57 protein-coding genes, 3 tRNA genes and 3 pseudogenes (1 of these 63 running past the window's edge) are annotated in these 57,191 nt (G+C 62.6%); 43 read left to right on the forward strand and 20 right to left on the reverse strand.

Annotated features, from left to right (window positions below):
* Positions 1-475 precede the first annotated feature (475 nt).
* From dnaA to A0W34_RS00085, 16 genes are all read left to right on the forward strand, one after another.
* On the forward strand, positions 476-2,038 hold the full coding sequence (dnaA, locus tag A0W34_RS00005) for a chromosomal replication initiator protein DnaA (RefSeq protein WP_003942491.1): 1,563 nt from the start codon (positions 476-478) through the stop codon (positions 2,036-2,038).
* 584 nt (positions 2,039-2,622) lie between these two features.
* Positions 2,623-3,807, forward strand: coding sequence for a DNA polymerase III subunit beta (gene dnaN / locus A0W34_RS00010; RefSeq protein ID WP_007729165.1), 1,185 nt, complete (start codon positions 2,623-2,625; stop codon positions 3,805-3,807).
* Positions 3,808-3,851: 44 nt separating this feature from the next.
* Complete coding sequence (gene gnd, locus A0W34_RS00015) at positions 3,852-4,760, forward strand: phosphogluconate dehydrogenase (NAD(+)-dependent, decarboxylating) (RefSeq protein WP_042920749.1); 909 nt, start codon at positions 3,852-3,854, stop codon at positions 4,758-4,760.
* Positions 4,761-5,990, forward strand: coding sequence for a DNA replication/repair protein RecF (gene recF, locus A0W34_RS00020; protein WP_054828073.1), 1,230 nt, complete (start codon positions 4,761-4,763; stop codon positions 5,988-5,990).
* Positions 5,983-6,528, forward strand: a complete 546-nt coding sequence (locus A0W34_RS00025; RefSeq protein ID WP_003942471.1) for a DUF721 family protein — start codon at positions 5,983-5,985, stop codon at positions 6,526-6,528. Before recF ends, A0W34_RS00025 begins: the two co-directional genes overlap by 8 nt.
* Positions 6,529-6,652: 124 nt before the next feature.
* Positions 6,653-7,564 carry a metal-dependent hydrolase gene (locus tag A0W34_RS00030; RefSeq protein ID WP_007729174.1) on the forward strand — a complete coding sequence of 304 codons (912 nt, stop codon included), beginning with the start codon at positions 6,653-6,655 and terminating at the stop codon, positions 7,562-7,564.
* Positions 7,564-8,685, forward strand: a complete 1,122-nt coding sequence (locus A0W34_RS00035; protein ID WP_081558730.1) for a PDR/VanB family oxidoreductase — start codon at positions 7,564-7,566, stop codon at positions 8,683-8,685. The genes A0W34_RS00030 and A0W34_RS00035 overlap by 1 nt, the downstream gene beginning before the upstream one ends.
* 28 nt (positions 8,686-8,713) lie before the next feature.
* Positions 8,714-9,637, forward strand: a complete 924-nt coding sequence (locus A0W34_RS00040; protein ID WP_007729179.1) for an alpha/beta fold hydrolase — start codon at positions 8,714-8,716, stop codon at positions 9,635-9,637.
* Between the two features lie 197 nt (positions 9,638-9,834).
* On the forward strand, positions 9,835-11,871 hold the full coding sequence (gyrB, locus tag A0W34_RS00045) for a DNA topoisomerase (ATP-hydrolyzing) subunit B (protein ID WP_003942515.1): 2,037 nt from the start codon (positions 9,835-9,837) through the stop codon (positions 11,869-11,871).
* Between the two features lie 86 nt (positions 11,872-11,957).
* Positions 11,958-14,489: a DNA gyrase subunit A gene (gene gyrA / locus A0W34_RS00050; protein WP_030536716.1), complete on the forward strand. Its 2,532-nt coding sequence runs from the start codon at positions 11,958-11,960 to the stop codon at positions 14,487-14,489.
* Positions 14,489-15,898, forward strand: coding sequence for a DUF3566 domain-containing protein (locus A0W34_RS00055; protein ID WP_081557149.1), 1,410 nt, complete (start codon positions 14,489-14,491; stop codon positions 15,896-15,898). The genes gyrA and A0W34_RS00055 overlap by 1 nt, the downstream gene beginning before the upstream one ends.
* 75 nt (positions 15,899-15,973) lie before the next feature.
* Positions 15,974-16,047 (forward strand) — tRNA-Ile (locus A0W34_RS00060).
* Between the two features lie 176 nt (positions 16,048-16,223).
* Positions 16,224-16,296: transfer RNA gene (locus A0W34_RS00065), tRNA-Ala, on the forward strand.
* Between the two features lie 263 nt (positions 16,297-16,559).
* Positions 16,560-17,669 (forward strand): baeRF11 domain-containing protein, encoded by a 1,110-nt coding sequence (locus A0W34_RS00075; RefSeq protein WP_030536714.1) that lies wholly within the window; start codon positions 16,560-16,562, stop codon positions 17,667-17,669.
* Positions 17,670-17,731: 62 nt separating this feature from the next.
* A complete protein-coding gene (locus tag A0W34_RS00080; RefSeq protein ID WP_007729186.1) occupies positions 17,732-19,396 on the forward strand; it encodes an alpha/beta hydrolase in 1,665 nt (554 codons plus the stop codon).
* Between the two features lie 127 nt (positions 19,397-19,523).
* A complete protein-coding gene (locus A0W34_RS00085; protein WP_081557151.1) occupies positions 19,524-20,801 on the forward strand; it encodes a lipase family protein in 1,278 nt (425 codons plus the stop codon).
* Between the two features lie 57 nt (positions 20,802-20,858).
* Here A0W34_RS00085 and A0W34_RS00090 read toward each other — a convergent pair whose 3' ends face one another.
* Positions 20,859-21,311, reverse strand: a complete 453-nt coding sequence (locus A0W34_RS00090; RefSeq protein ID WP_039973062.1) for a hypothetical protein — start codon at positions 21,309-21,311, stop codon at positions 20,859-20,861.
* A gap of 90 nt (positions 21,312-21,401) precedes the next feature.
* Between A0W34_RS00090 and A0W34_RS00095 the strand changes: the two genes are divergently transcribed.
* Both A0W34_RS00095 and A0W34_RS00100 read left to right on the forward strand, forming a co-directional pair.
* Positions 21,402-21,929 (forward strand): peptidylprolyl isomerase, encoded by a 528-nt coding sequence (locus A0W34_RS00095; protein ID WP_081557152.1) that lies wholly within the window; start codon positions 21,402-21,404, stop codon positions 21,927-21,929.
* Positions 21,930-21,946: 17 nt separating this feature from the next.
* Complete coding sequence (locus tag A0W34_RS00100) at positions 21,947-22,891, forward strand: rhomboid family intramembrane serine protease (protein WP_030536709.1); 945 nt, start codon at positions 21,947-21,949, stop codon at positions 22,889-22,891.
* A 31-nt stretch (positions 22,892-22,922) separates the two neighbouring features.
* On the opposite strand, the gene A0W34_RS00105 is transcribed toward A0W34_RS00100, so the two are convergent.
* Entirely contained in the window at positions 22,923-23,450 is a 528-nt protein-coding gene (locus A0W34_RS00105) for a lipoprotein LpqH (RefSeq protein ID WP_081557153.1), read from the reverse strand.
* A gap of 304 nt (positions 23,451-23,754) precedes the next feature.
* Between A0W34_RS00105 and A0W34_RS00110 the strand changes: the two genes are divergently transcribed.
* On the forward strand, positions 23,755-25,098 hold the full coding sequence (locus A0W34_RS00110; protein WP_081557154.1) for an MFS transporter: 1,344 nt from the start codon (positions 23,755-23,757) through the stop codon (positions 25,096-25,098).
* Here A0W34_RS00110 and A0W34_RS00115 read toward each other — a convergent pair.
* Complete coding sequence (locus tag A0W34_RS00115; protein WP_063315333.1) at positions 25,089-26,954, reverse strand: helix-turn-helix domain-containing protein; 1,866 nt, start codon at positions 26,952-26,954, stop codon at positions 25,089-25,091. The genes A0W34_RS00110 and A0W34_RS00115 overlap by 10 nt on opposite strands.
* 139 nt (positions 26,955-27,093) lie before the next feature.
* On the opposite strand from A0W34_RS00115, the gene A0W34_RS00120 reads away from it, so the two are divergent.
* Both A0W34_RS00120 and A0W34_RS00125 read left to right on the forward strand, forming a co-directional pair.
* Positions 27,094-28,461, forward strand: coding sequence for an FAD-binding oxidoreductase (locus A0W34_RS00120; protein ID WP_024487653.1), 1,368 nt, complete (start codon positions 27,094-27,096; stop codon positions 28,459-28,461).
* A gap of 122 nt (positions 28,462-28,583) precedes the next feature.
* Positions 28,584-29,432, forward strand: a complete 849-nt coding sequence (locus tag A0W34_RS00125) for a TauD/TfdA family dioxygenase (protein WP_081557155.1) — start codon at positions 28,584-28,586, stop codon at positions 29,430-29,432.
* 11 nt (positions 29,433-29,443) lie between these two features.
* Here A0W34_RS00125 and A0W34_RS00130 read toward each other — a convergent pair whose 3' ends face one another.
* Positions 29,444-29,935: a PH domain-containing protein gene (locus A0W34_RS00130; protein WP_063315331.1), complete on the reverse strand. Its 492-nt coding sequence runs from the start codon at positions 29,933-29,935 to the stop codon at positions 29,444-29,446.
* A 107-nt stretch (positions 29,936-30,042) separates the two neighbouring features.
* Positions 30,043-30,306, reverse strand: coding sequence for a cell division protein CrgA (gene crgA, locus A0W34_RS00135; RefSeq protein ID WP_003942576.1), 264 nt, complete (start codon positions 30,304-30,306; stop codon positions 30,043-30,045).
* Between the two features lie 102 nt (positions 30,307-30,408).
* Here crgA and A0W34_RS00140 point away from each other — a divergent pair, with 102 nt between their 5' ends.
* Together A0W34_RS00140 and A0W34_RS00145 are read left to right on the forward strand one after the other, a co-directional pair.
* A complete protein-coding gene (locus A0W34_RS00140) occupies positions 30,409-31,122 on the forward strand; it encodes a DUF881 domain-containing protein (RefSeq protein WP_003942461.1) in 714 nt (237 codons plus the stop codon).
* Between the two features lie 22 nt (positions 31,123-31,144).
* Positions 31,145-31,810 carry an aminodeoxychorismate/anthranilate synthase component II gene (locus tag A0W34_RS00145; RefSeq protein ID WP_003942537.1) on the forward strand — a complete coding sequence of 222 codons (666 nt, stop codon included), beginning with the start codon at positions 31,145-31,147 and terminating at the stop codon, positions 31,808-31,810.
* Positions 31,811-31,867: 57 nt separating this feature from the next.
* Here the strand turns inward: A0W34_RS00145 and pknB are convergent, their stop codons facing one another.
* The 7 genes from pknB to A0W34_RS00180 form a co-directional block, all read right to left on the reverse strand.
* Complete coding sequence (pknB, locus tag A0W34_RS00150) at positions 31,868-33,793, reverse strand: Stk1 family PASTA domain-containing Ser/Thr kinase (RefSeq protein ID WP_081557156.1); 1,926 nt, start codon at positions 33,791-33,793, stop codon at positions 31,868-31,870.
* Positions 33,790-35,148, reverse strand: coding sequence for a protein kinase domain-containing protein (locus tag A0W34_RS00155; protein ID WP_081557157.1), 1,359 nt, complete (start codon positions 35,146-35,148; stop codon positions 33,790-33,792). The genes pknB and A0W34_RS00155 overlap by 4 nt, the downstream gene beginning before the upstream one ends.
* Before the next feature lie 3 nt (positions 35,149-35,151).
* The gene (locus A0W34_RS00160; RefSeq protein ID WP_007735774.1) at positions 35,152-36,618 is read right to left on the reverse strand and encodes a peptidoglycan D,D-transpeptidase FtsI family protein; all 1,467 of its coding nucleotides are present in this window, start codon (positions 36,616-36,618) and stop codon (positions 35,152-35,154) included.
* Complete coding sequence (locus A0W34_RS00165) at positions 36,615-38,066, reverse strand: FtsW/RodA/SpoVE family cell cycle protein (protein ID WP_007735775.1); 1,452 nt, start codon at positions 38,064-38,066, stop codon at positions 36,615-36,617. The genes A0W34_RS00160 and A0W34_RS00165 overlap by 4 nt, the downstream gene beginning before the upstream one ends.
* Positions 38,066-39,490 (reverse strand): PP2C family protein-serine/threonine phosphatase, encoded by a 1,425-nt coding sequence (locus A0W34_RS00170; RefSeq protein WP_030536701.1) that lies wholly within the window; start codon positions 39,488-39,490, stop codon positions 38,066-38,068. The genes A0W34_RS00165 and A0W34_RS00170 overlap by 1 nt, the downstream gene beginning before the upstream one ends.
* On the reverse strand, positions 39,487-39,951 hold the full coding sequence (locus A0W34_RS00175; RefSeq protein ID WP_003943418.1) for an FHA domain-containing protein FhaB/FipA: 465 nt from the start codon (positions 39,949-39,951) through the stop codon (positions 39,487-39,489). Before A0W34_RS00175 ends, A0W34_RS00170 begins: the two co-directional genes overlap by 4 nt.
* A gap of 186 nt (positions 39,952-40,137) precedes the next feature.
* The gene (locus A0W34_RS00180; protein ID WP_081557158.1) at positions 40,138-41,556 is read right to left on the reverse strand and encodes a DUF3662 and FHA domain-containing protein; all 1,419 of its coding nucleotides are present in this window, start codon (positions 41,554-41,556) and stop codon (positions 40,138-40,140) included.
* A gap of 254 nt (positions 41,557-41,810) precedes the next feature.
* Here A0W34_RS00180 and A0W34_RS00185 point away from each other — a divergent pair.
* Positions 41,811-41,896, forward strand: a tRNA-Leu gene (locus tag A0W34_RS00185).
* Between the two features lie 52 nt (positions 41,897-41,948).
* Here the strand turns inward: A0W34_RS00185 and A0W34_RS00190 are convergent.
* Entirely contained in the window at positions 41,949-42,290 is a 342-nt protein-coding gene (locus A0W34_RS00190; RefSeq protein ID WP_064688157.1) for a hypothetical protein, read from the reverse strand.
* Between the two features lie 383 nt (positions 42,291-42,673).
* On the opposite strand from A0W34_RS00190, the pseudogene A0W34_RS00195 reads away from it, so the two are divergent.
* The 8 genes and pseudogenes from A0W34_RS00195 to A0W34_RS00220 all read left to right on the forward strand — a co-directional run.
* Positions 42,674-43,075 (forward strand): annotated as a pseudogene (locus A0W34_RS00195) (DUF2637 domain-containing protein); the annotation flags it as partial.
* Between the two features lie 44 nt (positions 43,076-43,119).
* On the forward strand, positions 43,120-43,554 hold the full coding sequence (locus A0W34_RS00200) for a DnaB-like helicase N-terminal domain-containing protein (protein WP_232330067.1): 435 nt from the start codon (positions 43,120-43,122) through the stop codon (positions 43,552-43,554).
* 14 nt (positions 43,555-43,568) lie between these two features.
* A complete protein-coding gene (locus tag A0W34_RS33030; RefSeq protein WP_165638551.1) occupies positions 43,569-43,745 on the forward strand; it encodes a hypothetical protein in 177 nt (58 codons plus the stop codon).
* Positions 43,742-43,954 (forward strand): hypothetical protein, encoded by a 213-nt coding sequence (locus tag A0W34_RS00205; RefSeq protein ID WP_054781723.1) that lies wholly within the window; start codon positions 43,742-43,744, stop codon positions 43,952-43,954. Before A0W34_RS33030 ends, A0W34_RS00205 begins: the two co-directional genes overlap by 4 nt.
* A gap of 2 nt (positions 43,955-43,956) precedes the next feature.
* Positions 43,957-44,124 (forward strand): hypothetical protein, encoded by a 168-nt coding sequence (locus A0W34_RS33035; protein WP_165638552.1) that lies wholly within the window; start codon positions 43,957-43,959, stop codon positions 44,122-44,124.
* 86 nt (positions 44,125-44,210) lie between these two features.
* Complete coding sequence (locus A0W34_RS00210; protein WP_058036950.1) at positions 44,211-45,011, forward strand: Fic/DOC family protein; 801 nt, start codon at positions 44,211-44,213, stop codon at positions 45,009-45,011.
* Positions 45,008-45,571, forward strand: coding sequence for a recombinase family protein (locus A0W34_RS00215; RefSeq protein ID WP_054781726.1), 564 nt, complete (start codon positions 45,008-45,010; stop codon positions 45,569-45,571). The genes A0W34_RS00210 and A0W34_RS00215 overlap by 4 nt, the downstream gene beginning before the upstream one ends.
* A gap of 942 nt (positions 45,572-46,513) precedes the next feature.
* Positions 46,514-47,263, forward strand: a complete 750-nt coding sequence (locus A0W34_RS00220; RefSeq protein ID WP_054781727.1) for a GAF and ANTAR domain-containing protein — start codon at positions 46,514-46,516, stop codon at positions 47,261-47,263.
* Positions 47,264-47,688: 425 nt separating this feature from the next.
* Here A0W34_RS00220 and A0W34_RS00225 read toward each other — a convergent pair whose 3' ends face one another.
* Positions 47,689-48,045 carry a hypothetical protein gene (locus tag A0W34_RS00225; RefSeq protein ID WP_054781728.1) on the reverse strand — a complete coding sequence of 119 codons (357 nt, stop codon included), beginning with the start codon at positions 48,043-48,045 and terminating at the stop codon, positions 47,689-47,691.
* Between the two features lie 617 nt (positions 48,046-48,662).
* Here A0W34_RS00225 and A0W34_RS00235 point away from each other — a divergent pair.
* Genes A0W34_RS00235 through A0W34_RS00245 form a run of 3 tightly spaced genes read left to right on the forward strand, consistent with a single transcriptional unit; the run spans position 48,663 to position 49,727 of the window.
* Positions 48,663-48,851, forward strand: a complete 189-nt coding sequence (locus A0W34_RS00235; protein ID WP_058036953.1) for a hypothetical protein — start codon at positions 48,663-48,665, stop codon at positions 48,849-48,851.
* A gap of 46 nt (positions 48,852-48,897) precedes the next feature.
* The gene (locus A0W34_RS00240; RefSeq protein WP_058036954.1) at positions 48,898-49,485 is read left to right on the forward strand and encodes a type 1 glutamine amidotransferase domain-containing protein; all 588 of its coding nucleotides are present in this window, start codon (positions 48,898-48,900) and stop codon (positions 49,483-49,485) included.
* Between the two features lie 14 nt (positions 49,486-49,499).
* Positions 49,500-49,727 (forward strand): DUF6480 family protein, encoded by a 228-nt coding sequence (locus tag A0W34_RS00245; RefSeq protein ID WP_058037006.1) that lies wholly within the window; start codon positions 49,500-49,502, stop codon positions 49,725-49,727.
* Between the two features lie 87 nt (positions 49,728-49,814).
* On the opposite strand, the gene A0W34_RS00250 is transcribed toward A0W34_RS00245, so the two are convergent.
* Entirely contained in the window at positions 49,815-50,084 is a 270-nt protein-coding gene (locus A0W34_RS00250; RefSeq protein ID WP_054781729.1) for a DUF7218 family protein, read from the reverse strand.
* Between the two features lie 235 nt (positions 50,085-50,319).
* Between A0W34_RS00250 and A0W34_RS33040 the strand changes: the two genes are divergently transcribed.
* The gene (locus tag A0W34_RS33040; protein WP_087503864.1) at positions 50,320-50,475 is read left to right on the forward strand and encodes a DUF6131 family protein; all 156 of its coding nucleotides are present in this window, start codon (positions 50,320-50,322) and stop codon (positions 50,473-50,475) included.
* A gap of 64 nt (positions 50,476-50,539) precedes the next feature.
* Positions 50,540-50,819: pseudogene (locus tag A0W34_RS00260) on the forward strand (low affinity iron permease family protein); the annotation flags it as partial.
* Between the two features lie 195 nt (positions 50,820-51,014).
* Here the strand turns inward: A0W34_RS00260 and A0W34_RS00265 are convergent.
* Positions 51,015-51,791 (reverse strand): SigB/SigF/SigG family RNA polymerase sigma factor, encoded by a 777-nt coding sequence (locus tag A0W34_RS00265; protein ID WP_054781731.1) that lies wholly within the window; start codon positions 51,789-51,791, stop codon positions 51,015-51,017.
* Positions 51,788-52,216 carry an ATP-binding protein gene (locus A0W34_RS00270; protein ID WP_139799826.1) on the reverse strand — a complete coding sequence of 143 codons (429 nt, stop codon included), beginning with the start codon at positions 52,214-52,216 and terminating at the stop codon, positions 51,788-51,790. The genes A0W34_RS00265 and A0W34_RS00270 overlap by 4 nt, the downstream gene beginning before the upstream one ends.
* A 534-nt stretch (positions 52,217-52,750) precedes the next feature.
* Between A0W34_RS00270 and A0W34_RS33320 the strand changes: the two are divergent.
* Positions 52,751-52,876 (forward strand): annotated as a pseudogene (locus A0W34_RS33320) (thioredoxin-disulfide reductase); the annotation flags it as partial.
* Entirely contained in the window at positions 52,873-53,118 is a 246-nt protein-coding gene (locus tag A0W34_RS33325; protein ID WP_308115469.1) for an ANTAR domain-containing protein, read from the forward strand. The pseudogene A0W34_RS33320 and the gene A0W34_RS33325, both read left to right, overlap by 4 nt.
* Before the next feature lie 68 nt (positions 53,119-53,186).
* Here A0W34_RS33325 and A0W34_RS00280 read toward each other — a convergent pair whose 3' ends face one another.
* Positions 53,187-53,954 carry a GAF and ANTAR domain-containing protein gene (locus A0W34_RS00280; RefSeq protein WP_198035677.1) on the reverse strand — a complete coding sequence of 256 codons (768 nt, stop codon included), beginning with the start codon at positions 53,952-53,954 and terminating at the stop codon, positions 53,187-53,189.
* Positions 53,955-54,223: 269 nt separating this feature from the next.
* Here A0W34_RS00280 and A0W34_RS00285 point away from each other — a divergent pair, with 269 nt between their 5' ends.
* Both A0W34_RS00285 and A0W34_RS00290 read left to right on the forward strand, forming a co-directional pair.
* The gene (locus tag A0W34_RS00285) at positions 54,224-54,871 is read left to right on the forward strand and encodes a GAF and ANTAR domain-containing protein (protein WP_075835087.1); all 648 of its coding nucleotides are present in this window, start codon (positions 54,224-54,226) and stop codon (positions 54,869-54,871) included.
* A gap of 58 nt (positions 54,872-54,929) precedes the next feature.
* Complete coding sequence (locus tag A0W34_RS00290) at positions 54,930-55,628, forward strand: GAF domain-containing protein (RefSeq protein ID WP_054828089.1); 699 nt, start codon at positions 54,930-54,932, stop codon at positions 55,626-55,628.
* Positions 55,629-55,822: 194 nt separating this feature from the next.
* Here the strand turns inward: A0W34_RS00290 and A0W34_RS00295 are convergent, their stop codons facing one another.
* Positions 55,823-56,023, reverse strand: a complete 201-nt coding sequence (locus A0W34_RS00295; protein WP_042445278.1) for a hypothetical protein — start codon at positions 56,021-56,023, stop codon at positions 55,823-55,825.
* A gap of 27 nt (positions 56,024-56,050) precedes the next feature.
* A complete protein-coding gene (locus A0W34_RS00300; protein ID WP_054781737.1) occupies positions 56,051-56,395 on the reverse strand; it encodes a MerR family transcriptional regulator in 345 nt (114 codons plus the stop codon).
* Positions 56,396-56,559: 164 nt separating this feature from the next.
* Here A0W34_RS00300 and A0W34_RS00305 point away from each other — a divergent pair, with 164 nt between their 5' ends.
* Together A0W34_RS00305 and A0W34_RS00310 are read left to right on the forward strand one after the other, a co-directional pair.
* On the forward strand, positions 56,560-57,018 hold the full coding sequence (locus A0W34_RS00305; RefSeq protein ID WP_058036959.1) for an Hsp20/alpha crystallin family protein: 459 nt from the start codon (positions 56,560-56,562) through the stop codon (positions 57,016-57,018).
* Positions 57,015-57,191, forward strand: partial view of a hypothetical protein gene (locus tag A0W34_RS00310; protein ID WP_058036960.1) — the 5' portion only. 210 nt of this gene lie beyond the right edge of the window; 177 of the gene's 387 nt are visible here — the first part of the coding sequence; the start codon lies at positions 57,015-57,017; its stop codon lies off the right edge, out of view. The genes A0W34_RS00305 and A0W34_RS00310 overlap by 4 nt, the downstream gene beginning before the upstream one ends.

Below are 57,191 nucleotides of genomic sequence, written 5' to 3' on the forward strand. Positions count from 1 at the left end.
GACCTCGAGCGAGGCGGCAAGTGTGACCTTGGCAACAGTTCCGCTATGGACTGCAGGTGACCCGAAGGCAACCCGGACAGTTCCACCGGCGCATGCTCTCGACAAGGCCTCATCAGCACATACGGGCACGAGCGCCGGACGCGACCCCGAATCCCGAGTTTCCACATTCATCCACAGGGCTGTGAGTGTTGACGCATCCCCGACACCAAGTGGCGAACGCCTCGAGTTCCGACAAAGTTGCAGGTAGATCAATTTCTCGATCACTTTGACGAATTTGGTTGACGAAAAAACCGACTCAGTGCAGGTTTGTCCACATCTGTGGATAATTGTGTGGAAACACAGCCCAGGTGGCATATTCGTAGCCTGTTACGGGGTTCTCACCCCGGGTGGTAATCCACCGAATCATTCGACGCCGCAGCCATACGCTCGGCAGCTGCAGCACACCCACTGTCGGCGAAACACGGGAAGGAACCACGTGAACGACGATCCCAACGCGCTCGCACGGGTCTGGGTCGACGTGGTTGCAGAACTCACGAGTGATGACCCCGGAAGTAATCTTCCGGCTTTGAGCAGCAAGCAGAAGGCATTTGTCCGTCTGGTGAGGCCTCTCACACTTGCTCAGGGTTTTGCACTCCTCTCGGTTCCATCGCCATTTGCTCAAGAGACGATCGAGCGCGATCTACGCGAGCCGATCCTGCAGGCACTCGGGCGCCACCTCGGCGGCCAGGTCGAGGGACTCGGTGTCCGCATTGCACTCGAAGACGATGCCGACGCACCCGCCGAACCGGTCGAGGAGCGCACGGGCAGCCGTCAGTTCGAGTCGGTCAACTCATCGGGCGCATACCGTCGGCGCAGATTCACCGAAGGCGACGGCGAACCTTCGGACTCCGAGACTGCCGAGACCGAAGAAGTCGACGACGACCGCGAAGCACTCGCGAGCGTTCACGAATCGTGGCCGTCGTACTTCACGAAGCCGCCCGCTACTCCTTCTGCTTCGGGGTCCGGCGCCAACAGCCTCAATGCGAAGTACACCTTCGACACTTTTGTGATCGGATCGTCCAACCGATTCGCTCATGCCGCTGCCGTCGCGATCGCGGAGGCGCCGGCGCGTGCGTACAACCCCTTGTTCATCTGGGGAGCTTCGGGCCTGGGCAAGACGCACCTTCTTCATGCGGCCGGCCACTACGCACAGCGACTGTTCCCCGGCATGCGGGTCAAGTACGTCTCGACCGAAGAATTCACCAACGACTTCATCAACAGTCTTCGTGACGACCGCAAGGTCGCGTTCAAGCGTCGCTACCGGGAAACGGATGTCCTGCTGGTCGACGACATCCAGTTCATCGAAGGCAAGGAAGGTATTCAGGAGGAGTTCTTCCATACCTTCAACACCTTGCACAACGCGAACAAGCAGATCGTCGTTTCCTCGGACCGTCCGCCCAAACAGTTGGCAACCCTCGAGGAGCGTCTGCGGACGCGCTTCGAATGGGGCCTGATCACCGACGTTCAGCCGCCTGAGCTCGAGACGCGTATCGCGATTCTGAGCAAGAAGGCGAGGATGGATCGCCTCGAGGTCCCGCACGACGTCCTCGAGTTGATCGCCAGCCGTATCGAGCGCAACATTCGTGAACTCGAGGGCGCGTTGATCCGCGTCACCGCTTTTGCCTCGCTCAACCGCCAGCCGTTGGATCTGACGTTGGCCGAGGTGGTCCTGCGCGATCTGATGCCCGATTCGTCGAGCCTCGAGATCAACGCGGCGACGATCATGGCGGTGACGGCCGAATACTTCAACATGTCGATCGACGACCTGTGTGGGCCGGGTAAGGCCCGGCCACTCGCTCAGGCCCGCCAGATCTCGATGTATTTGTGCCGTGAGCTCACTGATTTGTCCTTGCCGAAGATCGGTCAGACGTTCGGCCGTGACCACACGACGGTCATGTACGCCGACAAGAAGATCCGTAAGGAAATGACGGAACGCCGCAAGGTGTACGACCAGGTTCAGGAGTTGACCGCAAGGATCAAGCAGCGCTCCAAGCGTTGACCTGCACTTATTTCGATCGATGCCGCTCGAGGCAGAGGTTCCCTCGAGCGGCATCGGTGTATTCGAAGGGTTCCACGTGCGGTCCCCTCGAGGGCGGTTGTCCACCTCGAGGGACGACACGCCGGAGTCAGACACGCCGATGAGAACAAACTCTTCGTTTCTTGTGAAAAGTATTCACATCTGTGGATAAGTGTGTTGATAACTCCGAAAGTCTGTGGAGTTCTCGAGGAGGAATCCGAAAACTTTCAGAGAGTGCACAGAGGGGGTCGATTGGTCCTCGAGTCTGTCCTCGAGAAGTGCACAGGCCCTCGAGGGGACCTACCAGCGTCGACAACCGTTGCTCCACAGATTGCACAGGACTTATTACTACTACTGAGAATTTCCTAGGAAAAGCTCTTTGAAAATAGTTCTGGGGACAACTCCTGTTGAGAACCTCGCCTCAGGCTGCGCTCGCCGCGGCTTCGGCTTTCCACTTGCGCCCTCGAGGGCATACGGTGGGCATCGCTTGGTCTGTGTCAGACTTCAAGTGAGCTGATGCAGATCCGCAGCAGACGAACATGCCTACCGAGAGGAATAACCCGGCGATGGAGCTTGGAAGCCTGAAGTTTCGCGTTTCCCGGGAAGAGTTCGCTGATTCAGTAGCGTGGGTTGCTCGTAGCCTGCCCTCGAGGCCACCCGTGCCGGTTCTCGGCGGAGTTCTTCTCGACGCAACCGAAGCCGGCCTCACCGTTTCCGGGTTCGACTACGAGGTATCCGCGCAGGTCCGCGTCTCGGCAGATGTCACAACTGCAGGTCAGGCACTCGTCTCCGGTCGCCTCCTCGCAGATATCACCAAGTCGCTTCCCAACAAGCCGGTCGATGTGACCCTCGAGGGCACTCGCGTGCTCATCTCGTGCGGAAGCGCCAAGTTCTCCCTGCCCACGATGCCGGTCGAGGACTACCCCCAGCTTCCGACGCTTCCGCAGCAGTCCGGGTCCATTCCCGTCGACCTGTTCTCCGAAGCCATCAGCCAGGTAGCTGTTGCAGCCGGCAAGGACGACACCCTTCCGATGCTCACGGGTATCCGTGTCGAGATCGAACAGAATTCGATCGTCCTCGCCGCTACCGACCGCTTCCGTCTCGCCGTACGTGAACTCGAGTGGACTCCGGCCAATCCCGACGTCCAGGCTGCTGTTCTCATCCCGGCCAAGACTTTGTCCGAGTCCGCGAAAACGCTTGCCGGCAATGCAAATTCGCCGGTCGAGTTGGCTCTCGGCTCCGGTACGACCATCGGAAACGACGGACTCCTCGGCATCGTCAACGACGGACGCCGCACCACGACGCGCCTCCTCGACGCCGAGTTCCCGAAGTTCCGTCAGTTGCTGCCTGCTCAGCACACCGCGATGGCAACGGTCGAGGTCACGCCTCTCATCGAAGCCATCAAGCGTGTAGCACTCGTCGCCGAGCGTGGCGCACAGGTTCGCATGCAGTTCTCCGCTGACGGCCTGCTCCTCTCTGCGGGTGGCGACGACGCCGGCCGCGCGGAAGAGACGCTCAACGCGTCGTTCCAGGGCGAAGCACTCACCATTGCGTTCAACCCCGGTTACCTGATCGACGGGTTGAACTCGCTTCACAGCGAAAACGTTCTGTTCGGTTTCACCACTCCCAGCCGTCCGGCTGTTCTTCGCCCCGCGGCCGAGGAAGAGCCCACGGCAGACGAGTCCGGTAACTTCGCTGCGCCCTCGAGCGAGTACACGTACCTGCTGATGCCGGTTCGCCTTCCGGGCTGAGTGGAACCCCGCACTTCAGTTCGCGCCTGACCAGGGAGAACAGTATGAAGATCGGACTCGTAGGTCTCGGCAAGATGGGCTTCAACATGCGTGAGCGCTTGCGCGCGCATGGCCTCGAGGTGATCGGATACGACCCTCGACCGGAAGTCACCGATGTCGGGTCACTTGCCGAACTCGCTGCTTCCCTCGAGGGACCTCGAGTCGTCTGGGTGATGGTTCCGGCCGGTGACATCACCCAGAGCACCATTGCCGAGCTGGCGGATGCCCTCGAGGGTGGCGATCTGGTCATCGACGGTGGGAACTCGCGTTACACCGACGATGCTGTCCATGCCGAGCTTCTGGGCGCCCGTGGGATCGGTTTCCTCGACTGCGGTGTCTCCGGTGGCATCTGGGGCCGTGAGAACGGATACGGCCTGATGGTGGGCGGATCCGAGCCCGACGTGGCAAAGGCAATGCCGATCTTCGACGCCCTTCGCCCCGACGGCGACGCTGCAGACGGTTTTGTCCACGCCGGCCCCGTCGGTGCTGGTCATTACGCGAAGATGGTGCACAACGGCATCGAATACGGCCTGATGCAGGCGTATGCCGAGGGGTACGAGCTCCTCGAGGCGGAAAGCCTGATCGCGGACGTTCCGGGCGTGCTCCGAGCTTGGTCGAAGGGAACCGTCGTACGTTCGTGGTTGCTCGATCTGCTTGTCGACGCCCTCGAGGAAGATCCAGAGCTTGCGCAGATCACGGGCTATACCGAGGATTCCGGTGAGGGCCGCTGGACGGTCGAGGAAGCCATCAAGCACGCGGTCCCCGCTCCCGTCATCTCCGCTGCTCTGTTCGCGAGATTTGCTTCACGACAGGATGATTCACCGGCCATGAAGGCGGTGTCGGCCTTGCGCAATCAGTTCGGTGGTCACGCGGTCAAGAGCGCTTCGCCCAAGAATTCGGCTTCTGGAAGCTAAGTGTTCGTTCGTAGATTTTCGCTGCGTGACTTCCGATCCTGGGATTCGCTGACGCTTGACCTCACGCCGGGGACAACCGTCTTCCTCGGTTCGAACGGGCACGGTAAAACGAACGTCCTCGAGTCGCTCGGGTATCTGTCGACGCTGTCGTCACATCGAGTGTCCACGGATGCACCGATGATCCGCAGTGGTTCCGCCAGTGCCTTTGCCGGTGCAACGGTGGTCAACAACGGGCGCGAACTGACCATCGATGTCGAACTGATCGAGGGAAAGTCCAACCGTGCCAGGATAAATCAGTCTCCGACGCGTCGTCCGCGTGAAGTGCTGGGGATTCTACAGTCGGTGATGTTCGCGCCGGAAGACCTGTCGTTGGTTCGCGGTGATCCTGGTGATCGTCGACGCTATCTCGACGAGTTGTTGACGTCCCGGATTCCCCGAATGGCTGCTGTCCGTGCAGATTACGACAAGGTGCTGCGCCAGCGTTCGGCGCTACTCAAAACTGCCGGTGCGGCTTTGCGTCGCGGTTCTCGAGGTGGCGAGTCCGACAACGTCCTCTCCACCCTCGAGGTGTGGGACGGGCATCTGGCTGCTCACGGCGCACAATTGTTGGCCGGGCGCCTCGAGTTGGTCCATGATCTGGCGCCGCATCTGGCGGAGTCGTATCGTTCCATCGCACCCGAATCCCGGCCGGCGTCGATTCGATACAAGAGCAGTCTGGGGTCCTCGTTGGATCCCGAATTCACCGATCCTGCAAGGATTTCCGGTATCGACGACGTTGCATACCTCGAGGAGAGATTCCATCTCGAGTTGGCGCAGATGAGGTCGAAGGAAATCGATCGCGGAGTGTGTCTGGTCGGTCCGCATCGGGACGACCTGGAGCTGATTCTCGGCGACAGTCCGGCGAAAGGTTTTGCCAGCCATGGTGAATCGTGGTCTTTTGCGCTTTCGCTGAGACTGGCAGGTTTTGCTCTGTTGCGCGCGGACGGCAGCGACCCGGTCCTGATGCTCGACGATGTCTTCGCGGAATTGGACCGTCGTCGCCGTCGTGCGCTCGCCACCGTTGCCGCCACCGCAGAACAGGTACTGATCACAGCTGCTGTTCCCGAGGACGTACCGGACGAACTCGAGGCGGCCAAGTTCGGCGTCGAAGCCTCCGATACCGGAGACGGTCGGATATCCCGGATAGTGCCCGTAGGCTCGACAGATCAGGAGGTCGAGTTCGATGACTGAAGACAGCAGCGCGGCTCCGGAGCCCGAGCTCAAAGGGATCGATCTGGCGCGCCGTGCCCTCGAGGAGGCACGCGCGACGGCAAAGGCCAACGGCAAGGCCGTCGGGCAGGGGCGATCGTCGCCCAAATACGGAAGTGGCCGACCGCGTCGACGCAGCGGTTGGTCCGGCCCCGGCCCGGATGCGCGGGACCCTCAGCCGTTCGGCGCTCTCACCAGCGCTATCTCCAAATCGCGTGGGTGGTCCCCCAAGGTGTCCGAGGGCACGGTCCTCGGTCGGTGGCCGCAGGTCGTCGGAGAAGACATCTCCGCGCACGCCGAGCCGATCTCTCTGAAAGAAGGTGTTCTCAGCATCTCCGCCGAGTCGACGGCGTGGGCTACCCAGTTGCGCATGATGCAGTCCCAGATTCTGGCCAAGATCGCTGCTGCCGTCGGTGACGGCGTCGTGAAGACACTGCGGATCACCGGTCCGAGTGCGCCTAGCTGGCGCAAGGGAGAAAGGCATGTGAAAGGCCGCGGACCTCGCGATACGTACGGCTGAGGAAAACTCAACCAGGCCCTGGTTCTACCTATTACTTCGTGTTACAGTTAAAACTCGCTAGTGAGTGAACTGTGTCACAAGGCTGTCGTTCCCCACCGATCGGCAGGCATGAAGGAGTAGCTAGATGTCGCAGAAGATATCGACACCCGCTTCGTCGTTCGCCGAGCCGGATCACATCCTGTTGCAGGCTCGCAATGTCGAGTTCGACTGGTCCGATCTGCCCATGCACTGGATTCCGGGCGATCCGTTCAGCACACACGTTCTCAACGTGCTTCACCTTCTCCTCCCCGCCGGTGAGGAATGGTTTGTCGAGACCTTCAAGGAAGCTCTTCCTCTGATCGAGGACGAGAAACTCCGTGAAGACGTCGTCGGATTCATCGGCCAAGAGGCGATGCACTCCAACGCGCACTCGGGTGTCCTGGTCCATCTCAAGGAAAACGGCCTCGATCCGACGCCGTACACCCAGCAGATGGAGTGGGCATTCTCGAAGCTGCTCGGACCGCGTCCGATGACGGGTCTGCGTGCCGAGAATCACCTGGTGGAGCGCTTGGCGATCATCGCGGCCATCGAACACATCACGGCTTTTCTCGGCGACTGGGTGCTCAACGCCAAGGGACTGGACAAAGCCGGCATGCACCCGACCATGCTTGATCTCCTTCGCTGGCACGGCGCCGAAGAAGTCGAACACCGCGCCGTCGCGTACGACGTGATGCGCTACTTCGACAAGCGTGAGACCCGCCGGATCCGTACCCAGATCCTCGTCACGCCCGCAATCGTGTGGCTGTGGATTCGTGGTACCCGGTTCTTGATGCGCAACGATCCCGAGCTTGCCGCTCAGGCTCCCAGCCGTCGACGCCCCCACCTGTCCGATTTCATCGCGGCCGGTAAGCGCGGCACAGTTCCCACGTCGTTCGAGCTGGTCAAGCGGATGTCGACCTACTTCAGCAAGTCCTATCACCCCAGTAACGAGGGCTCGACCGCCCAGGCGGTGCAATACCTCGCGTCGTCACCCGCAGCCCAGGCGGCCGCACGGTGATTTCACTCTCGAGGGTCAAGGACGTCATCTCCGGGCACGACGGGTTGCCGCGGTTTCCGGCGCCACCCGATCTGTCCGGCAAGAACCGTCCCGACCGCGCCATGCGCATCACGGAGTTGTTGGCGGACAAGTACCTTCGGGTGTTGACGGCCTACGACTACAACCCCGCGATCGCGGGCCACAACCCCGACACGGCCATGAACATGGTGGTCAGCACACGTGAGGTGGTGGCAACCGACGAGAACGTCGTTCGCCTGCGCTTCGAATCCGCCGACGGCTCACCGATTCCGCCGTGGCATCCGGGTTCGCACCTGGACTTCCATCTACCTTCGGGTCTGCGGCGTCAGTATTCGCTGTGCGGTGACCCGGCCGATCGCACGGGATACAGCGTCGCGGTGCGCCGGATCCCCGACGGCGGTGGCGGTTCCATCGAGATGCACGCTCTCCAGCCCGGTGAGCACGTCACGGTACGCGGACCACGCAACGGCTTCCCGTTTGTCGGAGAAGGCAGCGCGTTGTTCGTCGCCGGCGGCATCGGTATCACGCCGATCATCGCAATGGTCCGTGCGGCAAGAGAATTGGGGATGGACTGGTACTTCGTGTACTCGGGCCGCTCCCGTGAATCCATGCCGTTCCTCGACGAGATCGCAACCTGGGATCCCGAGCGTGTCTTCGTGCGCCCGGACGACGAGTTCGGATTGCCCACCACCACAGACCTTCTCGGACGAGCGCCGGTCGGCGGCGCCGTGTACTGCTGTGGCCCGACGCCGATGCTCGATGCCGTCCGCCGCGGTTTCCGCGATACACCCTCCACCGCTTTGCATTTCGAGCGGTTCGGGGCTCCGCCGGTGATCGACGGCAAGGAATTCGAAGTGCAGCTTGTCAATTCGGGACAGGTGCTCACCGTGCCCGCCGACGAGTCCGCGCTCGACGTCATCAAGAAGACATTGCCCGGTGTCGGGTACTCGTGTCAGCAGGGTTTCTGCGGAACCTGTCGTGTGAAGGTGCTCGCGGGTAAACCCGATCACCGCGAAAGGCGTCTGACCGACACCGAACAGGAAACGGAGATGCTCATCTGCGTATCCCGTTCCGACAGTGGACGTCTCGTTCTCGATCTCTAGATATTTCCCGACTCCGAAGGGTTCGACAATGTCGAAGCACTCTCCTGTCCATGCCGTGACCGCGCGTCGCGTGACCAACGGTTCCGTCAGCCTGGCTGTGTTCGAGCAGGGCAAGGCAGACGGCGAGACCATCGTCCTGGTGCATGGTTGGCCCGACACCCATGAATTGTGGAACCGCATCGTGCCTTTGCTGGCAGACGACTTCCGCGTCGTCAGCTACGACAGCCGCGGGGCCGGTGAGAGCACGATCCCCTCAAGGGTGCAGGACTACCAACTGAGCGCACTGGCCGGCGATCTTTTTGCCGTCATCGACGCGGTCAGCCCGGGCAAGCCGGTGCACGTCCTCGCGCACGACTGGGGATCCGTCGAAACGTGGGAAGCGGTCTGCGAGCCGGGTGCCGAAGAGAAGATCGCGTCGTTCTCATCCATCTCGGGTCCGAATCTCGATCATCTCGGTAAGTGGATCCGGGCGAGCGCGTCCAAGCGTCGTTTCCTCGGCCCGGCGGCGCAGGGAATTGCGTCGGCCTACACCGTTCTGTTCCAGATTCCCGGGCTGTGCACCCTTCCGTTGCGTCTGTGGTTCTCCAAGCACTGGCCGGCATTTCTGGGCTTCTTCGACGGTCTGGACCCCCGTGTGGTCAACACCGCGCCCACCATCGCCGACGACATGGTGAACGGACTCAAGCTTTATCGCGCGAACATCCGGCCGTCGCTCGGCAAGCCGCGGGATCGGTACACGGACGTGCCTGTTCAGCTCATTCTGAACAAGTACGACAAAGCCGTTCGTCCGGTGGGATACGAAGACACCGAAAAATGGGTCTCCGACCTGCAGCGACGTGAAATTGCCGCGGGACACTGGTCGCCGTTTTCACATCCGGGTGAGGTTGCCGAACATGCGCGGGCATTTATCGCGAGCCTGAGAGAGCGTCGCTCGGAGAAGCAAAGTTCCTAGCGTTTCACCTTCCGGGGATCGTAAAAATTCGTCTGCGGCGCAGCCAGGGGTGTCATTGGCCGCTTCTAGTCGGTGCTTACCAGTAAGATGGTCAACGGTAACTAGCGGCAACATTCTCGAACCCGCTCCGACGACACCCGCAAGGGCTTGCTGACGGCTGCGCTCGAGTATTGACGGAGAAGGAGAGCTACCCACCCGTGGCTGCCCAGAAGTCAGATACAAGCACTTCCAGCAAGGACTACAACGCGTCGTCCATCACCGTCCTCGAAGGACTCGAGGCGGTACGTAAGCGTCCAGGCATGTACATCGGTTCCACCGGTGAACGCGGTCTGCACCACCTCATTTGGGAGGTCGTCGACAACTCGGTCGACGAGGCGATGGCCGGACACGCCACCAAGGTCGAGGTCACCCTCCTCGAAGACGGCGGAATCCGCGTCATCGACGACGGCCGTGGCATCCCGGTCGGCATGCACGCCTCCGGAGTCCCCACCGTCGAGGTCGTGCTGACCCAGCTGCACGCCGGCGGCAAGTTCGACTCCGACTCCTACGCCGTCTCCGGTGGTCTGCACGGCGTCGGTATCTCGGTGGTCAACGCGCTTTCCACCCGGCTCGACGTCGACATCAAGGTCGACGGCTACCGGTGGCAGCAGACGTACACCGATTCCAAGCCGGGAGAGCTCGTACAGGGCGACCCGACGAAGGAGACCGGCACCACCGTCAGTTTCTGGGCCGATCCCGAGATCTTCGAGACCACCCGCTACAACTTCGAGACCGTTGCGCGTCGTCTGCAGGAAATGGCCTTCCTCAACAAGGGCCTGACCATCACGCTGACCGACGAGCGCGCCGAGGTCATCGACGACGAAGCTGCCGAGGTGGCCGAGGCTCCCAAGTCTGCTGCCGAAGAAGCCGAAGAAGCTGCTCAGGCAGCGCCGCGTAAGTCCAAGACCCGTATCTACCACTACCCCGGTGGACTCGAGGACTACGTCCGGCACATCAACAAGAGCAAGACCCCGATCCACAACTCGGTCGTCGGATTCACCGCCAAGGGCACCGGCCACGAGCTCGAGGTCGCAATGCAGTGGAACTCCGGATACTCGGAGTCCGTGCACACCTTCGCCAACACCATCAACACCCACGAGGGTGGTACCCACGAAGAGGGCTTCCGCGCCGCACTGACCGCAACGGTCAACAAGTACGCGCTCGAAAAGAAGCTGCTCAAGGACAAAGATCCCAAGCTCACCGGTGACGACATCCGTGAAGGACTCGCGGCCATCATCTCGGTGAAGGTCGGTGAACCCCAGTTCGAGGGTCAGACCAAGACCAAGCTCGGCAATACCGAGGTCAAGTCCTTCGTGCAGAAGGCGTGCAACGAGCACCTCGCGCACTGGTTCGAGGCGAACCCCGCCGACGCGAAAACCATTGTGAACAAGGCTGTTTCGTCGGCGCAGGCCCGCGTCGCCGCACGTAAGGCGCGTGAGCTGGTCCGTCGTAAGAGTGCGACCGACCTCGGTGGCCTGCCAGGCAAGCTCGCCGATTGCCGCTCCAACGATCCAGAGAAGTCCGAGATCTACATCGTGGAGGGCGACTCCGCAGGCGGCTCGGCCAAGTCCGGCCGAGACTCGATGTACCAGGCGATCCTCCCGCTCCGCGGAAAGATCATCAACGTCGAGAAGGCGCGTATCGATCGCGTCCTCAAGAACACCGAAGTCCAGTCGATCATCACCGCGTTCGGCACGGGCATCCACGACGAGTTCGACATCGCCAAGCTGCGCTATCACAAGATCGTGCTCATGGCCGACGCCGACGTCGACGGTCAGCACATCGCAACGCTGCTGCTCACGCTGCTGTTCCGCTTCATGCGGCCGCTCGTCGAGCACGGCAAGGTCTACCTCGCGCAGCCGCCGCTGTACAAGCTCAAGTGGCAGAAGGGTGCGCAGCCGGAATTCGCGTACTCCGACCGCGAGCGCGACGCGATGGTCAAGGCCGGCCTCGAGTCCGGCAAGAAGATCAACAAGGACGACGGCATCCAGCGCTACAAAGGCCTCGGCGAGATGAACGCCAAGGAGCTGTGGGAAACCACGATGGACCCGACGGTGCGCGTTCTGCGTCTCGTCACGCTCGACGACGCGGCTGCTGCCGACGAGCTGTTCAGCGTGCTGATGGGCGAAGACGTCGAAGCACGACGCAGCTTCATCACCCGCAATGCCCGGGACGTTCGTTTCCTCGACGTGTAGGCCTGCGGCCCTGTGAGCGGTTGAGGAGTCCCCGGACTCCTTTTCCGCGCACAGGGGCTTGCCCCCTCTTTTAAGAAAGTGAGCTCATGACCGACACCACGTTGCCACCGGACGGTCCGCAACACGACCGGATCGAACCGGTCGACATCCAGCAGGAAATGCAGAACAGCTACATCGACTACGCCATGAGCGTCATCGTCGGTCGCGCTCTGCCGGATGTCCGCGACGGACTCAAGCCGGTGCACCGCCGCGTGCTCTACGCGATGTACGACAACGGATATCGCCCCGACCGCGGATACGTGAAGTCTGCCCGACCGGTCGCCGAGACCATGGGTAACTACCACCCCCACGGCGACTCCTCGATCTACGACACGTTGGTCCGTATGGCCCAGCCGTGGTCGCTGCGTTACCCGCTCGTCGACGGTCAGGGAAACTTCGGATCCCGCGGCAACGACGGCGCAGCCGCCATGCGTTACACCGAGTGCAGGCTCACGCCGCTCGCGATGGAAATGCTGCGCGAAATCGACCACGAGACAGTCGATTTCACCCCGAACTACGACGGCAAGACGCAGGAACCGACGGTTCTGCCCAGCCGAATCCCGAACCTTCTGATCAACGGTTCCAACGGCATCGCCGTCGGTATGGCCACCAACATTCCGCCGCACAACCTGCGTGAAGTTGCCGAGGCCATCTACTGGGCGCTCGAGAACTTCGAGGCGGACGAGGAAGCCACCCTCGCGGCCGTCATGGAGCGCATCAAGGGACCCGACTTCCCGACGCACGGGCTCATCGTCGGTGGACAGGGCATCCAGGACGCCTACACCACCGGCCGTGGCTCCGTCCGTATGCGCGGCGTCGTCGAGATCGAAGAAGATGCCAAGGGCCGCACCACGATCGTCATCACCGAGCTGCCCTACCAGGTCAACCCGGACAACCTGATCACCTCCATCGCGGAGCAGGTTCGTGACGCCAAGATCGGTGGCATCTCCGACATCCACGACGAGTCCTCGGACCGCGTCGGCATGCGCATCGTCGTCACCGTCAAGCGTGACGCCGTTGCCAAGGTCGTGCTGAACAACCTTTACAAGCACACCCAGCTGCAGACCAGCTTCGGCTGCAACATGCTCTCCATCGTCGACGGAGTGCCGCGCACGCTGCGCCTCGACCAGATGATCCGTCTGTACACGGCGCATCAGCTCGAGGTCATCGTTCGTCGTACCAGGTACCTGCTTCGCAAGGCACAGGAGCGCGCCCACATCCTGCGCGGTCTGGTCAAGGCGCTCGACGCTCTGGACGAGGTCATCGCCTTGATCCGTGCGTCGCAGACCGTCGACATCGCTCGCGCGGGATTGATGGAACTCCTCGACGTCGACGAGATCCAGGCCGACGCCATCCTCGGCATGCAGCTGCGTCGTCTGGCCGCCCTCGAGCGTCAGAAGATCGTCGACGAATTGGCCGAGATCGAACTCGAAATCGCGGACCTCGAAGACATTCTGGCTCGCCCGGAGCGTCAGCGCGCGATCGTTCGTGACGAGCTCAAGGAAATCGTCGACAAGTACGGCGACGACCGTCGTACCCGCATCATCGCCGCCGACGGAGACGTCAACGACGAGGATCTGATCGCCCGCGAAGACGTCGTCGTCACGATCACCGAGACCGGTTACGCCAAGCGCACCAAGACCGACCTGTACCGCTCGCAGAAGCGCGGCGGCAAGGGTGTTCAGGGTGCCGGCCTCAAGCAGGACGACATCGTCTCGCACTTCTTCGTCACGTCGACGCACGACTGGCTGCTGTTCTTCACCACGAAGGGCCGCGTCTACCGCGCCAAGGCTTACGAACTGCCCGAGGCGAGCCGTACCGCTCGCGGTCAGCACGTTGCCAACCTGCTGGCCTTCCAGCCGGACGAGCGCATTCAGTCCGTCATCCAGATCAAGACGTACGAAGACGCGCCCTACCTGGTGCTCGCCACTCGCAACGGTCTGGTCAAGAAGTCCAAGCTCACCGACTTCGACTCCAACCGCAGCGGTGGCATCGTCGCCATCAACCTGCGCGGTGAAGACGAACTGGTCGGCGCTGTCCTCTGCTCCGCCGAAGACGACCTCCTTCTCGTCTCGGCACAGGGCCAGTCGATCCGCTTCTCGGCCACCGACGAGGCACTGCGTCCGATGGGCCGCGCCACTTCCGGTGTCCAGGGCATGCGTTTCAACGGTGACGACGAGCTGCTCTCGCTCAACGTCGTTCGTGAAGGAACATTCCTCCTGGTCGCCACGTCGGGCGGTTACTCCAAGCGAACCGGCATGGAGGACTACCCGGTGCAGGGTCGCGGCGGCAAGGGCGTGCTCACGATTCAGTACGACAAGAAACGTGGCACTCTGGTCGGTGCGCTCATCGTCGACGACGACGACGAGCTGTACGCGATCACCTCGGGCGGCGGCGTCATCAGGACGGCTGCCAAGCAGGTTCGTAAGGCGGGACGCCAGACCAAGGGCGTGCGTCTGATGAACCTCGGCGAAGGCGACACACTGCTCGCGATTGCGCGCAACGCCGACGAGCCCGAAGAGCTCGCTGCAGAGACCACCGACAACGCAGACAATGCCGATGGAGCTAAGGAGTCCTAGTGAGCACTCCCAACCAGCCGGGCAGTGACCAGAAGAGCGAAAGCACTTCAGGTTCGACGCCACCGAAGCCGGAGCAGGCAACTGCTCCGGCGGGGCCGCAGACCTCGAAACCTGCAGCTCCAGCGGACGGCGGACCCAAAGCTTCCGAGGCAGCTCCGGCGCCCAAGGCACCGGAGCCGCCTCGCGGCCCGTCGGCTCAGAAGCCGGCAGGTGGGGCTTCCGACGCCGCGGGTGCGGCCAAGGGTCAAGCTCCTTCCGCTCCTTCAGTGGCTCCGGCTGCGCCGGTAACTCCGGCAAAGGGTGACGGTCAGGCTCCGCCGCAACCGGTTGCCAATCAGGCTCGTGGCAGCCAGGCGCCGCCGTGGCAACGCGGACCCCAGCCGTCGGGTCAGCCGCAGGGGCAGCCAGCTCAGAACCCGGCTGCTCAGAACCCGGCGTCCAAAGCCCCGGCGTCGAAGACTCAGCCACCGCAAAGTCAGGCGCCGCAAAGTCTGCCGCAGACCAACATCACGCGCCCAGCCGGCGCTGGTGCTCCTGCGGGTCGTCCGGCAGCTCCTGCCGGGGGTAAGCCGCCTGCGGGTCCGCAGCGTCCTGCAGCGGCCGGCCCGGCGCAGGGTGGTCCGGTGCAGGGTGGTCCGGCCAAAAACCCCGCGCAGGGTGGTGCGCCGAAGGGACAGCCGCAATCGGGTCGCCCCGCTGCCGGTGCACCGACGGGTCGTCCTGCCGGCAACCCGTCGGCACGTCCCGTCGTGACAGGAACGGCGGCTGCCGCAGCTTCCGGTGGCGTCGCCGGCGCGGCAGCAGCCAAGGCTGTTGCACCCTCGGGCGCAAATCCCAAGGCTGCAAATCCCAAGGCTGCAAACGCCACAGTCGCCAATCCCACGGTCGCTAATCCGAAAGCAAAAGCCGCCGCGATCGACGGGCCGACTCGGCACATCGATCGCAAGGATCTACCGAAGGACATGCCTGACCTCTCCGAGGCCAAGCATCCGTTGCCTGCTGCGGTGAAGGGTGAGAAAACTCACGCCGTATCGGCTTCGGTCGTGGACGGTGCGCCACTGCGCGCAACGGTCCAGATCCGTCGTATCGACCCGTGGTCCACGCTCAAGATCACATCCGTGATCTCGGTGTCGCTGTTCTTCGTGTGGATGGTGGCCGTCGGACTGCTCTACGTCGTTCTCGACGGCATGGGCGTCTGGGATCGCCTGAACAACGCGTTCACCGACATCGTTGCCGATGGCGGCTCCGACGGTCTGGTGACGGCCGGCCAGGTGTTCGGCTACGCCGCACTGATCGGTATCGCGAACATGGTGCTTTTCACGGCACTCGTCACGATCGGATCGTTCATCTACAACCTCTGCAGCGACCTGGTTGGCGGCGTCGAGGTAACTCTCGCCGACCGCGACTGACCTGCGAAAACATTGCTCCGCCGGGCCCGTTTTGGTGTCAGCGGCCCGGTGGGGTAATCTTTGGAATCGGTTCAGGGGCCTATAGCTCAGGTGGTTAGAGCGCTTTACTGATAATGAAGAGGTCGGAGGTTCAAGTCCTCCTAGGCCCACTCCCATGTGCCGAAGAAGGGTTGCTGGAATGAAGGTTTTCCTGCTTGTCGGGGCCGGAATTCTGGTAGCTCTCGGGGTCACCAAGCTGATCAAAAGTCAGCGCGGAGACAAGGTTTGGCACGATTTGGAAACAGGATAGAACCTAGGTACTCTGACTCCGGTCAGAAAACCGAACGGGGCCTTAGCTCAGTTGGTAGAGCGCTGCCTTTGCAAGGCAGATGTCAGGAGTTCGAATCTCCTAGGCTCCACAGTAAGAAAACACCCTCCCGGATCCCGGGAGGGTGTTTTTGTATGCCGATGTCCGACCAGCCGGTGCCCGACTCGTGGCCCTCCCGCTTTTGAGCGAACGGCACTTTCGGCGCACTGAAGGCGATGAACATGCCGTTCGCTCGGAGTGGGGTGGCCAGAACCGCGCCCACTATGGACCGTTCGTCCCGAATTCTCCGGAAAGTCTAGTGGTCATAACCAGCCGGGCGTAGTTTGAGGAGAACCCAATTTCAGGAGGTTCGTAGTGCTTCACAACGACATTCCCAGCCATGGTGAAATTGCCGCACTCGCGGAGGTGGAGGGGCCCACCTGCATCACCATCGTTACTCCGACTGAAGATGCGCCGCAGGATTACGACAAAGCGCGCATAGCCTTCAAGGACCAGGTCCGCTCGGCACTCGCATCGGTGGAGGATCCGGCCGAGCGCAAGCAGTTCGAGGCCGAATACGCAGAACTCGACGACGACGACGATTTCTGGCGCTTCCAGTCGCGCTCATTGGTCACGTACGCGACGCCGGAGCGTCTGGTGACCTTCCGCCTCCCCAACCGTCTGCAGGCGCTCGAAACGGTCAGCGATCGGTTTCATCTCAAGCCACTGCTCCGTTCGGTGACGTTCCCCCAGACGGCGTTTGTTCTCGCTCTGGCAGAGGGTTCGGTGCGACTGATCGAGATCGCTGCCGATCAGCCGGCCGACGAGGTCCGTGTTCAGGGAATGCCGAAGAACGCTGCGGATCACGCGGGCAAGTCGTCAATCAACAGCCGTACCGAAGCGGGTCGGTTGTCGGGGTCGGACAGCCGAAAGTTGCGCGTCAATCAGTACGCCCGCGCAGTCGATCACGAGGTCCGCGGTGTGCTCGCCGGCCGTGACGTCCCCTTGATTCTGGCCGCTGCGGAACCCATCGCGTCGGTGTATCGCTCCGTGAATTCGTACCGCCACCTGGTCGACAAAACCGTCGAGGGAAACCCGGAAGCCTTGTCGACGCAGGAAGTGGCGGACGGTTCGCGTCCGGCGCTCGACGACTTCCATGCCGAGCAGCTGGCGGCGGTGCGGGACACCTTCAATGTGCGCACGGAACAGGGACGCACTCAGACGGACGTCGCCGACGTGGCAACAGCCGCGACGTACGGACAGGTCGACACCGTTTTCATCGACATAGATTCCGTCGTACCCGGAAGTCTCGATCCCCAGACGGGCGCTCTCACGACCGGTGAGTCGACTAACGGAAGCACCTACGGGGTCGTCGACGAGATCGCTCGTCGTGCGCTCCTGACGGGTGCGCGGGTGCTCGCTGTTCGCGCGGAGGACATTCCGGGCGGCGGCGCAGTTGCCGCGATTTTGCGCTTCGCCCCGTAAACAGACTGGACGCGTGTGCGCCTCGTGACCTGATTCGGGCACGGGGCGCATACGATTCCGGCATGAAACGTGTGTGGGAACGGCTGCGCCTCTATTGCAAGACGCTGCACCCGGTCGGGCTTGCCTTTGCTCTGGTCTTCTTCACCTGGTCGATGAGTCCGTCCCTGTTGCCGCGCGCGTGGTACCTGCAGGGCGTTGCGACGGGCATCTCGCTCGCCATGGGATACGGCGTCGGCGTGACGGTTGCCTGGATGATCCGCAAGTGCGGCGTCGAACCGCAGTGGTCGGATCGCACCAAGAAGATCGGCTGGCGAATCCTGTTGGTCGCGGCCGTCATTCTGGTGCCGACGTTCTTGGTCCTCGGTTCGTGGTGGCAGCAGATCGTTCGCGATCTCGTGGAAGCTCCACGCACCAATCAAGCGAATTATCTTCTGGTGCTGATGATTTCGCTCGGAATCTGGTTCATCCTGCTCGAGGCAGGCCGTGGTCTTCGGTTCACCACCAACAAGCTCACCGCCGTCGCACTACGGTTCGTTCCCCTCGAGGCGGCGAAGGTCGGCAGCTTGATCGTCATCTTCGCCCTCGGCATCTTCATCGTGAACGGTGCGCTGTACAACGGGCTGATCGCCTTCGCGAACTGGAGTTTCTCCGGTGCGGATCACGAAACACCGGACGGCATCGAACAGCCCATGATTGCAGAGCGGAGCGGTTCGCCGATGTCCGCCGAGGCTTGGGATTCTCTCGGTCAGGAGGGGCGCACCTTCATGGGTAGCGGTCCCACTGCAGCCGAGATCTCTGCATTGACCGGACGTGAAGCGAAGCAACCGATCCGGGTGTATGCCGGACGTGAATCCTCGGACTCGATCAACGGTGTCGCACAGAGGGTCGTCGACGAGTTGGAGCGCACCGGCGGATTCGACCGCGGAACTCTCGCAGTTGTCACGACCACCGGTCGCGGTTGGGTGAACGAGGACGTCGCGTCGGCGTTCGAGTACGTCGAGGGCGGGGACACGGCGATCGCGTCGATGCAGTACTCGTTCCTTCCGAGTCCGTTGGCCTTCATCGCCGACCGTGAGACGCCGATGATCGCCGGCCGCGCGCTGTTCAACGCGGTGTACGCCAAGTGGATCGACTTGCCCGTTGAGACGCGACCCGAACTGGTTGTCTTCGGTGAGAGCCTCGGCTCCTACGGTGGCCAGGCCGCATTCGCCGGCGCCCAGGACATGATGACGCGCGTCGACGGCGCACTGTGGGTCGGAACCCCCAACTTCACTGCTCAGTGGCAGGAAATCACGGACAGTCGTGACTCGGGCTCACCGGAGATTCTGCCGGTGATCGACGGTGGCCAGGCAATTCGGTTTGCCGGTGATCCGGAAGATCTGGAGCTGAAGTCGGACTGGGACGACGATCGCATCGTGTACTGGCAGCACGCCAGCGACCCGATCACGTGGTGGTCCTTCGACCTGCTGCTCAACAAGCCGGATTGGCTCAAAGAACCGCTGGGTCGCGACGTGGATCCGGGAATGACATGGGTTCCTCTCGTGACCTTCTGGCAGGTAACCCTCGACATGGTCTTCTCGGCTGACGTCCCGTCCGGGCACGGTCACAATTACGGCGAGGATGCAGCGGACATGTGGGCCAAGATCCTGCACCCCGAGGCCTGGACCTCGGCTGATACCGACAAGCTTCGTGCGCTGCTGACCACCAATCTGGAGCCCACGAAGTAGTCGTAAACGGTTGTATTTCAGCCTGTTAAGGCGAAAACCTCACGAAAAAGTGTTACGTGAGGTATGTGTTACTCTGCGTTCGCTGTGTGCCAAGCCACAGCGCAAGCGAACGTGGGGAGATCGAAACGTGAAGAGCAGAGCATGGTGGGCGGCCGGGGTCTCCGTCGCGGCACTGGTCATGGGTGCTGTGACGGCCCCTGCCGCAACGGCGGAGCCGGCGGATTTCTACACGCCGCCGGTCGAGCTTCCGGCAGGTGACAACGGAGATCTCATCAAGAGTGAGCCGTCACCACTGCTGCTGAGCGTGCCCGGATCGAACGGTGCGTGGCCGGCAACCGCCACCAAGATCATGTACCGAAGCGAGGACGCCAAGGGCGCCCCCGTTGCCGTGACGGGCACCTATCTCGAACCGTCGAACCCGTGGACCGGGCAGGGGGCGCGTCCACTGGTTGCCGCAGCGGTAGGAACGCATGGGCAGGGCGATCAATGCGCACCGTCCAAGCTGTTTAACACCGGTATCGAGTACCAGTTCCCGACGGACGTCATGGTCGGCTACGAGTCCATCTGGGTGAACACGTTGCTGCTCAACGGCATTGCCGTCGTTGTCACCGATTACGAGGGCCTCGGAACTCCGGGCGATCACACCTACGTCAACCGTGAAGCCGAAGCGCACGCCGTTCTGGACTCGGTGCGAGCCGCTCAGCAACTCCCGAACACGAGCATTCCCGCCGACGGCCCCGTCGGACTGTGGGGTTACTCGCAAGGTGGTGGAGCTGCCGCTGCCGCAACGGAATTGAAGCCGTCGTATGCTCCTGAGCTTGATCTCAAGGGCACGTATGCAGGCGCTCCGCCCGCCGATCTGGCGGCGACGCTGCAGCAGGTCGACGGCACGTTCCTCACCGGAGTGATCGGCTACGCGCTCAACGGGATCCTTGCCCAGTACCCCGAGGTTCAGCCGCTGCTCGACGCCGAGATCAACGATCGCGGCCGACAGATGTTGGCCGCCACCAAGAACCAGTGCGTCGCCGAAAGTGGATTGCAGTTCGGCTTCCAGCAGTCGTCGAGCTTCACCAATTCCGGTGAATCACTCTCCTCGGTTCTGGCGCGTCTACCCATGGCGCAGGCAATCCTCGACGAGCAGAAGATCGGCAAGCTGACGCCGGAGTCGCCCGTGCTCATTCAGCATGGCCGCTCCGACGACATCGTTCCGTTCGGCCAGGGGCAGCAACTGGCGCGAGACTGGTGCGGCAAGGGCGCGACGGTGCAGTTCTCCGTCAACGAACTGCCCCCGATCATTCCGGGACTGGCAATCAATCACGCGACGCCGTACCTGGTGGGTACCCCCGAATCCATCGGATACATGATCGATCGCTTCAACAACGTCCCGGCACCGTCCAACTGCTGAACGTGAACATCGAAAAGCCCCGGAACACAATCTGTTCCAGGGCTTTTCGTATCTCGATTAAGCGGTCTTCTCGGCCGAGTTCTCCTCGAGGCGAGGGGGTGCGGAAGCGACCGGCGGATGCTCGCGTCGGCGGCTCTTGAAGAACACCGCGCCACCGATCACCGCAACACCGGCGATGACGAACACGGTGACGCGCTTGCGACCGCGAGGCTTCTCGGTGCGTTCCGTGGATTTCGTGGGGATGGCCTTTGCGCGCTCGACGCCCTTCTTGGCGAGGACTTTGCCCTGACGACCCAGGAACAACCCGACCTGCCCAGCGCCGCGAGCGACCGACGTCGCGACCACCGCGGCGATACGGCGAGCGTTGTCGGCTGCCTCGGACTCCTTGATGCGAGCAGCTGTCTCTTCGAGGTAGGCGGCAGTCTCGTCGAAGGTGTCCTCGACGCGGGCGCGCGCGTGATCGAAGGTGTCGGGCAACTGCGTGCTGAGGGACTCGGTCACTCGTGTCATGACTTCACTGTGCCATAACAGTGGGGCGAGGACAGGGAGACTTTTGCGGGGCGACATCCGCGAGAACGCCGGCAATGGCACGATGGTGGTGTGACTTCAACTCATCAGACCGCAACCGCAACGCTGCACACGAACCGCGGCGACATCAAGATCGCTCTGTTCGGCAACCATGCGCCGAAGACCGTCGAGAACTTCGTCGGCCTCGCCGACGGCTCGAAGGAGTACACCACCGCAAACGCCGCCGGCACCAAGACCGGCCCGTTCTACGACGGTGCCATCTTCCACCGCGTCATCGACGGCTTCATGATCCAGGGTGGCGACCCCACCGGAACCGGCACCGGCGGCCCGGGCTACAAGTTCGGTGACGAGTTCCACCCGGAACTGCAGTTCGACCGCTCCTACCTGCTGGCCATGGCCAACGCAGGCCCGGGAACCAACGGCTCGCAGTTCTTCATCACCACCGGCCCGACGCCGCACCTGAACCGTCGCCACACCATCTTCGGTGAGGTTCTCGACGACGATTCCAAGAAGGTTGTCGACGCTATCTCCTCCACCGCCGTCGATCGTGGCGATCGTCCGCTCGAGCCCGTCGTGATCAACAGCATCACCATCTCCTGAACAGGTAAAACAAGCAGATGACGAACCCCGGTTGGGGCGGCGGTGCGAGTGAGGGCATCCCGCCCCAACCGCGGTGCGTCCGCCATCCAGATCGACCTACCGCACTTTCCTGCAATCGTTGTGGACGACCGGCGTGCCCGGACTGTCTCCGCGAGGCGGCGGTGGGATACCAATGTGTTGACTGTGTAGCTGCCGGTCAGCGTGACGTCCGCCCCGTTCGGGGCGTCGCCGGAAACACCGTGAGCCCCGCCCGTGCGATCCCGATCGTGACGTACACCTTGATGGGGCTCAACGTCCTGGCGTTCCTCGCCACCTTCGCGCAGTCGCGAAGCATCATGAACAATCAGGTCGGCTCGTCGATCTTCGCGAACTGGGCACTCAATCCGGGTCTGGTCGCCAGCGGTGACTGGTTCCGGCTCATCGGCTCCGGGTTCTTGCACTTCGGCATCTTGCACCTCGCGGTCAACATGTACGCCCTCTACATCCTCGGACGCGACACCGAAATCGTGATGGGCCGCTCGAGGTACATCGGCATCTACCTGGTTTCGCTTCTCGGCGGTTCAGCCTCGGTGATGGCATTCCAGCCGGTGTTCTCTTCGCTCACGGCCCTGTCCTGGACTGCTGGGGCGTCGGGAGCGATCTTCGGCATCATGGGCGCACAGGCAGTCCTTCTATTGCGTTTGCGTCGAAGCCCGGTCCCGATCATCTCGGTGATCGCGATCAATGTGATCATCAGCATTTCGCTGCCCGGGATCTCGTTCTGGGGTCACGCGGGAGGTCTGGTGGCAGGTGCCGCAACGGCCGCTGCATTCCTGTACGCCCCGCAGTGGTTGGGCGCCGGTGAGAACCGCGTGAAGGCGGTGCGGATCGGCTGGATCGCTTTTGGTGCCGTCACTGTGGTGACGTTGGGAGTCATCGTGCTCCGCGTCGTTCAACTGCGCGAACAGCTGGGAATCAGCTAGCAAGAATCCTAGGGCCCAGCCGTTCTATGGCTCAGCCGCCGATGATGGACTCACAGGCGAACGTGATCTCGAAGCTCGACGTCGCCGTCGGGTTGCCCTTGTCCCGGGCGCCGATTCCCTCGCCCGTCACCACGAAGGTATTGCCGTCCTGCTTGGCACTGGCAGATCCGCCGGGCAGTCCCGGTGCGTATCCGGCGGTGTACGGCAGACCGTTCGATCCACCCTCGCTTCCGGCGATTCCGGCAGTCTGAACCGTGCCGGATTCATCGACGATGGCCGAGACGGTCAACATGCCGTAGGTGGGATTTTCCGCGTCGAGCAGTGTCATGACTGTCGTGCCGTCGTCCTTTGCGCACTTCGTCTCGAATTTGGCGTCGAGCGTCTTCCCGCCGACGGTGGCCGAGGATGTAGCGGACGAGGCGCCGGCAGCGCTCTTGTCGGAGTTGGTCTTGTCGGAGTCGCTGCCGCAGGCGGAGGCGAATATAGCGACCGCCGCGAGGGTGGCAGCGACTGAGGTGGAGGACCGGCGGGTCATCGTGGTCCGAACCAACTTCGTCATGTTCTGTCCTTCAAGTCACGCGGTGCGTCCGCACTTGCTCTGGCTGTTTCGCCGACAACACTAGCCAGTGACTCGGTGCTCGTAGCTCTAAACCCCCAGCTCAGACGGGTTTATCGCCTTCGACTGTTCAGGGACGTTCGTCGGGCTGCCCGGGATCATCTGCCGGATCTTTGGGAGCAATCGCACATGCAGAGACGGCTTCTGTAGAGATTGTCCACATAGGTTGGGCTCGGTCGTGCTTCTACTGTGGCTTGAGTCACTTCGTAGATAGCAACGCTGACCTTTTCCGAGGAGTACCCCTGCCATGACCTCCACCGATAGCACCACCACTGACGGTGGGGTTGCGCCGAGCGAGATCGAATCTCGCGTGGTGAAGAAGGTAGCGCGCCGGCTGATTCCCTTCCTGATCCTGCTCTATTTCGTGAACTATCTGGATCGTACGAACATCGCCTTCGCGAAGCTCACCATGAGCGCCGACCTCGGGATGACCGAGACGATGTTCGGCCTTGCGTCCGGTCTCTTCTTTGTCGGCTACCTGCTGTTCGAGGTGCCGAGCAACCTGGCCCTGCACCGCTTCGGCGCCCGGCTGTGGATCGCGCGGATCATGCTCACCTGGGGCATCCTTGCCGCTGCGCTGGCATTCGTGCCTAACGTGGGCAGCCTCTATTTCCTCCGCATTCTGCTGGGCATCGCCGAGGCCGGCTTCTTCCCCGGAGTTCTTCTCTACCTGACCTTCTGGTTCCCGAAGAAGTACCGCGTACGCCTGATGGGCTTGTTCCTGCTGACACTTCCGCTCTCGTCGGCGCTCGGTGCCCCGCTCTCGGCCGCCATCCTCCAGTACGGCGACGGACTGTTCGGCCTCGCCGGATGGCGCGTGATGTACCTGATCGAGGGTCTGCCCGCCGTGATCTTGGCGTTTGTCGTCTGGTTCTACCTCACCGATCGTCCCGCCGACGCAAAGTGGTTGACCCTCGAGGAGCGCACCTGGCTGATGAAGTCGATGGCCGACGAGGAGAAAGAACTCGGCGACGCCGGTCACCAGTCGGCCGGTAAGACCCTGCGTGATCCCCGCGTCATCGGTTTCGGTCTGGTCTACTTCGGAATCACCTACGGGCTTTACGCTTTGAGCTTCTTCCTGCCCAGCATCGTCGCGGGATTCAAGCAGACGTTCGACACCGATTTCTCGCTCGTCGAGACAGGCCTGATCGTGGCCGTCCCCTACGCGATCGGCGCTGTCGCGATGGTGCTGTGGAGCCGCCATTCCGACAAGACCGGTGAACGAATGTGGCACGTTGCAGCCCCGACGCTCCTGGGCGCGGTATCCATTCCGATTGCGCTGTACCTGGATTCACCGTTTACCGTCATGATTGCGGTCTCGCTCACTGCTGTCGGCGTCCTCTGTGCGCTCCCCGTCTTCTGGTACCTGCCCACCACGTTCCTGACGGGTGCCAGCGCGGCCGCGGGTATCGCCATGATCAACTCGATCGGCAATGCGTCGGGCTTCGGTGCTCCGTACATCACCGGCTGGCTCACCGATGTGACCGGAAATGCCAAGGCAGGCCTGTGGGTGGTGGGCGCCGTGATGCTCTGTGCCGCAATTCTTGTGGTGGCGCTGGCCAAGCGATCGAGCAAGACCGCTCAGATCTGACCGAGTTTCCCCGCACTGGCACGAAGCCGGATCAGGAGCGCAAGATCGAGCGCCTGGTCCGGCTGACGCCACTGTGTACCGATCAATCGGTCGATCGATTCGAGGCGTTGGTACAGAGTGTTGGCGTGAATCGCGAGCGCGGTGGCGGTCGCAGAATGTTTGCAATTGTGCGACAGGTACGACGCGAGGGTGTCCAGAAGTGGAACGCCGCGTCGTTGCTCCTCCTCGAGGAGAGGGCCGAGGGACCGCTGCGTCAGCGATTCGAGTTCTTCGCGGCCGGTGCGGCTGAGGAGAATTCGGTAGATACCGAGTGAACTTGCCGGCTCCACGTGGGAGGCCCGCCCGAGAGTCTCGAGGACGTCGACGGTGTGCTGTGCCTCGACATAGGCTCGCGCCAGAGCTTCCGCTCCCACCGCGGGATCGGCGATTCCGACGGTCGGGTTCTCCGCCGGCTGAACCCACGCCTTCGCAACTGCTGCCGGTGACATTCCGGGAATCAGTGCGATGACCCGTGAACCATGTTCGGCAACAACGGTTCCCGAGGGGAATGCAATTTCCTCGATACTGCGCCGCGCACGGTCGACGGCGTCGGCCGGGCGGGCCACCACGACGGTGTATGAGCGGTCGGGGTTGAGTCCAGCCAGGCGGAACTGACCGGTGACTTCGGCCGGCGTCGGCGCTGGCCTGGTGATCAGATCGACCAGAAATGCGTCGCGTGCTCGACGGGTGGCTTCCCTGGCCGCCCGTTCGCCGACCAGTGCCAGCGCAATGGCGGGAGCAGACCTTTCGAGTGCCAATCTCATGGCGGCGGTGGGTTCATGACGCGAGAGTAGGAACAGAACTCCGAGTTGGTCACCGGCACTGCGCACTTCGGTGGCGAACAGGAACTGCTCACCGACGATGAGCGTCACTTCCTGCTCGCGTCGGTCAGCGGCAAAGATGTCGAAGACCCGATGCACGCTCTCGCTGACCCGTTGCAGTCCCGGTGGGATCTCGGATGTTCCGGTCACGAAGAACACGGGCGAGCCCGTCGACGCCGAGGTTTCCTCCACGAGTTCACGGACTCCACCGCCGCGCAGGACAACTTGTGTGAGCGAACGATCCCAGGTCAGCGTCTGTTCGAGAAGTGCTGTGCGCTTGGCAAGTTCGGTGTTCGCTGCATTCACTTCTGCAACCGTCGCGCGATAGCGTTCGAGAGAGCGGGCATTCTCGATGGCTACCGAGGCATGAGCTGCGAGGGCGGACAGCAACGCAACTTCCTCGTTGCCGAATCGACGCTCCTGACGCTTGCACGCGCAGAGGGCACCCAGGATCTTGCCGTTCAAAGTCAGCGGAACGGCCAACAGGCCGCGCATGTTCTCGGCCCGTGCTGCGTCGTCGGCCGGTCCGATATGTGCAAACGAGGGATCGTTTCGGTAGTCGGGAGACCAAGCAGGAGAAGAGTTCTCGACCACGCGACCGATCAGACCTTCGCGGAAGGGAACCGTGAGGCCGAGCAATTGGGAGGTGTACGCACCGCTCGTGACTTCGATGATCAAGATGTCGTCGTGAATGAGAGCAAGGTACGAAAGGTCGACGCCGAGTAGTCGTTTGGCCTGATCCACGATCTCCTGCAGGAGGGCGTGGTGATCGTGCATCGTGGTCAGCAGCGACGCGATGTCGTTGAGTGCCCCGAGTTCGGTGGCGCGCTGTCGGCGCTGAGCCAGGAGACTTCGTAGTTGAAGCGCCGATCGGGCTTCTCGCTCGATCTCGGCGGCGACCTCGGGGCCTGACCCAGCGGCCAACTGATCGCGGTGTTCGATCAGTTCCTCGGTGGATGCCTCGGCCAGGAGAAGCTGTAGCCAGTTCTCGTGCATCCGCGCTCCCTTGTCAGACCAACTCGTCAGACCAACTCGTCAGACCAATGATGAGTATGGAGAGAATGTCCATACAGTTTCCGGTTTCTCGGAGTAAATCTACATGGGGCGGTGTAGCCGCCGTCACTATCGTGGAGACATGACACTCCTCGAGGCGCTCGGCTCGCAGATCGATGCGGATCGACTGATCACCGACCCCGACATCATGGCGAGCTACATCCACGACGACGCCGAGTGGGCTCCCTACGAGATGCCGGTCGCAGTGGTCCGCCCGCGCACAGCCGAGCAGGTACAGACAGTTGTGCAGGCGTGCATCGCCCACGGTGCGCCCGTCGTCACGCGCGGAGCCGGAACCGGTCTGTCGGGCGGAGCCAACGCAGTCGCCGGCGGCGTCGTGATCGCATTCGACGCGATGAACGCCATCAAGGAGATCAACACCCTCGAGCGTTTGGCCGTGGTCGAACCCGGAGTGGTCAACGATCACCTCCGCGACGCCTGCGCCGAGCACGGCCTCTGGTATCCGCCCGATCCAGCCAGCGCGCCCTGGTCGACGATCGGAGGCAACGTCGCGACCAATGCCGGCGGCCTGTGTTGCGTCAAGTACGGCGTCACCAAGGACTACGTGCTGGGCATGCAGGTGGTCACCGGAACCGGTGAGCTGGTTCGGCTCGGGCGTCGAACTGCCAAGGGAGTGGCTGGGTTTGATCTCTCGGCACTCATGGTCGGCTCCGAAGGCACTCTCGGGGTGATCACCGAGGTGACCGTCAAGCTTCGTCCTCAGCGCGATCCCGAACGCACCATCGTCGGATACTTCGACTCCATCGTCGCTGCGGGCAAGGCCGTCGAAGCCGTCGCCGCAGACGGTCTCACGCCGTCGGCCCTCGAGTTGATCGATCGGCAGTGTCTCCTTGCCGTCGATGCCTGGAAGAACATGGGCCTCTCGGCTGACGCCGAGGTGGTCCTGCTCGGCCGCATCGACACACCGGGCGAGATCGGCGACGCCGAAGCTGAGCGAATGTTGGCCTGCTTCAACCGCTCTGGAGCTACCTGGAGCGCCAGATCCACCGACCAGGAGGAAGCCGACGCCCTGTTCTCCGCCCGGCGTCTGGCATACCCCGCCCTCGAGCGGCTCGGCCCGGTGCTCACCGAGGACATCTGCGTCCCCAAGGCGGCGGTCCCGGAGATGTTGGCGCGCATCGAGGCCATTTCGGCCCGGCACGACACGCACATCGCGAACATCGCGCACGCGGGTGACGGCAACCTGCACCCGCTGCTGATCACGCCACACGACGACGAAGCGGCGCGGAGGCGCGCTCAGGCCGCTTTTGCCGAGATCATCGACAATGCCCTCGAGTTGGGCGGAACCGTCACCGGTGAACACGGCGTCGGCCTGTTGAAGATGGGTGGTTTGGCGCAAGAACTGTCACCAGCCGTCGTCGCGATGCATCATGCGATCAAAGGCGCACTCGACCCCCACGGAATAATGAACCCCGGCAAGGTGATCTGAAAGGCCGGGTGATCTGAAGGCTGGCTCCGTAACCGAATCGGTTTCCGGAGTTACGCCGTCGAAATGACGAGTTCCTACGCTCGAGTTGAACCGTTTGGCCAACTCGACGTATGGAGTGATGAATGTTCTCTTCCGATTTGACGCTGGCAAGTGTTGTTCCGCGGCGCGTGGAGACGGTCGAGGCCGTCCGGGCGGCAATCGCTCTCGACGGCGCCGCGGTCTTCGGTGGCCTGCACACCGAGGAAGATGCCCTTGCCTTCGCGTCGAAGTTGCTCGGTGAGAAGTGCATTCGCGTCGGCCGCCAGTTCGAGGCGAGTGCCAAGAGTCAGGATGCCGAAGCAGCTGTCGTCGACACGCAACCCGTGGACGAACGCGGCCGCAAGCGCTCGTTCGGTATCTCCGGCGAGCGGATGACTGCCCACAACGACGGTTTCGCGTTCGGCGATTACGCTCCCGACTATCTGTTTCTGTGGTGCAAGCGCCCGGCGTACCCGAGTGGCGGCGACTCGTTTCTCATCGATGCGCTCAAACTGACGCGGTTGCTCGCCTTCGATCCCACAACCGCTGAATTGGCCGAATTCTGTTGGAGCACAGACATCGACCATTCGGAACCGAACTTCCCGCAGAACACATTTGCGCCGATCGCCAGGACGGTGCCGAGTGGACGCAACCAGGTTCGCTATCACCCGTACCTCGCGCCGATCGCCGGTGAATCGGAAGTAGCGCAGTGGCCGCTGGTGAAGCAGTGGAGTGAGGCTGTGATTCACGTGCGCGACAGCGGTCCGATGTTCCGCGCCGAAGCCGGCGAGATGATCTGCATCGACAACTACCGGGTACTGCACGGCCGCGACGGATACACCGACCCCGGCCGTGAGCTGTACTCGATCTGGGGATGGTCGAGCGACGCAGTCGCGGTGCCGCAGCAGGCTCTCGACATCGTGCAACCGGACCTCGCGGCACTGGCCATGTAGGTAGCCCGCGCTTACTTCTCGGGCGGCACCAAACCGTGAACGGCGAGCACGTCCAGGACGTCCTCAGGCGACGTGCCGAGATCCCAGCGTCCGAAGATCAACAGCTTCTCCGTGTCGGTGGGACGGTCGACGATGTCGATCTCGAGCATCGGGACGCGTCGACCCAGACGCGGGTAGCGGACGAGACGCACGCGGTCGATCTGTTCGCGGGTGAACTCGTGGCGGGCGCGCAGTCGCTGCACCGCGATCGACTTGGTTCCCGCGTCCTCGATCACAGCCAGGCGGGGACGCTGACGCAGGGCGAGTCCGCCCATCACGAACAGCCCGATCACCGCGAGGGCGAGCAGGAAGCGTCCGGCAGGCTCCGTGGGCGCGATTATCGAGGCGATCGCGAGGGCAATTCCGCCGCCGAACATCGCGTAGACAACACCCATCGGAGTGGCCCACGAGACGACTTCCGTGGCGTTGTCACGAGGCTGTGGATGAAATTCATCCTCGAGCATGTGGATAACTTCCTAGGTTGTCCACAGGAGTTATCCACAATGGGGATGAATGACACCCATGTAATTGAATGACGGTCACGATCCGGGTCGAATCAGATACTCGCTGGTCAGCGCCATCTCATGGTCATGACAAGGCCGACAACCATGAAACCGAAGCCGACGAGGAAGTTATAGTTTCCCAAGTCGTTCATCCACGTGATCGAATCCGCGGCCAAGTAGTACACAATCAGCCACGCCAGGCCGACAAGCATGAATCCGAGCATCACCGACACGTACAACGTGCTCGACGGACCCATCTTCACCTTCACCGGAGTGCGGTTTGCCGGGTTGACTGTGTAGTCGTTCTTCTTACGGACCTTCGACTTGGGCATGACGTCCTCGCTCTACGGTGTGACCTGCATGTGTTACCTACACGCTAACGTAGCTGTGTCCAGTTGGTCACCGGCCGACCTGCACAATCCGGGAGGAGCCAAGTGTCTTCGGGTGAATCTTCACGAACCGTCTGGCACATCGGTGTACTTGCCGTCTGCCTGGTAGCCGGTCTGATGGTCGCCACGGCGCAACGATCCGCCGAGGAGAACCAGCTCCAGGTCACCGAAAGCACCAGGCTCTCCGATCTGGTTCGCAGCGCCCAGGCCAATGCCGAAAAAGTCTCGGCCGACCGGGACGAACTTGCCGCTCAGCTCGATTCGCTGCAGCAAGACGCCGCTCGGTCCGACGCCGGAGTGGCCGCCGCGCTCGGTGACATCAAGAACATCTCCGCCGACGCGGGACTGACGGAGATGACCGGCCCGGGTGTTGTCGTCACCATGACGGACGCCCCGCGCAACGCCGACGGCAAGTATCCGGTCGACGCCACCCCGGACGACCTCGTCGTGCATCAGCAGGACGTCCAGAGCGTGTTGAACGCACTGTGGGCCGGCGGGGCCGAAGCGGTGGGCATGCAGGACCAACGGATCATCAGTACGTCGGCGCCGCGGTGCATCGGAAACACTCTTCTTCTGCACGGCCGTACATACAGCCCGCCGTATGTGATGAGCGCGATCGGCGACGTTGCGCGCCTCGAGGCGGCACTCGCTGCCGAACCGGGCATTCGGATCTACAAGCAGTACGCGACCCGCTTCGGCCTCGGGTACACGCAGGCAACGCCGTCGCAGATCACGGTCCCCGCCTATACCGGCGGATAGCACGGGCGTTTACCCTGCTCTCATGAGGATTCTCGTCGTCGACAACTACGACAGCTTTGTGTTCAACCTGGTGCAGTACCTCGGCCAGCTCGGAACCGAAGCCGTGGTCTGGCGCAACGACGATCCACAACTGACGGCAGACCTCGAGGGTGCAGTAGCGCAGTTCGACGGCATTCTCCTGAGCCCGGGCCCCGGAACTCCACAGCGCGCGGGAGCGACGATGGATCTGGTGAAGGTCTGTGCCGACACCAAGACCCCGCTGCTCGGCGTCTGCCTTGGACACCAGGCGATCGGTGCGGCTTTCGGCGGAACCGTCGACCGCGCGCCCGAACTGCTTCACGGCAAGACGAGCTTGGTTCATCACAAGGACGTCGGCGTCCTGGCCGGGCTGCCCGATCCGTTCACCGCTACCCGCTACCACTCGCTGACGGTTCTCGAGGACACCATTCCCGAGGAGCTCGAGGTGACCGCACACACCGAGAGCGGCGTCGTGATGGCGATGCGTCACCGCGAACTGCCGATTCACGGCGTCCAGTTCCACCCCGAGTCCGTACTCACTCAGGGTGGGCACCGGATGCTCGCGAACTGGCTCGCAGTCTGCGGTGAGGCGCCTCCGGAAGGACTCGTCGCAGCCCTCGAGGCCGAGGTCGCGTCGGCGCTCGGTGGCGCATTGCCCGCAATTCTCTGACACCTGTCCACAAAAAAGTGCCTCCCGGAAATCTCCGGGAGGCACTTTTTCACTTTGCTAGCGGCCGGGGATTCCGAGCGCTCCGACGCTGACGGTGATGACCGCGTCCTTGGAGATCTCCGAGCCCGGAGGCTGCGTCTGCGAGACGATCTTGCCCACCATTTCCGGGGTGAGCGTCGTGCTCTGGTTCTGCACCAGCTGCGATGCAGTTCCCGCCCAACCGGCTGCGCGAAGCGTGCTCAACGCCTCCGACACCGTCTTGTTGGTCAGATCAGGCATCGCGACCTGGTTGCCATTGGACACTCGTAGCGTCACGGTCGAACCCTTGGTGGCCGACGTACCGCCGGTCGGGTCGGTCGAAACAACCTGTCCCTTCGGCAGACCCGAATCGATCTCCGTGATCTGGACGACGAACCCGGCACCTTCGATGTTGGGCCTCGCCACCTCTTCACGCTGACCGGTGACATCCGGGACACGAACCTGCTCCGGTCCGGTGCCGACGGTGATCGAGACCGCGGAATCGAGAACAACCGACACTCCGACGGCAGGATCCTGATTTACGATCTTGTCGACCTCGGCGACGGTCGATGCCGCCTTGCCGATGGTCGGATCAAGTCGGAGTCCGACGGAGTTGAGCTTCTTCTCCGCGTCGTCCTGGCTCAGCCCGGTCAGGCGTGGGATCGCGACCTGCTCGGGTCCGGTGGACACGTCGATGGTGACGGTGCTGCCCTTCTCGATACGCACCCCGGCAACCGGACGCGTCGTGATGACGTTTCCGGCGGCGATCACCTTGTCCGTCTTCTGCTGACGCTCCACCTGGAATCCGGCGTTGGTCAGCGTCGCCTCGGCGACGTCGGCGGGCTGGTTGGTCAGGTCACCCGGAACGGTCACCATCTCGACCTTCGGCGAGTTCACCCGAATGAGGAAGAACGTCACCAGACCGATCACCAGAAGCGCCGCGACGCCCATCAGGGCGTAGCGTCCGCCCTTCTTCTTGGCAGGCGGCTCGGCGGCGCGAGTTGTCCGCGCAGCAACCGGCTCGACCGGATCGGGAGCAGTGCGGTAGTTCCCGGTGTCGGAGCCGACGGCGCCGAGGATGGTGGTGCGGTCCTCGTCGTTCATCACCATCGGAGCACTCGGACGCTGACCGCCCAGGACACGCACCAAGTCGCTGCGCATGTCGCCGGCGCTCTGGTAGCGGTTGGCCGGGTTCTTGCTCATCGCCTTGAGAATGATCGAATCCAGCTCGCGCGGAATGTCGGGATTGATCTCCGACGGCGTCTGCGGATCTTCACGAACATGCTGGTACGCCACGGCGACCGGTGAATCACCCTTGAAGGGCGGCTCGCCCGTCAGAATCTCGAACAGCACACAACCGAGCGAGTACACGTCCGATCGCGCGTCGACCTGCTCACCTCGCGCCTGCTCCGGCGAGAGGTACTGAGCGGTGCCGATCACGGCGGCCGTCTGCGTCATCGGGCTCGACGCGTCGGAAATGGCACGGGCGATACCGAAGTCCATCACCTTCACGGCGCCGGCACGGTTGATCATGATGTTGGCGGGCTTGACGTCGCGGTGCACGATGCCGTTGCGGTGGCTGAAGTCCAGCGCGGCACAGACGTCCGCGATCACTTCCATCGCCTTGCGCGGAGCCATCGGCCCGGTGCTGCGCACGATGTCACGCAACGTGTCGCCGTCGACGTACTCCATGACGATGTACGGCAGCGGCCCGGCGTCGGTCTCGGCTTCACCGGTGTCGTAGACGGCCACGATCGCCGGATGGTTCAGCGCAGCAGCGTTCTGCGCCTCACGACGGAACCGCAAGTAGAACGTGGGATCGCGCGCGAGGTCAGCACGCAGCACCTTGATCGCGACGTCGCGGCTGAGTCGGAGGTCGCGCGCCAGGTGAACCTCGGACATTCCGCCGAAGCCGAGAATCTCACCCAGCTCGTAGCGGGAGGAGAGATTGCGGGGTGTCGTCATTGGTCTTGTCCTAGCGGTTCTTCAGCGTCTCCGGGATCCGCCAACGGCTCAGTGGTCGTTGTGGTCGTCGTTGTCGTCGTGGTGGTGGTTGTGGTCGTCGGAGTTGTTGTTGTCGTGGTCGGAGTTGTCGTTGTGGTTGTCGGCTCGGTCGTGGTGGTCGTCGGCCGAGTCGTCGTTGTTGTTGGCTCGGTGGTCGTCGTTGTCGGCCGAGTCGTCGTCGTGGTGGGCTTGGTCGTCGTCGTGGTCGGCAATGTCGTGGACGTGACGACGGGCGGCGTCGGGTCGCTCGGACCGTCGGTCGCGATCCAGACTCCGCCGATGATCAACGCCAACAAGATCAATCCGCCGCCGGCCCATGCCACGGCCTTCTGCCCACTGGTCAGTCCGCCGGCTGCCGCGTCGTCCGTTGCAGCTGCGCCCGTCACCGGGCCCGCGTACGTCGGCGGCATGACCTGCGTGGCACCAGTTGCCGGCAACGCGCTTGCGGCGCCGGTGGCGAGCAGACCGGGCGGCGGTGGACGCCTTCCTGCCCGAACGGCTGCAACGGCGTCGGCGAACTCACCGCCACTGGCGTAGCGGCCGGCCGGATCCTTGGTCAACGTGATGTCGATGAGCTCGCGGATGTTCGGCGGCAGGTCGGCCGGCATCGGTGCCGGGGTTTCCTGCACGTGCTTCATCGCGACGGTCAGCGCGCCGTCACCGGTGAACGGGCGTCGACCCGAAAGTGCTTCGTATCCGACGATTCCCAGCGAGTACACGTCACTCGCCGCGGTCGCGTCCTGACCGAGGGCCTGCTCGGGCGCGATGTACTGGGCGGTGCCCATCACCATTCCCGTGCGCGTGACAGGTGAGTTCTCGACGGCCTTGGCGATGCCGAAGTCCGTGATCTTCACCTGGCCAGTAGGCGTGATGAGGATATTGCCCGGCTTCACGTCGCGGTGCACGACACCGGCGTCATGTGCGACCTGCAGGGCGCGGCCGGTCTGCTCGAGCATGTCGAGGGCATGCGGAACCGCCAGGCGGCCGACGCGTGCCAGGACGGCGTTGAGCGGTTCACCGTTGACGAGTTCCATCACCAGATACGCCGTGGAATCGCCCGAGCTGTCACGGGTCTCGCCGTAGTCGTAGATTCCGGCGATACCGGGATGGTTGAGCTGCGCGGTGGTGCGGGCCTCGAAGCGGAAGCGCTCCAAGAACTCCGGATCGGAAGAGAACTCGGACTTGAGTACCTTGACGGCGACGCGACGGTTGAGCCGGGAGTCGGTGGCTTCCCACACCTGACCCATCCCACCGGTGGCGATGAGACGGATCAATCGGTAACGATCGGCGATCAAAGCGCCGTTGTTCAACGCCACGGTTCAGCCCCCTTGGATTCCGGCTGCGATGACTGCACGACCGATCGGCGCAGCAACCGAGCCACCGGTAGCGGCAAGTCCGCGGTCACCACCGTTCTCGACGATGACGGCCACGGCGACCGTCGGATTCTGCGCCGGTGCAAAAGCGATGTACCAGGCGTGCGGCGGAGTTTCCCGCGGATTCACGCCGTGCTCGGCGGTACCGGTCTTGGACGCGATCTGAACGCCGGGGATCTTGCCGTCGCCGCCGGTGAAGTTCTCCGAGCCGATCATCAGATCGGTCAGCGTGGCCGCAACTGCCGGCGAGATCGCCTGACCCATCGACACCGGTGACGGCGTACTGAGATCGGTCAGATCGGGTGCCTGCAACTGGGAGATCAGGTTGGGCTGCATCCGCACACCACCGTTGGCGACGGTAGCGGCGATCACTGCGTTCTCGAGCGGGGTCACCGCGACGTCGCGCTGGCCGATACTGGTCTGGCCGAGGGCCGCGTCGTCGGAGATGTCGCCGACCGTGCTGTCTGCAACCGGCAGCGGGATCGCGGGAGTGTTGGGTCCGATACCGAAGGCGCTGGCCTCGTCCTTGATGGCGTCGGCGCCGTCTTTGATGCCCAGTTCGACGAACGCCGTGTTGCACGAGCGCGCAAACGCGTCGCGCAACGACGCCGTCGGGTTGGGGCCGCACGTGCTGCCGTTGTAGTTCTCGAGGGTCGTGCTGGTGCCGGGCAGCGTGATCTGCGGAGCCGCGGTCAGCTGGTCGTCCGGCGTCGCACCGTTGCCAAGAGCTGCGGCCGTGGTGAGCACCTTGAACGTCGAGCCGGGCGGGTAGGTCTGCGAGATCGCGCGGTTGACCAGCGGATCGTTGGGATCGGCATTGAGCTCGTCCCACGCCTTCGTGGTTTCGGCGCCGTCGTGGCTGGCAAGCAGGTTCGGGTCGTAGCTCGGAGTGCTGACCATCGTCAGGATGCGTCCGGTGCTCGGCTCGATGGCGACGACGGAACCGGTGTAACCCTTACTGGTCAGCTGGTCGTACGCCACCTGTTGCATCGCCGGATTGAGCGTCGTGACGACGTTGCCGCCGCGCGGATCGCGTCCGGACACAAGGTCGAAGAAGCGCTGGCTGAACAACCGGTTGTCCGAGCCGTTGAGAATCGGATCCTCGGTGCGCTCGAGGCCGGCGCTGCCGTACTGCATCGAGTAGAAGCCCGTGACCGGTGCGTACGGGTACGGATTCGGATACTCGCGCAGGTACTTGTACCGGTCGTCGGTGGCGCGGGAGGCGGCAAGCACCTGACCGGAAGCCGAGATCTGACCTCGCTGGCGTGAGTACTCGTCGAGCAGCACCCGCGAGTTGCGCGGGTCGGCTCGCAGGTCGTCAGCTTTGATGACCTGTACGTACGTGGCGTTGGCGAGGAGCGCGACGACCATCACCATGACGGCCATCGCGACGCGGCGCAGTGGAGTGTTCATACGCGCGGCATCATCTCGGTATTGGCGTCAGCGATTGGGGGCGGACCTTTCTTCTTCGTCACTACCGGCGCACGAGCCGCGTCCGAGATCCGGACGAGGATGGCCAGCAGTAGGTAGTTCGCGAGCAGCGACGAGCCGCCGTACGACATGAACGGTGTTGTCAGACCCGTCAGCGGGATCAGCTTGGTGACGCCGCCGACGACGACAAAAATCTGGATCGCGATCGTGAACGACAGACCGGCGGCGAGCAGTTTGCCGAAGCTGTCGCGCACGGCCAACGCCGTACGCAGGCCGCGCACGATGAGGAGCAGGAACAGCATCAGCACAGCGGCCAGGCCGATCAGGCCGAGCTCTTCGCCGATGGTCGCGATGATGAAGTCCGTCTTCGCGAACGGCACCTGGTTGGGGCGGCCGCTGCCCAGACCTGTTCCGGCGATACCACCGGTGGCCAGGCCGAACAGCGATTGCGAGATCTGATAACCGGTATTGGCGTAGTCGCCGAGCGGGTCCAGCCAGGTGTCGACGCGAACGCGCACGTGTCCGAACATCTTGTAGGCGAAGAAGAATCCGATGGCGAGCAGTCCGCCGCCGATCACCAGCCAGCCCACACGCTCGGTCGCGATGTAGAGCATCACCAGCACGGTGCTGAAGAGCAGCAGCGACGTACCGAGGTCGGTTTCGAAGACGAGCACGCCCACCGAGACGATCCAGGCGAGCAGGATCGGGCCGAGGTCGCGGGCACGCGGAAAGTCCATGCCTAGGAAGTGTTTACCGGCCGAGGTGAACAGGTCGCGCTTGGCGACGAGCACTGACGCGAAGAAGATGATGAGCAGGATCTTCGCGAACTCACCTGGCTGAATGCTGAATCCGGGCAGGCGAATCCAGATTTTTGCGCCGTTCACGCTCGAGAACTTCGCCGGCAGGATCGCGGGAATCGCCAGGAACACCAGGCCTGCGAGGCCGAGTGTGTAGCTGAACCGCGCCATCAGGCGGTAGTCCTTCAAGAACACGAGCAGCAGCACGAAACCGGTGATCGCCAATGCAGTCCACATGACCTGCTGGTTCGCATCCGGTGACGGTGCCTCGACGCCGTTGTAGAGCGCTGTCTGTTCGTCGGCGAGGTCGAGTCGGTGGATGAGCACCAACCCGAGGCCGTTGAGCAGGGCGACGATCGGCAGCAACAGCGGATCGGCGTACGGCGCATACCGCCGAATTGCCAAGTGCGCGATCAGGAACAAGCCCGTGTACGCGAGCGCGTACTTGGCCAGATCGAGAGTGATCTTCTGTTCCTGGCTCGCCTCGACGAGCAGAAGCGAGACCGTCGTGATGATGACGGCAAAGCCCAGGAGCAGCAGCTCCATGTTTCGACGGGTCGACTGGACCGGCGCCGGGGCAAAACCTCCGGGCGGACTCGGAAAAGCCGTCCCCGCAGCTGCGTTGGACGACATCAGTTGACCGTCCTGCAAGTCTGACCGGGAATGTCGGTCGGCGTCGGCGTAGTCGTGGGTGCCGCCGTCGTCGGCGCAGCAGGCTCCCCGGGCGGTGCGGGGGGCGGCGTGGTCTCCGGTGCCGGCGGGGGAGTGGGCGTGGCCGTCGTCGTCGGAACCGGCTCACAACGAGGCAGCAGATCGCCGCCGATGAGACGGATCATCTGGCTCTGCGCATCTTCACGCTTGCCGGACGGCAGCCCGGCGCGCACCTGCTCCTGCGCCGACGGCTGCAGATCCGTCACCTCGAGGATGTTGCAGTTGCTGGGAATCGCGTCGGGGGAGACGAGGGTGAGGACGTCGTCGTCGCCGACGCAACCCACCAGATCCGCGTCTTGCAGCGAATAACCGAGCACCGAACCGGGGATTCCGCGCAGCACCGTCACGCGGCCGTTGTCTTCGCCGACGTAGTAGTTGTTGCGGATGACGGCGCGGCCGATCACGGCGCCGACGCCGACCAGCGCGATCAGCACCACGGCGAGGACCACCCACCACAACCGGTTCCGCTTCTTCTTCGGTTCCGGTTCGGGTTGGGAGACAACTCGCTTGGGCGTCGCGCGCGGCGGACGCATGGCAGCGGCGCGGCCGGCAGCGGTGTTGGGGGGAGGGGCGTCCTCTTCCTCTTCCGTCGACGCGGCGCCCGCGACGATGGGATGCGACTGGCCGTAATCGAGGTCGATGACATCGGCGACGACGACAGTGACGTTGTCGGGACCGCCGCTGCGCAGCGCCAATTCGATGAGACGGTCGGCGCACTGCTCCTGCGAGCCCTCGCGCATCGTGTTCTCGATGGTCTCGTCGCTGACCACATCGGAGAGGCCGTCGGAGCAGAGCAGGTAACGATCGCCGGCGCGGGCTTCGCGCACGGTGAGCGTCGGCTCGATCTCGTTGCCGGTCAACGCCCGCATGATCAGGGATCGCTGCGGGTGCGTGTGTGCCTGTTCGGCGGTGATCCTGCCCTCGTCGACCAACGACTGCACGAAAGTGTCGTCGCGGGTGATCTGCGTCAGGTGGTCGTCGCGCAGCAGGTAGGCGCGCGAGTCGCCGATATGCACGAGGCCGAGCTTGCTGCCGGAGAAGAGGATCGCGGTGAGCGTGGTGCCCATGCCGTCGAGTTCGGGTTCTTCCTCGACATGATCGGCGATGGAATCGTTGCCCTCACGGGTGGCTGCCTCGAGCTTGCCGAGCAGATCCTCGCCGGGCTCGTCGTCGTCGAGATGCGCCAGAGCGGCAATCATCAACTGCGACGCGACCTCACCGGCCGCGTGTCCGCCCATACCGTCGGCCAAAGCCAACAGGCGTGCACCGGCGTACACGGAATCTTCGTTGTTGGAGCGCACGAGACCGCGGTCGCTGCGCGCCGCGTAGCGGAGAACAAGGGTCACGGGCGTAGCTCGATTACCGTCTTGCCGACGCGAACCGGAGTGCCCAGCGGCACGCGCACCGCAGTGGTGACCTTGGCGCGGTCCAGATAGGTGCCGTTGGTCGAACCGAGATCCTCGACGTACCAGTCAGCGCCGCGCTGCGAGAGCCGCGCATGGCGCGTCGACGCGTAATCGTCGGTGAGAACGAGCGTCGAATCGTCGGCGCGGCCGATCATGACCGGCTGTGAACCCAGGGTGATGCGGGTACCGGCGAGGGCGCCCTGCGTGACCACCAGGTACCGAGGCACCTTCGCCTTGCCCAGCGAGGGCAGGACCTTTCCGGCGCGGGTGTACCGCGGCGGAACCCTGACCCCGGAGCCGGCATAGATGTCGGAGCGGAGAGTGCGGAGGACTGCCCAGACGAACAGCCACAGTAGGAGCAGGAAGCCCGCCCGTGTGAGTTGCAGAATCAGGCCCTGCACGGCTGTCCACCTCCTTCTATGGCTCGAGCCCCGCCGCAGCGGGGTTCGAGCATTGTCGACTGGCAGCATCATAGGGGGCTCTGGGCCCCGAAGATCACGATACTGACAGCCGCGTGACGGCGGCGCGCCGACGGACCGCCGAATGTTCGATTGTTATCGGAAAAATCCTGGCGTCCGTTTCTCAGCTCAGAGAATGCGAACCAGAATCTCCGAGTGACCTGCACGAATGATGTCGCCGTCTGCCAGCTGCCAGTCCTGGACCGGTGCGCCGTTGACGGTGGTGCCGTTCGTGGATCCCAAATCGGACAGCATCGCGGTGCGGCCGTCCCAACGGATGTCGATGTGGCGACGTGAGACGCCCGTGTCCGGGAGGCGGAACTGAGCTTCCTGGCCGCGGCCGATGACATTACTGCCGTCGCGAAGCTGGAAGTGGCGTCCGCTGCCGTCCTCGAGCTGCAGGGTTGCCGTCAGGCTCTGGGCCGTCGGTGCGTAACCGCCCTGCGGCTGGGCGTAACCCTGCTGCGGGTAGGCCTGCGTCTGCTCGAAGTTGCCGCCCTGCTCGTAGCCGGCCTGCTCGTACGGCTGCTGTGTGTACGCCTGCTGGTCGTAGCCGCTCTGCTGGTAGCTCTGCTGGTCGTAGCCCGGCTGATCGTAGGACTGGCCGTTGTACGGCTGCTGGTAGCCCTGCTGGTCGTAGCCGCCCTGCTGGTAGCCCTGCTGGTCGTACCCACCCTGGTACGCCTGCTGGCCGTAGCCCTGCTGATCGTACGGCTGCTGCTGGTAACCCTGCTGGTCGTAACCGCCGCCCTGCTGGTCATAGCCCTGCTGGTCGTAACCGGCCTGCTCGTACGGCTGCTGCTGATTCGGGTACGCCTGCTGGTCGTAGCCACCCTGCTGCTGGTTGTAGCCCTGCTGGTCGTCGCCTGTTCGGTAACCGTCGCCGCGGTCGTAACCGTTCTGGTACGGCGCTTCCTGGCCCTGCGGAGCGGCGTAACCGCCGTCGTCGTGGGAGTACCCGTTCCGTGCCGGCTGCTGCGGTTCGGGCTGGCGACCCGCCGGTTCGCGGCTTGGTTCGTAGCCTGAGTTCTGCGTCATGGGGCCGGCTCCTGGTTGTGACGGGACTGGATTGGAAACAGGGGGAACAATCGGTGCGGGTCGCTGAGGCGGCCGTTGTGGAGGCCGCGACGAAACCTGCGGAACATGCGACAGCGGTGATGCCTGCTCGGCGTCACCATCCGGGTCGACGGTTCCGCGGGTGCGGAACTGACCGGTGTGGAGCGTAGGCGAAGGCTCGAAGGTGACCGAGATGTCGCCGTACGTCTGCCAACCCTGATCGCGGATGAAATCCTGCAGGTGTCGGCTGAAAGCTTTTGTCGTCAGTTCGCGATCTGCTGCCAGCTCTTCGTGATCGGAGTTGTTGATGGTGATCACGTAGTTGTTGGGGGCGAGAAGGATTCCGCCGCCGAGGTGCTCGACGCGGTCACGTGCCTCCTGCTGGAGCGCCGCCTCTACTTCCTGCGGCACAACACCACCACCGAAGACCCGCGCGAATGCGTCGCCGACAGCTCCTTGGAGCTTTCGTTCGAAACGCTGCACGATGCCCATCGGGCCCTCCTCTCGCCTCGCATCTACGACAGCAAAATGCTCGGCAAGTAGCGCCGGCACCGCCTTGTCGCGTGTCGTCCAAACTGCTGTACAGGTTCCACGGTACTGTCAAATGACGCTTCGGCAGTACCTGGCCGCTGTTTCAGCATGGTATCGGTTCTGGGCTTTCGGGTGCTCGGTGTTCATCGATTCGTGCCCTGAGCTGCACGAATAGAACTTTCAAAGTTTGTCGTGATAATGTTTCGGCGTTGCTCGGGCGAGTGGCGGAATGGCAGACGCGCTGGCTTCAGGTGCCAGTGTCCTTCGGGACGTGGGGGTTCAAGTCCCCCTTCGCCCACCACAAGACGAGGCCCTAACTCCTTTGAGTTGGGGCCTCGTTTTTTTGTTGTCGGCTAACTGGCCGCAGCCTGAATGAAGCTCAGAACGAAGTCCAATGCGGTGCCCGCAAACGGGTCGCCGACTGGTTGAGGGGCCGCGGCGGGCGCAGTGATCTGAGGGGTCATCATCCCTGGCGGCAGTGTGCCGGGCGGGAGATTGATGATGGCGTTGATGTCGTAGATGGTGTTGCCGGGACCGTTGGTCACCGCGAAAGAGATACTGCCGAAGTCGACGACCGGAGTGTCGGCTGATGCAGTACCCACTGCACTGCCGAAGGTGATCGCGGCAGCGAGCGCGCCAACGCCGAGGGCGGCGGTGGTTCGGGACAAACGAGTAGGCGTTTCGAGTCCATTCACAGATGTGCTCCCTTTCGTGGTGACAGCATCCGTGCGTGGACGCCGAGCAGCCAGGAGATTGCAACTACTGCCGAGGAAGATAACGGACATTCACCCCATGGCGGAGTGGTTCGGCACGAAGTGCTTCGTCGTTCCCAGCAGTCAGAGACTTGGGACTTGCCCGGGTGACTGCCCAGGAGATTCTTGTCGTCTTGGTTGAACGTCTGTTGGCCGACGAACCCTCAGTAACGGGTAAAACGTGACGTTCTCGCTCGACGCTGACCCTTTTCGTATGTACGTATATCCGTAGATGCGGACATACACGGAAAGCTAAATGGGGGTCCCACAAGGAGGCAACCCGGCGAAGCTCCAGACCGGGAACCTTTGGAAGGAAAAACCCGATCATGAACGACTTTAGCCTCCGGGCTGCCCGTATCCAGCTAGGCGCATTGCTCGCCGCACTCGCACTCGCGATCGTCATTGCACTCGGCATCACCACCGGCGCATTCGTACTTTCCTTCGCCGTACAACGCGACCTTGCAAGGCAAGCGCTGATCCCCGAACACCTGACCTGGATTTTCCCGGCGATCGTCGACAGTGCAATCCTCGGCGCGACCATCGCCATCGCCATCGTCATCATCAGCAAGCTCAACATGAACAAACGCGACAGAGGCTTCTACATAGCGCTTGCAGTCAGCGTTGTCGTGATCAGCATCCTCGGAAACGCGTACCACGCCTATCACGCAGCAATCGCCGCACGGCAGTTCATCGTCGGTGGGGGAGACCTCGGGTTCAGTCCCCTCGCGAGTACAGCACCGCCCTCGACGTCGAGGCTCAACTCCTGTGCTCGCTGCTCTGGGCGCCGGCTGAGAGCGCGAAACGTGCCGTCGCAGCTCTGACCAGCGCAGACTTCTACCGGCCCGTGAACGCGGCACTGTTCACCGCCATCGAGGAGCTAGTCACTTCCGGCAAACCGCACAACAGTGCCCATGTCTTCGCCACCTTGCAGCAGGAAGGACGCACCAGCGGGCACCTCGGGAAACAACTCACCAAAGCACTCACCGACATCAGCACCATCGGCGTCCCGTCCGCTGAACTCGAGCACAAGATTGCCGCAGTCCTCATCCAGGCCTACCGGCGCGGATTCCGCGAAGCAGCACGATCCCTCGCCCAAGCCGCCGAAGAACTCCCCGAAGACCAACTGTTCGAACACCTGCTCAGCATCGGCCGCGAACGCCGCGCAGCCTCCCAACGCCTCGCAGCCATCCGCGAAGGCCGCCCATGACTAACAAACCGAGAGTGTTGAAACACAGCATCTTCGGAGTCCTCGCGCTCGCCGTCGCAGCCCTGGACTTCACCATCGGCACCAAACACATGATCACCGCCGGAATCATCGCCCTCGCCGCCTCCGTCTACAGCTTCACCAAAGCCGCCAGCCTCCGAAAAGCCCCAAACGACAAAGGGAATCGACCATGACGACCGAAAAAGACACCAGCAAACCCGGCTGGAAAGCGCACACCGTCGTCGCGCTGATCAGCCTCGCCGTAGGCATCATCTTCCTCACCGGCGGAACAACCATTTCACTCATCGCCGGAACAAGCCTCCTCGGGCTTGCCGTCTACCACTACGTCGTAGCCCTACGCCTCCGCCGAGAACTCAAGACACCCGCCGAAGAGGAGGGTTGAACGTGAGCGACGACGAACACGATGCCTGGCAACTGCACCACCACGGAGCCAGCTGGGACGACATCGGCACCGAAATGGGATGCAGCCCCACCACCGCGCAAACCCTCGCAACCGCCTACGAGAAACGCACCGACAACGCCGCCGCACAAACCCAAAACACTCTGTTCTGAAAACCCGTCCGTAGGTCCGTGTCGGAGCTACCAGGCACAATCGCCGGAAACGACAGAAAGGAACGCCATGAACAACGAGATCACGAATGGCGGAATTGGCAGCGAACCCGATCGACGGACACTTCGACTTCGCGCACCTGCAAGCAATCCACCGGCACCTACTCGGCGACCTGTACGAATGGGCCGGTGAAATCCGCACCATCGACACCGCGCCAGGCGATCTCGGCATCCTCCACGACCCACCCGCCGCCATCCCAGGCGAACTCGACCGAGTGTTCACCGACATCAACAGCGGCGTCTACGTCAACCACCACAGCCACGAAGCGTTCGTCCAGGACCTCGCCGGACACTGGGGAGATCTCACCAGTGTCCACCCGTTCGTCGACGGAAACTCCCGCACCCAAAGGGTTTTCTTCGACCAACTCGCACGCGACGTCGGATGGGCAATCGAATGGCGCGAACTCAGCGCCGACGCCGTCCAAGCCGCCCGCAACTTCGCCTACATCGACGGCGGAACCATCCTCGCCGACGTCCTACGACCCGCGATCAAACCTGTCACCGAAGTGCCCATGGACTCCATCGCCACCGCACCCCGCGAGAACGTCATGACGTTCCCCGAGCACTGGCAGGCGATGATCGAGCACCACGACACCATGCCCGAACAGACCTATACCTGGGCGAGCCAGATCAAACCCGAAGCACCACAACATGACCCACAGACGACCGAGATCCGGCCAGCCCCCAAGCCGGCCGCTCCGGAACCGGAACTAGCCGACCTCGACACCACCAAGTTTCACACCCACTGGAGCCCCGAGGTCGACCACCAACTCATGAACAGCCGCACCATCCCACAACACAGCAGCAGACCAGAAGGACCGAGACTGTGAGCATCATCGGATACGCCCGCGTCTCCACCCTCGAACAAAACCCCGAACTGCAAGAACACGCACTCCGCCAAGCCGGAGCGATCCGCATCTTCACCGACTACGAATCCGGCTCCAAAACGCAGCGCCCCCAGCTCACCGAATGCCTGAACTACCTACGTGACCACGACGGTGATGTCCTCGTCGTCTGGAAACTCGACAGGCTCGGACGATCCGTCCGCCACGTCATCGACACCGTTCACAACCTCGGTGAGCGCGGCATCGCATTCCGTTCCCTCACAGAAGGATTCGATACCACCACCGCAGGCGGCGAATTTCTCTTCCACATCATGGCAGCCCTTGCCCAAATGGAACGCCGCATGATCGTCGAACGTACCCACGCCGGCCTCGAAGCCGCCCGACGTCAAGGTCGACGCGGCGGCCGGCCGACTGTCATGACCCCGGAACGCACTGAACTCGCCCGTGCACTGCGCGAGCAAGGGAGGAGTCTTGACTCCATCGCTTCGACACTGGGCGTCGGTCGGTCCTCTGTCGGCCGTGCACTCCTGACGGCCATCCAATAGCTCGATCTTTTTCGGAAGACGGTAGTTCAGTTGTGAATCTTGTTGCAGTCTCTACGAATACCGATGGTACCGGTTGGCTCGGTGAGTGTCCTCTCGGAGGTTGAGGGGCTCGATCACGGTGGACTGACCGAGACTGATACCGACCGAAGCTCCTCAACAGTTTGTGGGCCACCGACTGCACCCGCCAGTGAGCCTAATCATGAAGGCTACGCGTTCGTCTCCGTCTCGTTGGAACGGAGACACGGAGACTTTAGCGCTGAACCGCGATGTAATTCGCTGTTGGAAGGGTGCTCCGCGAGGCTGGAGGAGGACTTCGGGACGGGGAGCCGTCCGGAGTCGAGGAAGATGATGCGACGTTCGATGTCGACGTGTGATTGCAGAATCGTCCGCAGAACCGTCCGAGGAGGGTGAAGCCGACAGCTGTTTGTACTCCGTGTAGCCACTACAGGTGTGGGGAGGCGCAGACCGGCGATCTTGGCTACGTAGGTGCGTCTGGTCGGTAGTGGGTCCGCATGGATGTGGCGTTGCGGCGTTTCCCCATACCGTTGAAGGTCTGTGGTCGGGGCGGGTTTGCGTTGGTGGTGTGTGGGATACCTCTGGGTTGCGGTATCGGGAGCACTCGAAAAGGATTTCGGGGCGCCGCGCAGACGACCTGCCTTCCGGCTGTCCGCTCGCCGGGGGTGGGTCAGCCCCGAAATGGGGCATCCTGGTACGGGCAGTGCCGGGATGCGCATCGGGTTCGCTGGCGTCGGCGCTCACACCTCGGCGCCGGCGAACCACCCTTTGGTTCGGGTTGCTGGTGCGGCGGGACCGCGGCGTCGTGGTGGGGTTTGGTGGTGGTGTGTTCGGGCATTCGTGAGTTGTTGACAAGTGGAGATCGGGGTTTTGCCCATTTTCGTCGTGTGCCGTCACGGTCTCGTGGGAGTGCGTGTGAGGTGTGGGATGGATGTCGTACGAAGCGCTGCTGTCGGTGATGGGTGGTTTCCTCCGCTCGATGCGGCTGCCGAAGCGTTGCAGGATCTGTATCGGGTGTTGAATCCGGCCGGTCACATCGAGAAGTATCTGAACCGGTTGTGTGAGCATGCGGTGGAGTTGATCGAGGATGCGGACATGGCGGGGGTGACGGTTCTCGATGAGGAGGGTGCTGCGTCGACGGCGGCGCGCACGTCCCGTGAGGTCGTCATAGTAGACGAGCTGCAGTATCGGTCGTGGGCGGGTCCGTGTATCGAGGCCGCGGAGAGCGAGCAGATCGTGGTGGCGGACCGCACGACTGCCAGTGAGCGGTGGCCGGGTCTGGCGTCCGAGGCCCGGCGATTCGGGGTGCAGAGTTTCCTGTCGATTCCGTTGCCTGCGCTCGAGCCCGGGGTGCGTGCGGGTGCGGTCAACGTGTACGGCAGCCGTGCGGACGGGTTCGCTCGTTCTGAGGTGGCGTTGATGAATTTGTTCACCACTGCCGCTGGGTATGCGATCGGCAGTACCGAACGTTACCGGGGTGCCCGGCAGTTGGCTCTGCAGCTCGAGCGTGCTCTCGATTCGCGGGCGGTGATCGATCAGGCGAAGGGGGTGTTGATGGCGGTCCACGGTGTCGATGCGGATGCGGCGTTCGCGATGCTGGTCGAGAGATCCCAACGCACCAACACGAAACTGCGGGCGGTGGCAGAGGATCTGCTGGCGAGTGTGCGCATCACCTAGAGATGATGACAAGCCCTCGCCGATGCCGGGCAATGAGCGTGCGAGGGTCCGCGTCCGGGGTCGTGCTGATCGGTTGATGTGAGGTGTGACTCCTCCGACCTGCCGCTGGGCCACCCTACGATCGGCACACACACCGCACCCTCGTTGTGGGGCCGGAACTGTCTGGGTTCCGAAACCAATGAGAGAGCACTGCATCACACGTGTCGCATTTCAGTCCGGTGAGGGCTGGTACTTTCAGCCGATCGGGTGCAGGGTGAGAATCGTCCCGGTCTGTGCTGGCTCGGGACTGTTGTTCTGCCGGACGTCGACTCCCATCCCCGTCCGGCAGAGCCCGTTCGTAGCGAATCGAGAACCGTTGGTTCGGTGACAAAGCAGGCTCCTCGGCAACAGACGCCTCGTTACCGAGCCACGGACGCGCTCGGAGTTCAGCGCTGGTCGTCGAGCGGGGAGATCGATTGTTCGAGCAGATATTCCTCGGGTGCCGGCCATAGGGTATCGAGTTCGGCGGAGAAGGCTTCCATAAATTGCCTTGCGCGAACTCCGTTCTGCCACAGGATGAACGAGGAGCTAGCTGCGACATTGCTCGACGAGTGTGTGAGTGCTTGACACCCCACCGTCAGTGGCACCACCAGGTCGTCGTCGGTGCCGGCAGGTCGTCGTCGGAACGAATGCGATCGTCCAGTTCCCCAAGGCCTCGGCGCCGACGACTGAACTTCTTCCCAGCCGAGTTCGTTGACGTCCTGCAACCGCGCGGATCTCCCAGAGCGCACGGTCATTGCCACGTCACGTTTCCTCAGTGCGTGAGCTGGGTAACAAATCGGGGGTCGGTGAAGGAGGGCTTGTGGTGGATGTCGCGTCGTGGACGGAGTCTGAAGAGCACGAAAGGTGGTGGCGCGAGATCGTGGGAATCGCACCTTTCGAAGACCGCCGTGTGGCAAGAGATGTCGGAGACTTGCCGTGTGCCAAGGATTCCACGGCCTCCGCAGGCACGAATGGAAGCCCGCTGCGTTTCGCGGCGTGACGGCGGCCTGAGAGCCGGCCTCATAGAAGGGTGGATGCACGGTGCTGAATGTTGTTCTGTTGCTTGTGATGCTGAGTATCGGCATGGGTGTGGTGATGTGTCTGGACTTCCGATGGCTTCGCTCTTCGGCTCGAGATGATCGTCGACGGTTTGCGTATCGGGGAGATGCGGGGATCCCCAAGTCGTAAATCTGTTTCTGACGGCTCAGGTCGCATACCAGCGACCTCTCTGATCGCCTCGCGCACTTCGTGTGTGAACCGTACAGTCGGCGTACGACGCGCGGGGTCAGCGCCTGAGCGTCCATGGTGACGGTACGGGTTGATACGCCGTCGTCGCAGTCGATGATTGAAGAAGCATCGGCTGGGGAAGCCGACCCGAATGGCTACTTACAGAGTGATCAATCCTGCAGGCGACGTCACCGCGACGCGCGAGATCGACAGCGCTGACGATGCGCATGCCTGGTTCGTCGATGCCCGCGCCGACAACTCGGAACTGGGATGGCGCATGGAAGTCCAGCATGACGGTGAATGGTCGTTCTTCGACGACACCGAGGGCGCATCCAGCTGAGCAGTCGCTCGACGGTTGTGACGAAGATGAGGGAGGACGTTCAAGCATGAGTCGACTACTCGCAGGAAAGAAAGTGGCATTCCTCGTGGCGACGGAGGGAGTCGAACAAATCGAGTTGACGGACCCGTGGGATGCGTTGGTTGCCGAACACGCTCAGCCGTCGATTGTTTCGACAAAATCCGGAACTATTCAGGCATTCAATCATCTCGACAAAGCTGACGTCTTCGACGTGGATGCGGTGGTCGAGTCGGCGAAGTGGTCGGAATACGACGCACTCGTCCTACCCGGTGGTGTGGCCAACCCTGATTTCCTTCGTGTGAATCCAGGGGCGGTGGCGTTCGCCCGGAGTTTCTTCGACGCCGGGAAGCCTGTCGCAGTGATCTGCCACGGACCGTGGACGCTGGTCGAAGCCGGCGTGGTCGCCGGTCGCACGCTGACGTCGTGGCCTAGTTTGCGCACCGACATCACGAACGCCGGCGGCACGTGGGTGGACGAAGAAGTCGTGGTCTGTACTTCAGGACCGAATACGTTGATATCGAGCCGCAACCCCGATGATCTGCCGGCGTTCTGCGCGACACTGACCGACACGCTCCGGCAGTCCCAGGCATCGACGACGACTTCCGAGGGAAGTTGACCGGGAGGAACATCGTGACTTCTACACCGCCCGAACCAGATCCGGACAATACCCCTGACCTGGAACCCGGAGGCGGGGTCAAGCCGGGGAGCACCCCGCCCGATGCTCCCCAGACGTCGGGATTGTCCGAACCCGAACCCGCGACCGTCAAACGCTTTCCAGGAACAGGAATTGCAGCGATGGTCGCGGTCGCGTTGGTTGTCATCGTTTTCGTCATCGCCGCGGTGGCCATACTGGCATGATTTCTGCGCTTCGGACCGAGCGGTGTCGCATGGCGATTCGTACACAGAAGCCGAGTGTCGGAGTGGACCTGACGCCAAGGGCGAGGTTCAGTGATTTCGGAGGGTATCGATCAGTTCGCTCTTCTTGAGTTTCGAATAACCGTGAAGATCCAGCTCTTTGGCACGCTTCTTCAATTCCTCCACCGTCCAGTCTTCGTACGGCGAAGACTTGCCCCCGGATTTACCCACACTCGACCGCCCACGATTGGCGGCCGCGTTGGAAATCCGTGCCGCCTTCTGCTTCGAATCCCCTTTCTTTCGTAATTCTTCGTAGAGGTCCTGATCCTTGAGTTGGGGTTGTGAGTCTTGGCGAGCCACTGGTGCGTCCTCCCACTGTGCCTTTGAACTGAGGGTCCGGTCTCGTACAGGTGCTACCCGTGAGGTGGACGATCAAACCGGAAAACAAGGCACCCTGTGTCACCACCCGAAAGCAGTCGAGGAGTCGGTCGCATCAGGCACGGCCGTACCTGCGCCCAGCCCGTTCCAAGTGTTTGAGGACTGTGACCAGCGGGTACGTCGCCCTCGATGGGTGATCCGTGTCGAAGGAGGGTCCATGATCATTCTCGGAATTGTCTTGTTGATCGTCGGCTTCTTGACTGGCATCTCGATCCTGTGGACGATCGGCATCATTCTCGTGGTGATCGGGGTCGTTCTGTTCGCGCTCGGCGCCGCCGGACATGCTGTCGGTGGTCGGCGGCACTACTACTGACGCTGCGGCGCCGGCCCCTCGGTCACCGCGGAACTCACGTCCATTGCGCATCTGACATGTCACGGTTGTGCTCTGGGCTCCGTCATTTTTCCTGTTGGGCACCATCGTCACCTGGCAACTGATCATCACCACCGTCACCACCATCGTCACATTCCTCCTCGTGGCGTTGCTCCAAAACACCCAGAAACGCTCCGACGACGCCGTTCAGCACAAACTCAATGCCATCGCAGACGGCCTCGCCGACCTGATGAAGCAGCTCTCGAAAGAGCACCTCGAACTCGGCAAAGACCTCAAAGAAACTACGCATGGCCGGTGGACTCGAAGATCACGAAAGTGCGTCCTGAGCCATCTTGTCCACCGTATGCGTCCGCTTCGCCTGCAGAACCTATGATTCAGTGCCGGATCAGGCCGAACTCATGGGCACACGATCGAATCGGGAGCACATCACACCATCATCCGAAAGCAGTCGAGTGAGTCCTTCGAGTTACCGCGGACCGGGGCGAGCTTCCTTGTCCGTCCTGTTTCGTGCCCATCGTCCCTCAATTGGTGACTTCGCCGATTTCGCGGCGCAGGGACTCGAGAGACCGGCTGAGCAATCGTGAGACATGCATCTGGGAAAGGCCGACCTTCTCGGCGATTTCCGATTGAGTCAGTTCCCCGAAGAACCGGTACACGAGGATTGTCCGTTCGCGTTCAGGCAGAGCGAGGAGCGCAGGCCGGAGGGTTTCGTGGTTGTCGATTCCGTCGAGCGCGGCGTCGTACTCGCCGAGCGTGTCTCCGATTGACGCCCCGTCGGGCGCAGTGACGGCGTCTAGCGATGCGGAATGATAGGAATCTCCGGCCGCCGCGATGTTCACGATGTCGGCCGGTTCGACACCCAGATCTGCCGCGAGCTCGGGGATCGTGGGCTCGCGACCGAGAGTCTGGGTGAGCGTGGCTCGCGACCTTTTGAGGCTTAGGTAATTCTCCTGGAGTGAGCGTGGAACTCGGACATCCCAACCCCGGTCACGAAAGTGCCTGCGCACCTCACCCATCATCGTCGGGACGGCAAAGGACAGAAAATCTTTACCTTTCGCAAGGTCGAAGCGATTGACTGCATTGACCAGACCCAGACTGGCGACTTGGACGAGATCCTCGTGTGACTGGCCTCGTCCTCGATACCGCCGGGCAATGTGATCGGCGAGGGGCAGACAGATTTCGATGATTTCGGTGCGAAGCCGTTCGAAATCGAGATCGTCGGCGGGCAGGGCGGCAAGGCGCACGAACAGAGCGGTGACCTCCGTGTACTCGTTGTCCTCGAGGCCGGGCGGGGTCACGAACCCGCCTGCAACGCCTTGGTGAGTGTGATCGTGGCCATCCAGTTTTTCTCTGGAAGGGTGGGCGGGACCTGCTCGAGGACTACGCCGTCGGCCAGAGTGTCAAGGACGTGCCATATGAAGGACGAGGTGCTCGTGGTGATCTGACCCGTCGTTGTCGTCGAGAGGATTACCTGCACAGTGGCGACGTTTCCGTCGAATGTGCACGTCAAGGTGCTGAAGGGGAGAGCACGGGAGATGAGAATGGTTGCAGCTTCGTCTGCCGCGAGGACCAGGTCTGACAACCTGCTCAGCGAGAGTGCATAGTGGGCGGCCACGGTCCGGATCAGTGATCGCAGTACTGGGAGTTGGTCAGGTGATGCGGAGACGGACAGTGAAGGTGTCGTTGCGGCCGGTGAAAGGATGGCCCGCTCGAAGGACGTCACGTGAGTGTGCTCCTGTACCTGAGGGGTGCAGGCTGCTCCTGGTGAGAGCCACGGTCGCACACCCGCATAGCCTGACAAACCGTTCAACTGCCCAGCCGTTTTCAACTACGCAGTGGATCGGCGGTCAAACATCGAGCTTAACGCTGTTGACGGTTCTGCAACAGGACTCGATCGAAGTGAGCGTATAGCGCCGGGGAATGGAAATCCCCAGCAACCCGTACGAGGAGCCACGATCTATAGCGGTGCGGCTTCCTGGCTATGAATACCGCCCGTTTCGAATCCTGCACATCCGCCAGTCGACCTCCCCGGACGACACTGACCACCGGAAACGAAGGGCAATTGGCACCACATCAGAAGCATCAATCTTGCATCTGATGCAACCCGTCTCCCTGGCCCAGATATGACGAAGCCGCCGGCACCGAAGGTGTCCAGTGGCTTTTCAGGATCGGTGCCCGTCTTGCGCTTATCGGCAAGCGGCCGCTCGAAGCGGCATTTCTTTCGGTGATACCCCGGCAGAACCGAACACCGACAGGTCAGGCGATCACCGCTGTCCGCGCCGGATGCGCCGCAGCAATCGACGCCGAACGCTGGCTGCTCGACAGCGGCGGCATCACCGCCAACACGTTCCACTCGGCCGGCCATACCGTAGACGCCGTCTGACTCTTACACCCAGCGAAAGGAACTTTGAGCGTGCTCTCGATTCGCGGGCGGTGATCGATCAGGCGAAGGGGGCGAAGGGGGTGTTGATGGCGGTGCACGGTGTCGATGCGGATGGGGCGTTCGCGATGTTGGTCGAGACGTCCCGACGTACCAATACGAAAGTCAGGGTCGTCGCGGAGGAATTGTTAGCGAGCGTGCGCACACCTAGAGATGACGAGGCCCCTCGAACGCGGCGATGGTGAGTTCTCCCGCCTATCGACGGCACGCCGCTTCGTGCCGTCGCAGCGTTCTGACCGGTCGATCGGAAGCTCTATGTGCGTTGGTCGTCGGCTGAAATGATTGTCTGACGTGCAACGTCCAGTAAATCCCGCGACTGATGACGTGCTGAAGCCTGTAGTTCGGAAAGCGCGGTCTGGGGGTCTGTATTGCGGCGGATCATTAAGATTCCGACTGCTCGTTCGATGTCGGCACGTGAGTCGATTCCTCGGCGCAGGGCGTTGGCGGCATGTTCGAGTCGATGGTCTGTTGCGATGGCGTCGAGCCCCGCTCCCAGATATTCGGCGATGACGACGACGAGATCGCGGTCCCGGTCCGTCTCTGCCACCGCTGAATGCGAGTACAGGTTCAGCGACCCGACCGGCACGTCGGCGTTGAACAGTGGTATCGCGAGAAAACCTTCCAATCCGGCGTTGCGCGCAGCAATGCCGAGAGTTGGCCACCGTGTGCCTAATTGTTTGACCGACATTCGGACCGACCGACCCGTGCGCGATGCTGACAGGCAGGGTCCGTCACCGAGGAGATATTGCGTGCGATCGAATTCTTCTACACGTTCATCGGTAGGGGCGAGGGTGAACGGTTCGCTGTCCAGGGATGCCGTGACACCGGCGTGATCAACACCGACAACCAACTCGACGGCGGCGATCGTGCATCGAATCATCAACTCCACGACTCGATCCGGGGAATCAGCCGGTATGAAGAGAGATTGTTCGAGGCGATCGATGAGTCGCGGCTCGCGACCTTGTGCTCGTACGAAGGCGGCCGACGGTCGCGCGCGCGGATGAGAACTGTCGAAGTTCATGATTTCTTGCCCGATCCGCGCGGTGGAAGTGGTCCACCAACGAAAAGTGGCACCGACGCGGCCGACTCGGCCGCGCGCCTGAGAAGTACCTCTATTCGGTAATCTCGACTTTACGCCGGATCGGAGTGACCAGGCGCCGTGTGTGTCCCGTGAAGGCGACTGAGGAGGTGCGTCCTGTGAATGCAGATCCGAGAGGAAGTCAGGACACACCCGAATTTCCCGACGAATCCGAAAGTGAGAGAGGGCGCCGCGCATCAGTCGAGTTGCCGATGACCGCGAAACTGTGTCGACAGTGTTTGAGGCTGGCGGAAGTTCAAGGGGCGGCGATCACAGTGCTCAGCAGCTCTTCGTCGAGGGAATTGATGTACGCGACGGACTCGGTGGCACAACATCTCGACGAACTACAGTTCACCGGCGGTGACGGTCCGTGCGTTGATGCATTTACAACTGAGCGACCGATGTTCTGCAACGACACTTCCAGTGATTCCGCCAATGACATCTGGCCGGGGTTTGCCAGCGAGGCAGACAAAGCCGGTGTCGGATCGGTGTTCGCCTTTCCGCTCAGGGGCGGAGGTGATGTCTTCGGTGTGCTCGAACTGTACCGTCTCGATCCCATTGGCCTCGACGACGAGCAGATCGAATTGGCGACTGCGAGTGCCGCTGCGATTTCGATGGCGATTCTTGCCGAACTTCCTGTCACCGGTGATCTGGACGCCGGGATGCTCGTCAATGCCTTTCACCGACCCGAGGTGAACCAGGCAGTCGGGATGATCGCGATCCAACTTCGTGTCTCGGTCGAAGAGTCGCTTTCTCGGCTTCGAGCCGCCGCGTACTCCTCGGGGAGGCCGATTTGGGAGATCGCCGCAGATGTCGTGAATCGGCGGATCCGATTCGCACACGGTGGTGACGACGGATGACATCTGATTCGGAAAGATCGCGCAATGTCTCTGCAGTACTTGACGATGGGAGCCCAGGATGAACACCCCCGCAATACAATTGAGCATTGCCGAGGTGACTCATCTTCTCACCACCGACTTCGATTCCCTGCGTGTACTCGAGACGATCGTTGAGCGATCGAGACAGAATCTGAGCGGTGTGTGGTGCGTCCTCGTGGTGCGAAACGGGGAGCAAGGTTATCTCGATGTGTTGGTGGAGTCGGCAAATGCCGAGTTCGTTCCCGACCGGACTCTTGCCATATCGGGTCCGGCTGCGCTGAGCGCTGAGAGCGGAGCGGTTGTGATGGTCGACAGCTTCAAAGACGTGGGGGAGCGGTGGCGGAAATTCGGTCGCTCAGGACTCGAACATGGGCTGGGCGGGTGCCGCTGCTTTCCGATGAGGTTGGGTCGGACATCGCTCGGATCACTCGTGGTCTTTACTCACGATTCGTGGCACAGCGCGGAGCGTAGTAATGCATACGGGCAGTCGATGGCAGATTTGGCCGCTCTGACTCTGTCCACGGACAGTCGTCAGGATCGTCATTCGCAGGTGGTGACGGCGGTCAAGAAGCTGATCGCGGTCCGCGGCGACGTGGAACAGGCAGTCGGCATGATCGCCGAACTCGACGGTATTTCGATCGAACTCGCAACTGCACGGTTGGCGGAGAACGCGCGGCGACGAGGGATCAGCGCCGGGGCGTACTCGTCGTTGGTGTTGGCGAACCCGGATGCCCGGTGAGGCAGAGCCTCCTAGGTGGCACGAGCATGAAGTGATCCTTACCGGGAAGTTTTCGTATCGTATGCACTCTCAGACCCGGTCGTGCAGTCGTTCCCGAAAGAGCTGTTAGACAACGTATTCGGATACAGAGATGCCTCGGGTCGGCAGGGCGTTCCCTGCCCGGTTGGTGTAGTGCACCAGTCGGACAGGGAATTTCAGCGTTCGTCGTCGAGCGGGGCGGGTGTCGATTGTTCGAGCAGATCTCCCTCGGGCGCCGGCCATGGGGTGTCGAGTTCCGTGGTGAGGGCTTCGAGGTCGACGGCATCCACTGCATTCGGGTCGGCTGGGATGGTTTGTTCGAGGTAGTCGGTGTCGGGTGTCGCGTCGAGGGCTGAGCGAATGCGGTTGTCTTCCATGGCGGTGGCCCTTTCTCTGTCGGGCGATCACGGACGTTTCTCTGTGTCGTGTGTGTTTTTCCGGCGTAGGTGGGCGTTGTCTGCGCGTAGCCGGGTGTTGTCGCGGCGTAGTAGGGCGGTGCTGTCTTCGAGTTCGAGGACTCGTTTGATGCCGACGAGGTTGATGCCGTCGGCGATGAGTTCTGTGATGCGGCCCAGACGAGTAAGGTCCTCGTCGTTGTAGCGGCGGGTACCGCCGCGGGTGCGGGCGGGGGTGATCAGGCCGTACTGTTCGTAGAGTCGCAGCGTGCCGGCGGTGAATCCGGAGAGCTCCGATGTCACCGAGATCGCGTACAGGCCAGGGGGTTCGGCGATAGCGGGGTTGCGCGCCATGATGGTCCTCCCATCAAAGAAATTTCGATATCTGCGGGCAAGCTCTTGATCCGATGTGTGTTTGATGATATACCAAATCTACAGCATCTACTGTAGAAGTTCGGTGGATGCGGTGGTGGTAGTCAGTGAACGGTTCCAGTGACTTTTCCTGGAGGTGACCGAAAATGTTGATGCGCACCGATCCTTTCCGTGACCTTGACCGCCTGACCCGACAGCTGTTGGGTACTGCTTCGCAGCCGGCGGTGATGCCGATGGATGCATGGCAGGAAGGTGAGCAGTTCGTCGTCGAGTTCGATCTTCCCGGCATGGACCCGGATTCACTCGACCTCGATGTGGACCGCAACGTGTTGACGGTGCACGCCGAGCGGCCGGTTCGCGCCAGCGAGGCGGAGATGATTGCCGCTGAGCGCCCGCGCGGGGTATTCAGTCGTCAACTGTTCCTGGGCGAGAACCTCGACACCGACAATATCGAGGCCGGCTACGACGCGGGCGTACTGAGGTTGACGATCCCGCTCGCGGAGCGGGCCAAGCCCCGCAAGATCGAGATCAGCAGCGCCGGGAACAGCAACGGGAGCAGCAAGGAGGTGGGCCACAAGCAGGAGAGCAAGCAGCTCGATGCGTGAACAGCACGCCGGAACAGTCCGCAGTCCACAACAGCAGGTTTCGAGAGGGTGCAGCGACAATGACTGGGGTCGATGACGTCGAGATCGACCGCATCGCCGAGGATGAGCGTGAAGTAGCCGGCAGGGGTCGGCGCGGCGACTCGGAGTGGGAGAGGCTGGGTATCCGCCTCTGG

Origin of the sequence: Rhodococcus sp. BH4, from assembly GCF_002079265.1 — a bacterium.
In the GTDB taxonomy this organism is placed as follows: Bacteria; Actinomycetota; Actinomycetes; order Mycobacteriales; family Mycobacteriaceae; genus Rhodococcus_F; species Rhodococcus_F qingshengii.

Coding starts and splice junctions, on each gene's coding strand:
- dnaN (WP_007729165.1), top strand. CDS start 2,623: ATGGAGCTTGGAAGCCTGAAGTTTCGCGTTTCCCGGGAAGAGTTCGCT.
- gnd (WP_042920749.1), top strand. CDS start 3,852: ATGAAGATCGGACTCGTAGGTCTCGGCAAGATGGGCTTCAACATGCGT.
- A0W34_RS00025 (WP_003942471.1), top strand. CDS start 5,983: ATGACTGAAGACAGCAGCGCGGCTCCGGAGCCCGAGCTCAAAGGGATC.
- A0W34_RS00030 (WP_007729174.1), top strand. CDS start 6,653: ATGTCGCAGAAGATATCGACACCCGCTTCGTCGTTCGCCGAGCCGGAT.
- A0W34_RS00040 (WP_007729179.1), top strand. CDS start 8,714: ATGTCGAAGCACTCTCCTGTCCATGCCGTGACCGCGCGTCGCGTGACC.
- gyrA (WP_030536716.1), top strand. CDS start 11,958: ATGACCGACACCACGTTGCCACCGGACGGTCCGCAACACGACCGGATC.
- A0W34_RS00080 (WP_007729186.1), top strand. CDS start 17,732: ATGAAACGTGTGTGGGAACGGCTGCGCCTCTATTGCAAGACGCTGCAC.
- A0W34_RS00090 (WP_039973062.1), bottom strand. CDS start 21,311: ATGACACGAGTGACCGAGTCCCTCAGCACGCAGTTGCCCGACACCTTC.
- A0W34_RS00100 (WP_030536709.1), top strand. CDS start 21,947: ATGACGAACCCCGGTTGGGGCGGCGGTGCGAGTGAGGGCATCCCGCCC.
- A0W34_RS00105 (WP_081557153.1), bottom strand. CDS start 23,450: ATGACGAAGTTGGTTCGGACCACGATGACCCGCCGGTCCTCCACCTCA.
- A0W34_RS00110 (WP_081557154.1), top strand. CDS start 23,755: ATGACCTCCACCGATAGCACCACCACTGACGGTGGGGTTGCGCCGAGC.
- A0W34_RS00115 (WP_063315333.1), bottom strand. CDS start 26,954: ATGCACGAGAACTGGCTACAGCTTCTCCTGGCCGAGGCATCCACCGAG.
- A0W34_RS00120 (WP_024487653.1), top strand. CDS start 27,094: ATGACACTCCTCGAGGCGCTCGGCTCGCAGATCGATGCGGATCGACTG.
- A0W34_RS00125 (WP_081557155.1), top strand. CDS start 28,584: ATGTTCTCTTCCGATTTGACGCTGGCAAGTGTTGTTCCGCGGCGCGTG.
- A0W34_RS00130 (WP_063315331.1), bottom strand. CDS start 29,935: ATGCTCGAGGATGAATTTCATCCACAGCCTCGTGACAACGCCACGGAA.
- crgA (WP_003942576.1), bottom strand. CDS start 30,306: ATGCCCAAGTCGAAGGTCCGTAAGAAGAACGACTACACAGTCAACCCG.
- A0W34_RS00145 (WP_003942537.1), top strand. CDS start 31,145: ATGAGGATTCTCGTCGTCGACAACTACGACAGCTTTGTGTTCAACCTG.
- pknB (WP_081557156.1), bottom strand. CDS start 33,793: ATGACGACACCCCGCAATCTCTCCTCCCGCTACGAGCTGGGTGAGATT.
- A0W34_RS00160 (WP_007735774.1), bottom strand. CDS start 36,618: ATGAACACTCCACTGCGCCGCGTCGCGATGGCCGTCATGGTGATGGTC.
- A0W34_RS00165 (WP_007735775.1), bottom strand. CDS start 38,066: ATGTCGTCCAACGCAGCTGCGGGGACGGCTTTTCCGAGTCCGCCCGGA.
- A0W34_RS00180 (WP_081557158.1), bottom strand. CDS start 41,556: ATGGGCATCGTGCAGCGTTTCGAACGAAAGCTCCAAGGAGCTGTCGGC.
- A0W34_RS00205 (WP_054781723.1), top strand. CDS start 43,742: ATGACGACCGAAAAAGACACCAGCAAACCCGGCTGGAAAGCGCACACC.
- A0W34_RS00210 (WP_058036950.1), top strand. CDS start 44,211: ATGGCGGAATTGGCAGCGAACCCGATCGACGGACACTTCGACTTCGCG.
- A0W34_RS00220 (WP_054781727.1), top strand. CDS start 46,514: ATGGATGTCGTACGAAGCGCTGCTGTCGGTGATGGGTGGTTTCCTCCG.
- A0W34_RS00235 (WP_058036953.1), top strand. CDS start 48,663: ATGGCTACTTACAGAGTGATCAATCCTGCAGGCGACGTCACCGCGACG.
- A0W34_RS00240 (WP_058036954.1), top strand. CDS start 48,898: ATGAGTCGACTACTCGCAGGAAAGAAAGTGGCATTCCTCGTGGCGACG.
- A0W34_RS33040 (WP_087503864.1), top strand. CDS start 50,320: ATGATCATTCTCGGAATTGTCTTGTTGATCGTCGGCTTCTTGACTGGC.
- A0W34_RS00280 (WP_198035677.1), bottom strand. CDS start 53,954: ATGAACTTCGACAGTTCTCATCCGCGCGCGCGACCGTCGGCCGCCTTC.
- A0W34_RS00285 (WP_075835087.1), top strand. CDS start 54,224: ATGACCGCGAAACTGTGTCGACAGTGTTTGAGGCTGGCGGAAGTTCAA.
- A0W34_RS00290 (WP_054828089.1), top strand. CDS start 54,930: ATGAACACCCCCGCAATACAATTGAGCATTGCCGAGGTGACTCATCTT.
- A0W34_RS00295 (WP_042445278.1), bottom strand. CDS start 56,023: ATGGAAGACAACCGCATTCGCTCAGCCCTCGACGCGACACCCGACACC.
- A0W34_RS00300 (WP_054781737.1), bottom strand. CDS start 56,395: ATGGCGCGCAACCCCGCTATCGCCGAACCCCCTGGCCTGTACGCGATC.
- A0W34_RS00305 (WP_058036959.1), top strand. CDS start 56,560: ATGTTGATGCGCACCGATCCTTTCCGTGACCTTGACCGCCTGACCCGA.